Origin of the sequence: Devosia ginsengisoli, from assembly GCF_024707105.1 — a bacterium.
GTDB lineage: Bacteria > Pseudomonadota > Alphaproteobacteria > Rhizobiales > Devosiaceae > Devosia > Devosia ginsengisoli_A.
The window spans coordinates 512501-568825 of the sequence record NZ_JANQAJ010000009.1 but is presented as its reverse complement, the minus strand read 5'-3'; the positions used below and the strand labels follow the sequence as shown (position 1 = coordinate 568825).

Sequence of the window (56325 nt, the reverse complement as noted above, 5' to 3'; positions counted from 1 at the left end):
TCCGGCGCAAGGGGCTGGTCGCCCTGCGCTCGCTCTGCCTCGTGGTCGGGTCGCTGTTTGCGAGCCTCGCCCTGCAGCTCATGCCGATCGCCGAGACCACGTCGATCATCTATCTCTCGCCCATCCTGGTCGTGCTGCTGGCGCGGCCGGTGCTGGGCGAGCGCATTGGCCTCCTGGGATGGCTGGCGGCCGTGGGCGGCTTTGCCGGCGTGGTGCTCATTGCCCGGCCCGGCGCCGGACTCGATCCGGCGGGCGTGATCTTCGCGCTGTGCAATGTCGTGGTCACCGTGACCTATTACCTGCTGTCGCGCGTCTTGGCGCGCAGCGAGAAGACCCTGGCCTTGCTGTTCTATTCGGCGCTGGCGGGCGCGATCTGCTTCGGGCTGGCCATGCCGTGGTTCTGGTTCGGCGCGGTGCCGAGCCTGTTCGAAATGGCGCTCTTTATCAGCCTGGGGCTGACGGCCGGCATCGGCCATTTCTGCTTCACCGCCGCCAATCGCTATGCCGAAGCGTCGCTGCTGGCGCCGATGAGCTATCTTCACCTGCTCTGGGCGGGCCTGCTGGGCTGGCTGGTCTTTGGCCAATTGCCCGACGGGGTGGGCCTGGTCGGCATGGCGATCATCGGGCTGGCCGGCGTCACCGTGGCCCTGCGTTCGCGCTTCGCCCGCAGGCCGGTACTGGCCGGCTAGTCGCCCAGCGGCCAGTTGCGGCTGCGGCCATTGGTCAGGATATCCGCCGTGCCGAGCACGACGATCAGCGGGCCGAGGAAGAGCCACATGGCGGCGACCTGCAGGGAGCGGATATTGATGGGCATTGAAGAGCCTGTGGCGCGCGTTCCGGGGAACCGAAATCGCGCAGGGCGATCTCGTGGGCGTTCCAGGCATGGGCCAGGCTCGGTCAGATACTAGGCAGGGTTCCGGGCCAGCGGCCATCGGAACATTCCGTTTACCTTAATGGGCGGGCATGGCCCTGAGCGGCGCGCTATCACGGCTTCGCGATCGTTCATGCTTTTTTGCCGCAATTGCGTGCAAGGTGAATCGTCTCTGTTCGGGGCCATCATTGTTCAAAGCCAGTCTTGTCCGTCTCGCTGCGCTTGCGGCCCTCAGTTCCATTTCGGTGGCAGCCCTGGCCTGCGAGCAATTGCGCATGGAGCCGGGCGGCATGGTCACGTCGGTAACCGATGGCGACACCGTCATCCTCGACGATGGCCGCGTCGTGCGGATGATCGGCACCCAGGCGCCCAAGCTGCCGCTCGACCGTCCCGATTTCGACCCCTGGCCGCTGGCGCCCGAAGCCAAGGCGGCGCTTGAGGCCATTGCCCTCAACAAGCCGGTGCGGCTGGGCTTCGGTGGCGAAACCGTGGATCGCTACGGGCGCGTGCTGGCGCATGTCTTCATCGATGGGCCCGAGGGCGAAATCTGGGCGCAGCAGGCCATGATCGGGCAGGGCCTGGCGCGGGTCTATTCCTTCCCCGACAACCGGGCCTGTCTCGATTTATTGTTCGCCGCCGAGGGCCGCGCAAGGCTGGGCAGGCTTGGCATCTGGGCCGATCCCTATTACAGCATCCGTGCGGCGGACCAGCCGGGCGACCTGCTCGCCCGCGCGGGCCAATATGAACTTGTCGAAGGCAGGGTGCTGCTTGCCGAAAAGACCGGCGGGCGCGCCTATCTCAATTTCGGCCGGTTCTGGAAGGAAGACTTCACCGCCGTGATCGAGGCGCCGGCTTTGCGGCTGTTTGCCGAAGCGGGCCTCGATCCGCTGGTGCTCGAGAATGCGCTGGTGCGCATCCGTGGATGGGTGGACGATCGGGATGGTCCGCGCATCGAAGTGACCCATCCCGAACAGATCGAGGTTCTGGCGACGCGATGACGGGCTTGGGGCAAATTGCGGGGATGGTGCGACCGGCATTGCGCATAGGCCTTCTGGCCATGTCGCTGCTGGCGCTGGGTGCCTGTTCGAGCCTGCTCGGCAGCAATATCGCCGTCAGCAAGACGGGTGACAATCCGGCGCCGACTGTGGTGCCCGAGGGTACCGACCCCGAAGACGTGGTGATCGGCCGCCGCGAGCATCCGCGCATCATCGCCGCCTATGGCGGGGTCTATTCCGACCGGCCGGCAGAAATCATGGTGGCGCGCATCGTCGGCCGGCTGCTGGCCGCGGCCAACCAGCCCAATGCGCAATTCCAGGTCACCATTCTCGACAGTTCCGAGGTCAATGCCTTCGCTTTGCCCGGCGGCTATATCTATGTGACGCGCGGCATCCTGGCCCTGGCATCGGATACAAGCGAGCTGGCTGCCGTGCTGGCGCATGAAATCGCCCATGTCACCCTGCGCCACGCCCGCGCTCGCACCGACCGCACCCGCACTACCGAAATCGTCGACCGCGTCATTACCGGCGTCTTCGGCGGCGATACCTCGACCGATGCCACCGCCAACCGTACCCGCGAGTCGATGGCCGCCTTCAGCCAGAACCAGGAGCTGGAAGCGGACCGCGAGGGCATCAAGTTCGCCGGCAAGGCTGGCTACGACCCGCAGGCGGCAGCACGCTTCCTCGGCGTCATGAGCCGCTTTGCCAGCTTCTCGGCCGGCGAGGGGGGCGATGACGGGTTCCTGTCCTCCCATCCCTCGACCCCGGCGCGCATCCAGAAGGCGCTCGATACCGCCCGGACCATGTTCGGCCAGGCCCAGGTGGGCGAAACCGATCGCGCGGGCTATCTCGATTCCATTGCCGGCCTTACCTTCGGCGACAGCCCGGCCCAGGGCTCGATCGTCGGCCGCCGTTTCATCCATACCGCGTCCAAGTTCACCTTCACCGTGCCCGAGGGCTATACGCTGCAGAATTCGCAGAGTGCCGTCGTGGGCGTGGCCGGCGATGGCGAGGCGGTGCGCTTCGACAGCGCCGATGTGCAGGCCAATGTGCCGCTGGCCGATTACCTGCGCTCGGGCTGGATTGCCGGGCTCAAGGCCGACAGCGTCACCACGCAGAGCTATAACGGCATCGAGATGGCCTCGGGCCTGGCCCAGACCGACCAGTGGTTCTTCCGCGTGTCGGTCATGCGGCTCGATGGCCAGGTCTATCGCTTCATCTTCGCGGCCAAGGGCGACTCTTCGCGTTTCGCTGCCGGCGCCGAGGCGACCCTCAAGAGCTTCCGCCGCACCGAGGCTTCCGATCTCAACCAGGTGCGCAAGGTGGCCGTGCGCGTCGTCACCGCCAAGGCCGGCGACAGCGCCGATTCCCTGGCCCGCCAGATGGGTGGCCTCAATCGCGGCAGCGAATTGTTCTACATCATCAACGACCTCTATCCCGGCGATCCCATCGTGGTCGGCGAGAAATACAAGGTCGTGGTGCTGCAGTAGCGGCTTGGATGGGTCTTAGTTGACCTTGGCGGTCGCGGCGGCCATGGCGTCGGCGGGGCCGCCGGCGCCCACGCCCATCAGGTTCACCAGGGAATTGCCGAAGCTCACGAAGGTGGAGATGAGAGCCATGGCGATGAGTGCGGCGATAAGGCCGTATTCGATGGCGGTGGCGCCGGTCTCGTCGCCGACGAATCTTCTGATCGTCTCAGCCAACATATGCGCCTCCCGAGCTTCTGCCGCGCGCTAGAGCTTGATCCATTTCGGTAGAATCGAAATGGGGCTAAGTCCTTGTTTTGTCGTGCGGTCGAACCAGAAAAAGTCTGCAACTTTTCCTGACCGCACTTCAGAGCAGATCGCATAAAGCGGCGATCAGCGGTTCGTCCGCCGGAGGCATGGGATAGTCGCGCAGCTTCTGCGGGCGCACCCATTTGAGGGCCGTGTGTTCCCGCATCCGGGGCTCGCCCTGCCACTTCCGGCAGGCGTAAAGTGGCATCAACAGGTGAAAATTATCGTAAGAGTGACTAGCGAAAGATACCGGAGCCAGGCACGCCGTCTTGGTGGAAATGCCGAGCTCTTCCTCGAGCTCGCGGATCAGCGCTTCTTCGGGGCTTTCGCCGGGCTCCACCTTGCCTCCGGGAAATTCCCACAGTCCCGCCAATTGCTTGCCCTGGGGCCGCTGGGCGATGAGCACGCGCCGGTCGGCGTCGATGAGCGCCACGGCGACGACGAGCAACAGCTTGAAATCACTCATGCCTGCCTCGGGAAGCGATAGGTGTAGTCATATTGGTGGCGATAGCCCAGGCTGGCATAGAGCGCCATGCCGGCCTGATTATCCGCCTGCACGTTGAGCGCCGCCACCGTGGCGCCCTGGGTCTTCGCCCAGGCCAGTCCGGTGCGCATCATCGCCACGCCGAGCCCCTGCCGCCGGCGCGTCCGGTCGGTGATGACATTGCCGGTGATGACGATGCCATCGGCGACAGCCATCAGGCCCGAAGCGACGGCGACGCCGTCACGTTCCACCACGATGCCCACAGCCGGCACCGCCATCACGGCGAGCAAAGCGCGCATGCGTGCCATCAATGCGTCGTCGTGCCCCTGCAGCGTCTGCTGGGCGGCGAGAAAGCCGGGATCGAGCAGGGCGGTGGTCCGCCCTTGGGCATCGGGCTCCTGCTCGTCCAGTTCCATGGCATAGAGATGGCTGCGGTCGATCTCCGCCCAGCCCTGCGCATCGAGCGTCGCGTTGAGGCTTGCGCTGGCCAGCGGCGTGGTGCGGACCACGGGCGTTATGCCGCGCGCCCTGAACCAGTCGACACCGGCCGCCAGCCGTTTTTCGGCATCGCCGCCATCAGCGGGGTCGAAGCATTGCAGCGAATTGGCGCGCTTGGTGTAGCCGCCGGCCGCCCGGCGCACCCATTTGCCATCCCACTCCACCTCGATCCCCGGCCAGGCCTCGAGCCCGGCGCGTTCCATTCTTTCCGGTGTAGGCAGATCAGTCATTTTCTTTCTCCCCCCTCTCCCCTTGCGGGAGAGGGTGCCCGAAGGGCGGGTGAGGGGTTCTCTCCGCCATCGCAGACCCCTCATCCGGCGCTGCGCGCCACCTTCTCCCGCAAGGGGAGAAGGAAGGGATTCGGCCTCAGCTCCGATAGTCGCCGTTGATGGTGATATAGCCATGCGTCAGGTCGCAGGTATAGACGGTGGCCCTGCCGTCCCCGAGCCCCAGGCTCACGGTCAGTTCCAGATCCTCGCCCTTCATATAGGCGGATGTGGCGGCCTCGTCATAGATGGGTGCGCGCTCGCCGTCCTTGGCGACCAGCAGGTCGCCGAAGCGGATGGCCAGCTTGTCGCGGTCGGCCGGCTCGCCCGCCTTGCCCACGGCCATCACCACGCGGCCCCAATTGGCGTCTTCGCCGGCAATGGCGGTCTTGACCAGGGGGCTGTCGGCAATGGACTTGGCGATGCGGAAGGCCGAGGCGTCCGAGGTGGCGCCCTCGACATGAATGGAAACCTGCTTGGTGGCGCCTTCGCCGTCGCGCACCACCTGGATGGCGAGGTCGAACAGCACGTCGCGCAGTGCTTCGCCGAACACTTCGGCGCGCGGATCGTCGAGGCCGGCTATCGGCTCGACGTTTGCCTTGCCGGTGGCAAAGGCCAGCAGCGTATCCGACGTGGACGTGTCGCTGTCCACGGTAATGGCGTTGAAACTGGTCTGCACATGCCTGGCCAGCAGCGCCTGCAGCACCGGGGCCGCTACAGGCATGTCGGTGACGACGAAGCTCAGCATGGTCGCCATGTCCGGGGCGATCATGCCCGAGCCCTTGGCAATGCCGTTGATCCGGACTTCCACCCCGTCGATATCGAGCACGGCACCCGATAGTTTGGGGAAAGTGTCTGTCGTCATGATGGCCCTGGCCGGCTCCATCCAGGGCGCGTCGCCCATGCGCGTTGCCATCGTGTCCAGCACGCCGGCAAATTTGGACGCGTCGAGCGGCTCGCCGATGACGCCGGTCGAGGCCAGGAACACTTCGCTCGGCTTGCAACCCAGGGCCTTTGCCGCATAGTCGGCCGTCAGTTCGACGCTCCTCTTGCCCTTGGTGCCGGTAAAGGCATTGGCATTGCCCGAATTGACCACCAGCCCGCGCGCCAATCCGCCCGGCAGGTTGGCCTTGCACCAGTCGACCGCGGCCGACGAGCACTTGGACTTGGTCAGTACGCCCGCGGCGGTGGTGCCTTCGTCAAATTCCATCAGCAGCACATCGGTGCGGCCCTTATACTTGATGCCGGCTTCCGCAGTGGCAAAGCGCACCCCCGCAATGGCGGGCAGGTCGGGATAGGATTTGGGAGCGAGCGGGGAAACCGGATGGGCCATCTGCGTGAGCCTTATGGAGACAAGTTCGGCTCCCGGTGTGCCCGAAACGCAAGGCATTCGCAAGACGGGCCTGTGCCGAATGGCGATCCAGCCACGCCCTCGTCCTTCGACAGGCTCAGGATGAGGTCTACTGAGATTTTTGAGTAGACCTCATGGTGAGCCTGTCGAACCACGAGGGCGTGGCACAGAGGCTATCAAGCCGCCGCCTTCTTCTTCCCGGCGATGAACCCGCCGAAATGCTTGCCGATGAAGGGCACGATCAGCAGCACGATGGTGGTGGCCATGGCCGGCACCAGCAGCAGGCTGCGCTGCCACATTTCCCAGCCGGGGGTCAGCGGCATCAGGACATAGAGATAGAGCGTCACCACGGGATAGACGGCCAGGGTCATCACCAGGGCCATGCGCAGTTTGGAAGCGAGGGAGGGTTGCATTTGCCAACTCCATTGAAACGGAACGTTTCGTTATATAACGGAACGACACGTTTCGTTCAAGGGCTTTGCTTCGGAAATTGTTTGACCCATATTGGGTGTCATGAACGAGCTAGCAGACGATATCGACGATCGCCGCCGGTCCATCGGCGCGCGCCGCAATCCGGAGACGGAACAGGCCATCCTCGAGGCTGCCGAAGCCATCATGGCGGAGGTGGGGATTGCAGGCTTTTCCATCGAGGCGGTAGCCAAGCGCGCCCGCGCCGGCAAGCCGACCATCTACAAATGGTGGCCCGGCAAGACGGCGCTCCTGCTCGATGTCTATCACCGGCACAAGCCGGCTTCGGTGCATATGGATACCGGCAGCGTCGAGGGCGATGTCTTCGCCTTTCTGACCGGCGTCTTCGCCCATTGGGGCGATACCGGGGCGGGGCAGGTGTTCCGCTTCGTCATCGCCGAGGCGCAGCGCGATGAAGCCGCCGCCGCCTCGCTGGCCGAATATTCGGCCGAGCGGCGCATCCAGAGCGGGGAAATCTTCCAGCGCGGCATCGCGCGCGGCGAACTGGCAGCCGATATCGATGTGGGCCTATGCGCCGACATGCTGGCCGGCTTCATCTGGCAGCGCCTGCTCACCGGCCGCATCGAGCGCGACCCGCAGCAATTGCGCCAGGTGGCAAGGCAGATGGTGCGGGGGCTGGAGAAGGGTACCCCCTCCTAGCCTCCCCTGAAAGGGGAGGAACCGCACAGTGTTTGGGGCAGTATGATGCCAAATCCCCGATCTGTTCCTCCCCTGTCAGGGGAGGTTGGGACGGGGTATCCGCTCAGACTCTTACTCGACCGGCGCTTCTTCGGCCGGCTGGGTCTGCGCATCGACGGCGGCCTTGAGCGCGGCGTCGGGGATGTCGATTTCGACGCCCTCGCGCAGTTGGGCCAGCGTGTCGTCATAGGTCGTCACCAGCAATTGCTGCTGCAATTCGCCGGCAACCTGCTCGAAGGCCGGCGGCGTGGTCTGGCGCTTTTCCTCGAGCTTGATGATGTGCCAGCCGAACTGGGACTGTACCGGCGCACTGACCTGACCGACCTCGGTCAGGGCGAAGGCGGCGGTCTCGAACGGCGCCACCATCATGCCCTTGCCGAAAAAGCCCAGGTCGCCGCCATTGGCCGCGCCGGGATCGATCGAATTTTCCTTGGCCAGGGTGGCAAAGTCGGCGCCGCCATCCAGCTCGGCCTTGAGCGTATTGGCCTCTTCCTCGGTCTCGACCAGGATGTGGCTGGCGCGGATTTCATCCGAGGGCACGAAATCGGCGACGAATTTGTCATAGTCGGCGCGCACCGCTTCTTCGGTCACTTCCTTGACGAAGGCTTCGCTGAGATAGGCGCTGTGCAGCGCGCGTTCCTCGAGATAGTGGATGCGCTGCTTGAACAGCGGCGCATCGGCCAGCCCGGCCTGCCGGCCGGCCTGGGCCACCATCTTGGTGTCGATCAGCACGCGCAGCAGGAAGGGGCGGCGCTGCTCGGGAGGCATCTGGCTCAGTTGCTGGGCCAGGTCCTCGGCGGCAAAGCTCAGGTCGGCTTCGGTGATCGACTCGCCGCCAACCGTGGCTACCACGGTGTCGGGAGAGGCAGCGGCCGGCGCTTCGGCGGCCGGGGGAGCGGCCTCGGCGGGCGCGGCGTCCTGTGCCAGAGCGGGAGCGGCCATGCCGGCCCCCAGCATCAGGGCAAGAACGCTCGCATTGCGGGCGAGGCGCGAAAGGGAAAATTTCATCGGGTCGGTCTCCTTGGCCGGCGCTTGCTAAAATTGGCGTCCTGGCGTGTTGTCGTCGGCGATAGGCACGCCCGTCGGTCCGGCGCGGCGCTCCGGCCTGCCCTTGCATGGCACCGGGGCCAAAATGTGCCGCGCCGTGTCATGCAATGGGATCGACAGCCGAAGATCCTGTTTCTGCCGGGATTTCCGGCAGGGCAGGCAGGTGTCGCCGATTTCGGCGACGTTGACAAGACAGGGGTCCGCTCTTACATCTCACGCGCTTTTCCGCCCTGTGGCGGGACATCAGAAATTTCAAAGCCGGAAAGGCTTTCTCATCGCGTCGACGCGGCCCAACGGTCCATTCCGCAATTTCCCCGCCGCACCCCGATGAGTCATAAAAGGACCTGATCTATGGCACTTGCCTCGCTCGCCCGGCGGATATTCGGGTCTCCGTCAGACCGCCAAGTCAAGCGATTCCAGGGCAAGGTCAACGCGATCAACGCGCTTGAGCCGGAACTGGAAAAGCTCAGCGATGACGAGTTGCGCGCCCGCACCGCCGAATTCAAGGCGCAGCTCGAAAAGGGTGCCGATCTTGAAGACCTGATCGTGCCGGCCTTCGCCACCGTGCGCGAGGCGTCCAAGCGCGTGCTCGGCATGCGCCATTTCGACGTGCAGCTCATCGGCGGCATGGTGATGAACGAGCGCGGCATTGCCGAGATGCGGACCGGTGAAGGCAAGACGCTGGTGGCGACGCTGCCGATGTATCTCAATGCCCTGACCGGGCAGGGCGCGCATCTGGTCACGGTCAACGACTACCTGGTCAAGCGCGACGCCGCCTGGATGGGCCAGATCTACAATTTCCTCGGCCTGTCCTGGGGCGTCATCGTCCATGGGCTGACCGATGCCGAGCGCAAGGCGGCCTATGAAGCCGACATCACCTACGGCACCAATAACGAGCTCGGCTTCGACTATCTGCGCGACAACATGAAATATACCCGCGCCCAGATGGTGCAGCGGGGCCATGCCTTCGCCATCGTCGACGAAGTGGACTCGATCCTGATCGACGAGGCGCGCACGCCGCTGATCATTTCGGGGCCGTCGGACGACCGCTCCAGCCTCTACACCACCATCGACGCGCTGATGCCGATCATCGGCGAGGGCGATTTCGACCTCGATGAAAAGCAGCGCGCCGCCACCTTCACCGATCAGGGCATCGAAAAGCTCGAAGCCAAGCTGACCGAGGATGGGCTGCTCAAGACCGGCTCGCTCTATGACGTGGAAAACGTCGCCCTGGTGCATCACGCCAATTCGGCGCTGCGGGCCCACAAGCTGTTCCGCCGCGACAAGGACTATATCGTCCGCAATGACGAAGTCGTCATCATCGACGAGTTTTCCGGCCGCATGATGCCGGGCCGCCGCTATTCGGAAGGCCTGCACCAGGCGCTGGAAGCCAAGGAACACGTCAAGATCCAGCCGGAAAACCAGACGCTGGCCTCGATCACCTTCCAGAACTATTTCCGCCTCTACAAGAAGCTGGCCGGCATGACCGGTACGGCGGCGACCGAGGCCGAGGAATTCGCCGATATCTACAAGCTCGACGTGGTGACCATTCCCACCAACGTGCCGGTGCAGCGCGTCGATGACGAAGACGCCATCTTCCGCACCGCCGAGGAAAAGTTCAACGCCATCGCCGATATGATCAAACAGTGCCAGGAGCGCGGCCAGCCCGTGCTGGTCGGCACGACCTCGATCGAGAAGTCGGAAATGCTGGCCGATCTGCTGCGCAAGAAGAATGTGGGCAGCATGAACGTGCTCAATGCCCGCCACCACGAGCAGGAAGCCTTCATCGTCGCCGATGCCGGCCTGCCCGGCGCCATCACCATCGCCACCAACATGGCTGGTCGCGGTACCGACATCCAGTTGGGCGGCAATCTCGAAATGCGCATCCAGCGCGAGACGGAGGGGCTGGAGGGCGAGGCCCGCGAGGCCAAGATCGCCGAGATCAAGTCCACCATAGCCGCCGACAAGGCCAAGGCCCTGGCCGCGGGCGGGCTCATGGTCATCGGCACCGAGCGCCACGAGAGCCGCCGCATCGACAACCAGTTGCGTGGCCGTTCCGGCCGCCAGGGCGATCCGGGCCATTCGGCTTTCTTCCTGTCGCTGCAGGACGACCTGATGCGCATCTTCCCGGTCGACAGCATGGATTCCATGCTCGGCAAGCTGGGGCTGGAGCAGGGCGAGAGCATCACCCATCCGTGGGTGACCAAGGCCATCGAACGCGCCCAGGGCAAGGTCGAGGCGCGCAATTTCGATATCCGCAAGAACATCCTCAAATACGACGACGTGATGAACGATCAGCGCAAGGTGATCTTCGAGCAGCGCATCGAGATGATGGATGCCGAGGATGTCAGCGAGACCGTCATCGACATGCGCCACGACGTGGTCGAGAACATCGTCGCCAAGGCCATTCCGCCGCGCTCCTATCCCGAGCAGTGGCATGCCGAGCAACTGACCGCCGCTGCCAAGACCTATCTCAATATCGATGTGCCGGTGGCCGAATGGGCCGCCGAGGAAGGCATCGATGCCGAGATCGTCACCCAGCGGCTGATCGAGGCCGCCGATGCCCATGCCGCCGCCAAGGAAGAGCGCACCATCGCCAGTATGGCTGCCGCCGGCGCTCCCAATCCGACCGTGATGCGCCAGGTGGAAAAGTCCATCCTGCTGCAGTCGATCGACGGGCTGTGGCGCGAGCATCTGGTGACGCTCGACCACCTTTCCAAGGTGGTGGGCTGGCGCGGCATCGCCCAGCGCGATCCGCTCAACGAATACAAGCAGGAGGCCTATGAGCTGTTCCAGTCGCTGCTGGTCAACCTGCGCGAACTGGTGACCACCCAGCTCAGCCATGTCGAGCTGCAGCCGCGCCCGGTGGCGCCGCCGGTGGCCGATCTCAGCCGGCTGCGCGAAACCCACATCGACCCGACCACGGGCGAAAACGACGCGGCAAGCGATGTGTCCGGCACCGTGCCGGGCCCCGGCTTTGCCGCTGGCCCCTTTGCCGACGGGCAGGGCGACGAGCAGGATGCCGACAAGTCCCTGCGTCCGATCGACCCCAAGCTGCTGGTCGGCGTCTCCCGCAACGCCCCATGCCCCTGCGGCTCGGGCAAGAAATTCAAGCACTGCCACGGTGCATTCTAGACTGCACAAAGGCCCGGAGCGATCCGGGCCTTTTCACTTCCGTCACCCGTCGTCCGGTGCGCGTGGTTACCCCCACCCTTGATCCCTCCCCACAAGGGGGAGGGAGACGATGAACACCGACATTCGAACTGGCGCCTCCCTCCCCTTGATGGGGAGGGATTGAGGGTGGGGTGGTGGGGGCTACGGAGGGCTGAAGAGAATGGAGCGCGATCGGGCTTGCTCTGCCTCAGCAGGTCACCCTGATCTCGGCATATCCTGTCACTTCGCCGGCCGAGACGACGCCGATCATGCAGGCCGAGCCGGGCAGGCCGATATTGCCGCCGGCGGCGATGACAGTGCCGTCGCTCAGCGAAATGAAGCCATTGTCCACCGCGCCGATCTCGACCTGGCCGGCTACGTCGCAGAGCGGATAGCTGTCGCCAGCCCCCACGAGAAAACGCGTGCCGGTGGGCAGGCAGTCGCCACCCTGCGCCGCGGCGGGTGCGGCAGCGGGCACATCAGGCAGGCTCGCGGCCGGCGCCGGGGCGCTGCGCCAGTTCTCTTCCAGAATGGCCAGGCGATTGGCGAGATCGGCAAGGCTGGCCGTGTCGGTGCCCGAGGGTGCCCTGCTGGCGGCCGAACAGTTCGATGCTCACGCGCAACTGGGCGATATCGGTGGAGAGCCGCACGATCTCGCGCTGGGTTTCGCTATAGAACCAGGCGCTGGCGCCGATGGCCGCAATACCCACCAGCCCGACCACGAAGCTCAGGACATTGGCCAGCGGCATGCGCCGGCGCGGCGGGGACAGCTCCGTCCGCTTCTCCCCCTGGACATCGATAGAGGCTGTCTCTTCCAAGGCTGACGTCTCCATACTGGCTGCCGCGTCCATCGGCGCAGATTGCGGCCTGGATATGGTATCGCAATTCTCAATGACCAGTAGACCTCATGGTGAGCCTGTCGAACCACGAGGTCGTGGCACGGGCCTCCACTCGCCCGCCCTCGTGGTTCGACAAGCTCACCATGAGGGCTTTGTAACGTCTACCGCGACAGCGGCGGCATCGGCCGGGGCGCCGGCTGGCCAGACATGACCGGCACGATATCGGCATCCTTGCCACCGAACATGCTGCCAATGCCGCTGAAGAAGCCGCCTATGGCCTCGCCGCGCGCCTTGGCGGCGGCTTCGGCTGCTGCCTGCCGCTCGGCTTCCGCCGCCAGCCGCGCCGCCTTCTGCGCTTCGCTTTCGACAGCGGCGACAAAGGCGGTTTCGTCGGCCTGCTGCTTGGCGGTCAGCGCGGCATTCTGGATCACGGGCGGGCAGGGACCCATCGGGTTGAGCGCGCCGCCACCGACCGCGTTGAAGATATACTGCCGCTCGCACACGTCCCAGGCCGGCGGCGTCTTGGTCAGCTCGAACAGGTCGTAGCCTTCCTTGATGTCCTTCCAGAAGCCGATATGCGGGCTCGAGGCCTTCTGTGCCAGTTTGGCGGCGGTCATCTTGAACGGGAAGATTTGTAGCTGGAAGCTCTGGTTGCCGCCCTTGAAGCTTTCGCGGGCCAGCGCATAGATTTCGGCAATGCCCTCGTCGGTCATGGCGTAGCAGCCGCGCGACGAGCAGTCGCCATGCACCATCAGGTCGCTGCCGGTGCGGCCCCAGACGCGGTCGAACTTGTTGGGAAAGCCGGTATTGAAGGCCAGGTAATAGCTGGAGCGCGGATTCATCAGGCCGGGCGTGATCGTATAGAAGCCCTCCGGGCTCTGCCGGTCGCCTTCCTTGATCTTGGGGCCGAGATCGCCGGAATAGGCGCAGATCTCGTAGGTCTTGAACAGCCGGAACGAGCCTGATGTGGTGCGCTTCCACACTTCGAGGGTCTTCTCCTCCTTGAAGATGCGCACCATCATGGCTTCGCCGGGCGAGGAACCCATATTGCGCAAACCCGCCTGCACCACGCTGGACAGCGGCTGGTTATGCCGGTTGTCGCTGGATTTGGGCAGGAAGCCGCCGCAGGCGACGAGCCCGAAGGCGACCCAGAGCAGGATCAGCACCGAGGAAATTTTGCGAAGCATGGTGGCGGTCAAGGTCGGCGGCCCGATGGACGTGTTGAAGCGGTGACCCATAGGGCCCGGTGGTTACCGCAGCATGAGTTTTGCTGGTGAACGAAGCGTTAGCACGCTGCATAAAGCGCTGGAAGCGGGGCGATATCACGCAAGTGTGTGGCGGTTCTGCCGAATGCCAAGGTTCCTCTGCTGGGGCGTATTCACTTCGGACTTCTGGTGCTTGGGCTCTTCCCCTTCTCCCCTCGTGGGAGAAGGTGCCCGAAGGGCGGATGAGGGGGTGCTGAGCTAGCCTTCGGCATTGAAGCATGGGATGGCGCAGCCCCCTCACCCGGAAATCCGCTGGACGCGGATTTCCACCCTCTCCCACGAGGGGAGAGGGGAAGCCGGGCTCATTCTTCCAAGTAAACCCTCCCCCTATCAGGGGAGGCTAGGAGGGGGTATCCCCCTAACCCTAAAGCGTCGAGCCGATCGCCAGGAATTTCTCGCGGCGATGTTCGCGCGTTTCCAGCCGCCCCTTGCCCTCGAAATCGGCGAGGAACCCGGCAATCGCCGCGCGGGTCGCATCCATGATGGCCTCGTGATGGCGATGGGCGCCGCCGGCCGGTTCGGGGATGATGCCGTCGATCACGCCGAAGCCCAGCAGGTCCTGCGCGGTGATCTTCTGGGCCGTCGCCATGTCCTGCGCCTTGGCGGCGTCGCGGAACAGGATCGAGGCGCCCGCTTCAGGCGAGATCACCGAATAGATGGCATTTTCCAGCATCAGCACGCGGTTGGCCACGGCGATGGCAATGGCGCCGCCCGAGCCGCCCTCGCCGATGACGATGGCGATATTGGGCACGCCCAGTTCGAGGCATTTTTCGGTCGAGCGGGCAATGGCCTCGGCCTGACCACGCTCCTCGGCGCCGATACCGGGATAGGCGCCGGCGGTGTCGACGAAGGAAATCAGCGGAATGTTGAAGCGGTCGGCCATGTCCATGATGCGGACGGCCTTGCGATAGCCCTCGGGGCTGGCCATGCCGAAATTGTGCTTGAGGCGCGTTTCGGTCGAAGAGCCCTTTTCCTGGCCGAGAATGGCCACCGACTGCCCGTTGAAGCGGCCGAAGCCGGCCAGCAGGGCGGCGTCCTCGCGATATTTCCGGTCACCGGCCAGCGGCGTCCATTCTGATATCAGCTTGCCGACATAGTCGGAGAAATGCGGGCGCTGCGGATGGCGCGCCACCTGCGTCTTCTGCCAGGGGGTGAGCTTCTTGTAGATTTCGACCAGCGCCTCGTCGGCGCGGCTGGACAGCCGGTTGACCTCTTCGTCGATGCTCACGGCCTGGTCGCTGGTGGCCATGGCCTTGAGTTCGGCGATCTTGCCCTCAAGATCGGCAACCGGCTTTTCGAAATCGAGATAAGACTGCATCAACCTGCCCGTTCGGGTCTATCTGTGGACCCTGGATTATGGGCCGCTGCTCTTGCGCCCTAAAGTGGCCGGAAAGTGGCGATGGCGCAATGCCGAGTCAAGGCTCTTGCCGTGCCCTTCCCCCAAGTAGGCCTCATCCTGAGCCTGTCGAAGGACGAGGTCGTGGCACCCAAGCCTCCACTCGCCCGCCCTCGTGGTTCGACAAGCTCACCATGAGGTCTCGAAGATAGTCGTCACCCCTCCGCCAGCGGGTGATGGGTCTCGACCAGCGTGCGCAGCTTCTCGTCCAGCACATGGGTATAGATCTGGGTGGTCGAGATATCGGCATGGCCGAGCAGCATCTGCACCACGCGCAGATCGGCGCCGCCGGCCAGCAGGTGGCTGGCAAAGGCATGGCGCAGCACATGCGGCGCCACCCGCGATGGGCTGATCCCGGCATCCATGGCCAATTGCTTGAGATCACGGGCAAAAACCTGCCTGCTCAAATAGCCGTCGGCCCCGGATGCCGGGAACAGGAAAACCTCGTCCTTTTCAAGCGTTGCGGCATAGGCCTTCACGGCATCGCGCGCCCGGTCGTTGAGCGGCACGATGCGCTCCTTGCTGCCCTTGCCGATCACGGTCAAAAAACTCGCGTCGCGCATCACCGCCGAGCGGCGCAGGCTCACCAACTCGCTGACGCGCAGGCCAGTGGCATAGAGCAGTTCGAGCAGCACATAGAGCCGCTGGGCTGTCGCCTGCTTTTGCGGCGAAGCCTCCTTGTTGGCTTCGGCTTCCGCCGTGGTGAGCAGCTTGTCGACCTCGGCCAGCGACAGTACTTTCGGTAGCGCCCGCCGGCTCTTCGGGCTGGCGACGATCCGCGTCGGGTCGTCCCCGCGCATGCCGTCGGCACAGAGGAATTTGTGGAACTGCCGGATCGCCGAAAGCCGCCGCGCCGAAGACGCGGCCGACAACCCGTCATGCTTGAGCCGGTCAAGAAAGGCATTGACCGTGTCGCGATCCACAGTCAGCAGCGTCTGCTGCCGGCCCGCGACATAGCCGGCATAATCGGCCAGGTCGCGGCGATAGGCCGCGATGGTGTTCTTGGCTGCGCCGCGCTCGGCGCTCATCATTTCGAGAAAGGCGCCGATCAGGTGGCCGCCGCTCATGGCGTGGCCGGCTCCGCCGCCGGTTCTTCGGCCGCTGGCACCTGCTGTCCCGGCAAGGCCGGCTGCCCGCCCGAAAGCAGGTCGCGCTGGGGAATGCGGATGGTCACTTCCTTGGGCGTCGGCTCGACGAAGGCGACCAGCGCGAACATGCCGGCATAGACGAGGCCAGCCAGGAAAAGCAGCGTGATGATGAGACGGATCAGAGTGGGCATTGGCAGTCCGGCTGTCGGCTTTTGCGCAATTTGCCAGCAAAAGGTTTCGTTTCCGTAGGCATAGTGCGGTCTCGTGGCGCCAACTGCAAGTTCTTGACAGGCGGGGCGGGGGCGGGTTCATAGCGGCAAGATCAGGGGAGCGCCTTCTTGAACCGACCCGACGCGGTATCGCGGCAGGCCCGCGCCGAACACCTTGCCGAGCGGCTTGCCGGCAGGCCGCTGGTGCTGGTCGGCATGATGGGCGCCGGCAAGACCACGGTCGGCCGCCGCCTCGCCGCCCGGCTCAACCGCCATTTTCTCGACAGCGACGAAGAGATCGAGAAGGCGGCGCAGATGAGCATTCCCGAGATTTTCGAGCAGCGCGGCGAACCTGAGTTCCGCGCCGGGGGAAACCCGCGTCATCGCCCGCGTGCTCAAGGACGAGGGCGTCGTGCTGGCCACCGGCGGCGGCGCCTTCGTCAATGCGGAGACGCGGGCTCTGGTCAAGGCCGAGGCCCTCTCCATCTGGCTCAAGGCCGAGGTCGATATCCTGTTCGAGCGGGTGTCGCGCCGCTCCAACCGGCCCTTGCTCAAGACCGCCAATCCCCGCGCCACCCTCGAAAAGCTGATCGAGGATCGCTATCCCATCTATGCCGAAGCCGATGTCACCGTCATCTCGCGCGATGTACCGCAGGATGTGGTGGCCGGCGACGTGATCGACGCCGTGCTCGGCTACCTCAAGCGCCAGGACTGATTGATATGGCCGACATCGCCCACACAGTTCACGTCGCTCTCGGCGAGCGGGCCTATGACATTTTGATCGGCGACAGCCTGCTCGACGATGCCGGGAAAATCCTGGCCGAGCGCTTTCCCGGCCGCCGCTATGGCATCATCACCGACGATAATGTGGCCAGGGCGCAATTGCCGCGCCTCATCGCCTCGCTCGACGCGGCGGGGCTCGGCCATACCGAGATCGTGCTGCCATCAGGCGAAGCCACCAAGTCGTGGGCCTTTCTCGGCCAGGCCGTCGAGGGTATCCTCGCCGCCCGCCTCGAACGCGGCGACCTCGTCATCGCCCTGGGCGGCGGCGTCATCGGCGACCTGGCCGGCTTTGCCGCCGCCATCGCCCGGCGCGGCATGGATTTCGTGCAGATGCCGACCTCGCTGCTGGCGCAGGTCGATTCTTCCGTGGGCGGCAAGACCGGCATCAATTCGCCGCAGGGCAAGAACCTGATCGGCGCCTTCCACCAGCCCAGGCTGGTGCTGGCCGACCTGTCCACCCTCGACACGCTCGATGCTCGCCAGTTCGCTGCCGGCTATGCCGAAGTCGTCAAATACGGCCTCATCGACGACGAGGACTTCTTCTTCTGGCTCGAAGAGCATCAGGCCGAAATCTTCGCCGGCGGCGCGGCGCGCGGCGAGGCCATTGCCCGTTGCTGCGCCCACAAGGCGCGCGTGGTGATCGAGGACGAAAAGGAGCTCGGCGTCCGCGCTTTGCTCAATCTCGGCCACACGTTCGGGCATGCGCTGGAAAAGGATACCGGCTATTCCGACCGCCTGCTGCATGGCGAAGGTGTCGCCATCGGCATGGTGCTGGCGCATGGCTTTTCCGCCCGGCTGGGACTGGCGCCCAGCCAGGATACCGGCCGTATCGCCGCGCACTTGAAGAAGTCCGGCCTGCCCACCACTTTGGGTGACATCCCCGGCACGCTGGGAACCACCGAAACATTGATGGCCGCCATCGCGCAGGACAAGAAAGTCTCGCGCGGCGCGCTGACCTTCATCCTGACGCGAGGGATTGGGCAGGCGTTTATCGAGAAGAATGTGGATGGCGCCGCGGTGGCGGAATTCTTGAACGAGATGCGGAAGGCGTGACCTGCGACCTGCCCAAGAGACCTCATGGTGAGCTTGTCGAACCACGAGGTCGAGCGAGTGGAGATTTGTTTGCCACGCCCTCGTGGTTCGACAGGCTCACCATGAGGGCTACTGTAAACTAGCTCCTGGCCTTACTCCCACGGCCCATCCACCGGCAGCACCTCGATCGCCAGGGCATGCACACGGTCCTTGAGTTCGGCGTCGAGAACGTCCATGACGGCGCGGTGTTGCGCCACGCGGCTCATCCCGTCAAAATGCCGGGTCGCGATTCTGACACGAAAGTGGGTTTCACCACCCTCCCGCCATCCGGCGTGACCGAAATGCTTGTTCGATTCATCGATCACATCGAGGAAAACGGGGGCGAATTGAGCGGCGAGCTTGGCTTCTATCGTGTCTTTGGCACTCATGGCGGCAAGGCTTTCTATCTGGTTTAGGCACGTAACTAGGCGCAATGAAACTGCAATCCAAGCTCTTCGATACCATCCGCATCAAGCCGCGCCGGGAAGAAAAGCCCGCGCCGGTCGAACATGTCTGCGATTGGGAAGGGTGCGAGCTGGCCGGGGACTACCGTGCGCCCAAGGGCCATCGCAGCGAAGGCCAGTACCACCATTTCTGCCTCGAGCATGTCCGCCACTATAATACAGCCTTCAACTTCTTTGCCGGCATGGACAAGGACGAGCTGGAGGATGCGCTGCATACCCCGCCCAAGGCCGAGAGCCGGTCGAGCTTTGCCACCGGCAATGCCGGTGGGCGCGCGCCGCGCAGTGCCCGCGAGAGCCTGCGGCCGGGCGACCGCTTCGGCGATCCGTTCGGCGTCTTCGCGCGTTATCGCCACCGCCAGGCGCAAAAGCCGGCGGCCGAGCGCGTCCGCCCGATGCATGAGCAGGACCGGCGGGCGCTGGAAACGCTGGGCCTGATCGGCCACACCAAGTCCGACGACATCAAGCGCGCCTACAAGACCCTGGTCAAAATCCATCACCCCGACGCCAATGGCGGCGACAAGGCCAGCGAAGAACGGCTGCGCACCATCATCGCGGCCTATGCCCATCTGAAGAAGACCGGGTTTGTGGCGAAGTGATCGTGCCACGAGGGCGTGCCGCCAAGTGACTTATGCGCGGCAATGCCTACCGTCACCGTCACAATGCTGCTATAGAGCCCGCGACTTCCTGCCTGAAATCTTTCCGCCAAGAGCCACGTCATGACTGAGTATACCAATCTGCCCGACACCGAATATTCGGCAAGGGAGCTGTTCGGCATCGATACGGACATGAAGGTGATGGGTTATCGCGAGGCCAGCGGCCATGTCCCGCCGGTCGATCCCGATTACCTGTTCGACCGCAACACCACGCTGGCCATTCTGGCAGGCTTCGCCTTCAATCGCCGCGTCATGGTGCAGGGCTATCACGGCACGGGCAAATCCACGCATATTGAACAAGTGGCCGCCAGGCTCAACTGGCCGCTGGTCCGCGTCAATCTCGACAGCCATGTCAGCCGTATCGATCTCGTCGGCAAGGACGCGATCGTGCTCAAGGATGGCAAGCAGGTCACCGAATTCCGCGACGGCATCCTGCCCTGGGCGGTGCAGAACAATGTCGCGCTGGTCTTCGACGAATATGATGCCGGCCGTCCTGACGTGATGTTCGTGATCCAGCGCGTGCTGGAAGTGGCGGGCCGGCTGACCCTGCTCGACCAGAACCGCGTGATCGTGCCGCATCCGGCCTTCCGCCTGTTCTCGACCACCAACACGATCGGTCTGGGCGATACGTCGGGCCTCTATCACGGCACCCAGCAGATCAACCAGGGTCAGATGGACCGCTGGAGCCTGGTCACCACGCTCAACTACCTGCCGCATGACAAGGAAGTCGGCATCGTTCTGGCCAAGAACAAAAGCTATGGCGAGAATGACAAGGGCAAGAAGCTGATCGCCAATATGGTGCGCCTGGCGGACCTGACGCGCTCGGCCTTCATCAATGGCGACCTCAGCACTGTCATGAGCCCGCGTACCGTCATCACCTGGGCCGAAAACACCGCCATTTTCGGCGGCGATGTCGGCTTTGCCTTCCGTCTGACCTTCCTCAACAAGTGCGACGAACTCGAACGCCCCGTGGTGGCCGAGTTCTACCAGCGCGTGTTCGGCGAAGATCTGCCGGAAAGCTCGGCCAATCTGGCCGTGACGGCCTGATCAAAGCCACGGCCTCGCCCTTCGACAGGCTCAGGGTGAGGCCTACTGTGAATTCTGCGATGCAAAAGTAGACCTCATGGTGAGCCTGTTCAGGTGCGCAAGTTGCGCACCGGGAACCACGAGGTCGTGGCACCGATATCATGGCACAACCACCGCGCAGCAAAGCCAACAAGCCCGACCAGACCCAGGTCTTCAAATCGGCCATGGGTGCGACGGTGCGCGCCATCGGGGCCAAGCCCGAGCTGGAAGTGACCTTCACCTCCGACCGGCCGCTGCTGACTTCGGACAAGGCGCGTCTGGCCAATCTGCCGCGCCTGCCGACCCGCCGCGACATCGCCATTGCCCGCGGGCAGGGCGACGCCATGGCCATGCGGCTGGCCAGCCACGATCCCGATACCCATCGCAAGCGCTCGCCCATCGACCCCGTGGCCCGCGCCGCTTTCGACGCGCTGGAACAGGCCCGCGTCGAGGCCCTGGGCTGCGTGCGCATGCCCGGCATGGTCGGCAATATCGGCGAGATGCTGGAAGATCGCCTGTTCCGCGCCAATTTCGCCGAAGTCGACAACAAGGGTGATGCCCCCATTGCCGAGGCTTTGGGGCTGCTACTGCGCGAAAAGCTCGCCGGTGTGCCGGTGCCGCCTTCGGGCCATGCTCTGGTCGATCTGTGGCGCAAGGAGATCGAGGACAAGGGCGGCAAGTCGCTCGATGACCTGCTGACCCGCTACGAAAGCCAGGACGAGTTTTCCAAGGCGGCCAAGGCGCTGCTGCGCGACCTCAATCTCGTGCCCGAAAGCGAACTGGACGACCCTGACGCCTCCGACGAGGAAGAGAGCGAAAACCAGGACCCCGAACAGGGCGATAGCTCCGACAAGTCGCCCGAACAGGGCGAGGGCGAGAACGACAGCCAGGACAGCCAGCAGGACGAGCAGGCCGGCGAGAGCGAAGAGACCGGCGATGTCGAGGGCATGGAATCGGACATGGCCGATACCGACGAGGACGCGGCCGCCGAAGCCGGTGAAGACGCGCCCATGCCGCCCCCGGCCAAGGATGGCGGCAACCAGCTCTCCAACCAGTTCAACTACAAGATCTTCACCACCAAGTTTGACGAGATCGTCAAGGCGGCCGAATTGTGCCCGCCCGACGAGCTGGACCAGTTGCGGGGCCTGCTCGACAAGCAGCTCGAAAACCTGGCCGGCGCCGTGGCCCGGCTGGCCAACAAGCTGCAGCGGCGCCTGATGGCCAAGCAGAATCGGAGCTGGCAATTCGACCTCGAGGAAGGCCTGCTGGATACGGCGCGCCTCACCCGCGTGGTCACCGATCCGATGCAGGCCTTGTCCTTCAAGGTCGAGAACGACACCGATTTCCGCGACACTGTGGTGACGCTGCTGATCGACAATTCCGGCTCCATGCGCGGTCGCCCGATCACCATCGCGGCGATCTGTGGCGATATTCTCGCGCGCACGCTGGAGCGCTGCGGCGTGAAGGTCGAAATCCTCGGCTTCACCACCCGCGCCTGGAAGGGCGGCAAGAGCCGCGAAGCCTGGCTCGAAGCCAATCGCCCGGCCAATCCGGGCCGCGTCAATGACGTGCGCCACATCATCTACAAGGCCGCCGATGAGCCGTGGCGCCATGCGCGGCGCAATCTCGGGCTGATGATGCGCGAGGGCCTGCTCAAGGAAAATATCGATGGCGAGGCGCTCGAATGGGCGCGCAAGCGCCTGATGGCGCGGCCGGAAGCCCGCCGCATCCTGATGGTGATTTCCGACGGTGCGCCGGTGGACGACTCCACCCAGAGCGTCAATGCCGGCAATTATCTCGAAGCCCATCTGCGCCAGGTGATCGAGGATATCGAGACGCGCTCGCCTATCCAGCTTGTGGCCGTGGGCATCGGGCATGACGTGACGCGCTATTATCGTCGCGCCGTGACGCTGCTCGATGCCGAGGAGCTGGCCGGCGCGCTCACCGATGAGCTGGCCGCCCTGTTCGACGAGGAAATGCCGGCCCAGTCGCGCAGGCGAGGGCGGGGATGACCCTGTGGCGCGTCGCCATGACAGCGGCGATGCTGGCGGGGAGCCTTCCCGCCATGGCCGTCGAGGTGAGCGTCAGCGCCAGCCCGATCACCCAGTTCAAGGATGCCGGCATCGACCAGAAGGTCGACAGCCTGATCTTTCGTGGCGGCATCGCCCTGGTCAGCCAGGATGACACATTCGGGGGCCTCTCCAGCCTCACCATGACCGGGCCGGACCAGCAGGCGACCTTTGTCAGCGACCGCGGCAATTTCGTCTCCGGGCAACTGGCCTATGACGATGCGGGGCGCCTGTTCGGCTTTATCGGCACCTGGATCGAGCCGATGCGCAATTCCAGGGGCGACCTGCTGCCGCGCCAATATGCCAAGGATGCCGAAAGCGTCGATACCGTCTATCGCAATGGCGAGCCGGTGGCGGTGCGCGTCGGTTTCGAGAACCTGACGCGGGTGGCCGATTTCGCGCTGACCGACGGTCTGCCGGGCGGCCCGGCGCGCGAAGTGGCCATTCCCGACTGGCTGACCGACCTGCGCACCAATGAAAGCCTCGAATCGCTCTGCATCGCCCCGCCGGCCTCGCCCATTGCGGGTTCGACGCTGTTGCTGACCGAAGAAGCGCTGGATGAGGACGGCAATCACCGCGGCTGGCTGCTCGGCCAGAACGACAAGGGTCCCATCGGCTACCAGAACAGCCCGGTGGTGAACCCCACCGACTGTGCCTTTCTGCCCAATGGCGACCTGCTGGTGCTCGAGCGCGGCGTTTCCATGCTGAGCTTCGTGATGAACCTGCGCCGCGTCCCCGCCGCCGAGGTGCGGCCGAACACCATCATGGCGGGCGAATTGCTGCTCTCGGCCACCGGCGGCAGCATCGACAATATGGAATCGGTCGCCGTCCACACCGCCCCCGATGGCGAGCTGCGCATCCTCATCGGCTCGGACAACAATTTCAACGACTGGCAGCGGACATTGCTGCTGGAGTTTGCACTGCCGGAATAGTTCCGCATCCACCCCCTCTCCCCTTGAGGGAGAGGGATAGAAAATCCTCGTTCAGAGGATTTTCGAGGGTGAGGGGTGCTGCGCCATCCCATGCTTAAATGTAGGCGGATAGCGCTGTAGCCCCCTCATCCGCCCTTCGGGCACCTTCTCCCACGAGGGGAGAAGGGAAGGGGTTGCCCCTAAGCCGCCACCGCATTCCGCCCGGCCAGCCATCCCCGCAGCGTCTTGTATGGCGCCAGCAGGATCACGGCGAGCGCGAGCTTGACCAGGAAGTCCCCCAGCCCAAGCGATACCCAGAGCTGCACCTCCGGGCCCACGCCCAGCAGCGGCGCCGGGAAGGCCAGCGAGGAATCGTCCATGCCGAAAAAGCCGTCGATGCCGGCAAAGGCCGGGGCCATGGCCAGCGAGAAGAAGATCATCGTGTCGAGGGCCGAACTGACCAGCGAGGAGAACATCGGCGCCTGCCACCAGGCGCCGTGGCGCAGCCGGTGGAAGATGGAGATGTCGAGGAACTGCGCGACGAGGAACGCCGTGCCCGAGGCGATGGCGATGCGCGGCGTGGCGAGATAGATCGAGAGCACCACCGCGACGGCGAAGCCGGCGACCACGACGAGGCGGGCCTTGGCCGGGCCGAAGGCACGGTTGGTGAGGTCGGTCACGAGGAACGCCACCGGATAGGTGAAGGCGCCCCAGGTGAGGATGTCACCGAGATTGATCGGCCCGAGCTGGGCCGCGACGGGGTATTGCACCAGGAAATTGGACGCGGCGACAACCGCGACCATGGCGGCAACAGCCGCCAGGAAACGAGCAAGCATCAGAATGCACCTCTATGTAAGCGCGATCCGGCATAAGACCGGGGCGCTGGATTATGGACAGGTATCACCCCATCCACTGAACGTCACCCTCGGGCTTGACCCGAGGGCTCTTCACTTACCGAACGCAGTACCCCCACCCTCATTCCCTCCCCACAAGGGGGAGGGAGGCGATGAACACAGGCATTGCAACTTGCGCTTCCCTCCCCTTGATGGGGAGGGATTGAGGGTGGGGTGCGGCCACAAGCGCGAACGCTGTGGCCTATGCCCCCAAAAACAAAACCGCGCGGAGCATGACCCCACGCGGCTAAATCGTCTATCGGCCGATCGCTCAGACGGCGAGGGCGGCGCGAATTTCCTTCTTGATGCCCTGGGCGAGCGGGGACAGCGTGTCGTCGCTCTGCTTGAGCAGGAAGGCGTCCAGGCCCCCGCGATGCTCGACCGTGCGCAGGGCGGCAGCCGAAACGCGCAGCTTGATGCCGCGGTTGAGCGCGTCCGAAAGCAGGGTCACGTTCAGCAGGTTGGGGAGAAAGCGGCGGCGGGTGCGGTTGAGGGCGTGCGAAACGTTGTTGCCAACCATAACGCCCTTGCCGGTGAGTTCGCAGCGACGTGCCATTTGGGAGATATCCTATTTGTGTAAAGGTCCTGCGTGGCGGGAAATCCCGCGACGGGCCTCGATTGTCATGAAATCTGGCGGTTCTTTAGAGAAAAGGGGCCTCTGCGTCAAGCCGAGCGCCTTGCATGGGCCATATCACGCAGGCAGTTTTGACATTGATGCTGATTCGCGTCCCGCCCATTGCAGAGAACTTGTTGTCTTGATCCAGTTCCGTCTCGTCCGTCCGCTCGCTCCTTTGGCCGCCCTGGCGGTATTGCTCAGCCACCCGGCCGGCGCGGCCGAGGTCGATGCCACGGCCAGCTATATATTGACGCTGGGCGGCATCAATATTGCGGCCATGAAGGTCGATCTGGAAGACAGCGGCAGCCATTACCGGCTCGATCTGTCGGCCAATGTGGCGGGGCTGGGCACGCTGGTGGCCAGCGGCACCGCCAAGGCCACCTCGGAAGGGCGCTCGTCGGGTGCGGCGCTGCAGTCCGAGGAATTCGATCTCGAAACCCGCGCCAATGGCGAGACGTTCACGGTCGATGTGTCCTTTGCCGGGCGCGACGTCTCGGCCTTCAAGGTCACCCCGCCCATCATCGACAATTACGACCGCGTGCCGCTGGAGCGACGCCACCTGACCGGAGTGGGCGATTTCCTCTCCGCCTTCGTGCTCAAGGGCAATGGGCTGGACAAGAGCCTCTGCCAGCGCAAGGCCAATATCTTTACCGGCGTCGAGCGCTTCAACATCGCCATGAGCTATGCCGGCGAGGACCAGGCGACCTCGGCGCGCACCGGCTATCAGGGTCCCGTCGTGCTCTGCACGGTGGATTACGACCCGGTCTCGGGCCATTTCAGCAGTTCCGATATCACCAACTACCTGGCCGACAGCGACCGCATCATCATCTGGTATGCCCCGCTGGGCGAAACCGGCTACTTCATCCCCTATCGCGTGCTGCTGGGCACCAATATGGGTGATCTCTCCATGGTGCTCACCAATATGCGCTTCTAGGCGCCTTGTCCCGCGGCGGGACGGTCAAACGCTTTTTCCTCAAGATCGCTCGGCCAAAGCGGCGGGGCATGGGCCGGCAGGCGTTAACGCCGCCGCGCGGGCGAAAAATGTTCGCGCAAGGTTCCGGTGAGATTCGGCCGGAAAAGCCCGAAATTTACCCTTTGATCACCAAGATGAAGCCGTTTCGGGCCAATTCGCCGCCCGGCACCCGGCATGCCACGGCCGTAGTGGCTCCGGCGCTTTCCGCACACCAGATATGGCCGTGAACAAAGCCGCATTCCGGGCTCTCGCCCGATTCTGTCCCCGTTCGTTCCCGGTTTGGTTCGGGTATGAATGGCATTGCCGCCGCACCGGGTTTTGTGTGCCGGTTTGGGAATGCCTACAGAGTCTCCAGCCAGCGGATAAGCCCGTCTCCCACCACGAAGGCCTGGCGCAATGTTGCCGGGCTGCCGGGGAAGGTGCCCGAGACCACGAAGGTCACGATGGTTCGATCGCCTGTCGTCTCGGCTGCCTCGACCACGTAACGAGGGTGATACCGGGTCTCGACCCGGTCCAGCCAGGCGGCGATGGCGGCAACGGTGGTGAGGGTTTCACCCTCGTCGCGCACCACGGCGCCGGGGGCGAAGAGGCTGGCGGTATCGCGGTGATCCGTAGCGGCAAAATAGGCGGCCAGCGGAGCGGGCAGGGTGGCTGGGTCGAACTGGGACATGGCGGACTCGATTCTATCGTGCAGGAGGGAGCTTTCTGCGCCGCTCACCCTGACAGACCCCGTCAGCAGCCTTGTCCCATCCCGATACGGTCAAGCACCGCCTTCCTCAATTTGCGCCCGAGGGCGCCCCGCTCCGCCGCATCATCGTCATAAACTTGCCAAAAATCTTTGCAAAACAAGCGTTTACCCGTCGTTCACGAATGCCCGATTCGCAGGGTGACTTTACCCTTTCGCAACGAAGCTGAACGGTTTGGGGACTGTCGGGCCGATTTCCCGGCCAAAGCCGCGGCGTCTAGTGGCCTTTCCCCGCGGCACCCACCAGACTTGGTGGAGAACGAAGCGGGATTCACCTGATCGCGCCGATTCGGTGCTGTTTCGTTCCTGTCCTGTTCCGTGTGTTAAACATTGTGACAAAACCATCGCAGAGCCTGTCCTTTCCCGGGACAATGCATGGCGGCCCTCGCAAGTGTCACGCTGACCCCCTACATTGCCGGAAATGACTTTCGCGCCCCCCAATCGGTCAAGGCGATTCTTGGCCCCACCAATACCGGCAAGACCTATTTTGCCATCGAGCGCATGCTGGCCCATCCATCGGGGATGATCGGCCTGCCGCTTCGGCTATTGGCCCGTGAGGTCTATCAGCGCTGCGTCGAGCGGGTCGGCGAGCAGGCGGTGGCGCTGGTCACCGGCGAAGAGCGCATCGTGCCGGCCAAGCCGCGCTACTGGGTCTGCACCGTCGAAGCCATGCCGACCGATATCAGGGTCGACTGCGTGGCCATCGATGAAATCCAGGTCGCCATCGACTTCGACCGCGGCCACGTCTTTACCGACCGCATCCTCAATGCCCGCGGCACCAGCGAAACCCTGCTGCTCGGCGCGGCCACCATGGCCCCGGTCATCCGCAAGCTGCTGCCCCATGCCGACATTGTCGACCGACCGCGCTTTTCCCAGCTCACCTATTCGGGCAGCAAGAAAATCTCGCGCCAGCCGGCCCGCTCGGCCATCGTCGCCTTCTCGGCGCGGCAGGTCTATGCCATTGCCGAACTGATCCGCCGCGAGCGGGGCGGCGCCGCCGTGGTCATGGGCGCGCTCAGCCCGCGCACCCGCAATGCCCAGGTCGAGCTTTACCAGAATGGCGATGTGGATTTCCTCGTCGCCACCGATGCGATCGGCATGGGGCTCAATCTCGATATCCACCACGTCGCCTTTGCCGATGACAGCAAGTTCGACGGCCATACCAGCCGTCCGCTGACCGCGGCCGAACTCGGCCAGATCGCCGGGCGGGCCGGGCGTCATGCGCGAAATGGCACGTTCGGCGTCACTGGCGGCACCGAAGGGTTTGACGAGGAAATGGTCGTGGCGCTCGAAACGCACGACTTCGAGCCCATCAAAGTGCTGCAATGGCGCAACAATCGGCTGGATTTCTCATCCATCAATGCCTTGCGCGACAGCCTTGAAATGGTCCCCGAACACCGCAGCCTGACGCGGGTTCCCGTTGCCACCGACCAGCATGCGCTGGAGTTCGTGGCCCGCAATGAAGCCGGGCAATTGGCGCGCGGCCTCGATGGGGCGCGGCTGTTGTGGGAATGCTGCCAGATCCCTGATTATCAGGGCATTTCGCCGGCCAATCATGGCGAAATCGTCACGCGAATTTACTCGGACTTAGTCAAGCGCGGCAAGGTCAACGAGGACTGGATTGCCGAGCAGGTGCGCTTTTGCGACAATGCCAGTGGCGACATCGATACTTTGAGCAACCGGATCAGGCAGATACGGACTTGGACCTTCGTCGCGAACCGCAAAAACTGGCTTGCAGACCCTTCACATTGGCGCGAAAAGACCCGAGACATTGAGGATCGCCTGAGTGATGCGCTGCATGAGCGGCTTACCCAGAGATTCGTCGACCGGCGCACCAGCGTCCTGCTGCGTCATCTGAAAGACAAACGTATGGTATCTCCCGAGATCAATAGCCAAGGCGAAGTTCGGCTGGAAGGCCATCTTATCGGCACGCTCGAAGGCTTCCGCTTCACCTTGGCGCGCTAATGACGGCGATGCCGACATCAAGGGCCTGCGCTCGGCCGCTGATCAGGTCGTGGCGCCCGAAATCCACAATCGCGCCGACCGCCTGGCGGGTGCGCCGAACGAGGAATTCGTGCTGGCCACCGATGGCCGCCTGCGCTGGAAGGGCGATATCGTCGCCGAACTGGTCGAGGGCGATGCGCTCTATCGTCCGCGCATCCTGATCCTGGCCGATGAGAGTCTTACCGGCCCCGATCTCGAACGCGTGCAGGACCGGCTCAGCCTGTGGCTGCGCCACCATATCAATACCGTGCTCGAAGGCGTCATGGCGCTGGAAGCGCCGGCCGATCTGGAAGGGGCCGCCCGCGGCATTGCCTTCCAGTTGTTCGAACATCTCGGTCTCCTCCCGCGGCCGCTGGTGGCCGACGAGGTCAAGGGGCTCGACCAGGATGTGCGCGGCAAGATGCGCAAGCTGGGCATCAAGTTCGGCGCCTATCACATCTATCTGCCGCTGTCGCTCAAGCCCGCCCCGCGCGAGCTGGCGCTGATTCTCTTCGCGCTCAAGAATGGCGGCGTGCGCCAGGCTGGCGTCACCGACATCCCCCATATCGTGCTCAGCGGCCGCACCAGCTTCGTGGTCGATCCCGAGGTCGATACGCGGCTCTACGAGATCGCCGGCTTCAAGGTGGCCGGCAAGCGCGCCGTGCGCGTCGATATCCTCGAGCGCCTGGCCGATATCATCCGCCCGCTGATCGCGCTCGATCCGAGCCGTCATCAGGGCGAACTGCCGGCTGGCGCAGCCGAGGGCAATGGCTTCCGCGTCACCGTGGAAATGACGTCGCTCCTGGGCTGCTCGGGCGAGGATTTCGCCTCGATCCTCAATTCGCTCGGCTACCGCGTCAAACGCACACCCAAGGTTCCGGCCCCTGCCGTCGCGGCGGACGCCACGGCCGAAGCTCCGGCGCTGGAAGAAGTGCTGGCCGAAAATCCTGCTACCACCGATCCGGTGGATGCGGCCCCCGTCGAGGCCGTGTCCGATGCCGCTGCGGTCGTGGAAGCCGATATCCCCGCCACGACCATTGTCGAGGCTGCGCCCGAAGCTGCTGCCGAGCCGGCCACGTCTGTTGAGGTAGTGCCCGAGGCTGCCGAACCGGCAGCGCCCGCCGAGCCCGAATTCGACGAGGTCTGGTCCCCGGCCGGCAAGCGTCCGGATCGCGGCCGGCACGAGCATCGCCGCCGCCCCGAAGGCGAAGGCCAGCAGGCTCGCCCCGACCGGCAGCGCCAGCCGGCCAAGCGCCGCCCCGAAGGCGAGGTGCAGGACCTGTCCAAGGCCCGTCATCTCAATCCGAAGCTCAAATTCGAGGGCAAGGGCCGCAATGACAACAGGCGGCCCGACGACCAGAAGGGCGACCGCGCGCGCTTCGAGCGTCCGCGCGAAGAGAAGCGCGAAAAGACCTTCGATCCGGACAGCCCCTTCGCCAAGCTGGCGGCCCTGCGCGACCGCAAGGCAGAGTAGGCCTTGGCGGAAACCTCCGAACCCCTCCGCAAGGAAAGGCTCGACAGGTTCCTGTTCTTCTCGCGCGCCCTCAAGTCGCGCACGCTGGCGCAAAAGCTCATCGAGACCGGCGCTGTCAGAGTCAATTCCGAACGCAGCACCCGTTCCGACCACAAGGTCGGGGCGGGCGATGTGCTGACCATGAGCCTGCACGGCCGGATCGTCGTCTGGCGCATAGTGGATTGCGGCACGCGGCGCGGCCCGGCCACCGAGGCGCAGGGATTGTACGAAGACCTCTCCCCGCCCGCTCTGCCCAAGGCCGACCAATCCCCCTATGACGCCGCCATCGCGCCACGCGACGACGGGGCAGGGCGCCCGACCAAGAAACAGCGGCGAGAGACGGATCGGCTCAAGGGCGGGGATGAGGAGTGATCCACGCTGCCCGCATAAACTGGATCGTCACCCTCGGGCTTGACCCGAGGGTGTTTCACTTGCTGAGCTTTCGGTAAGTACAGAGCCCTCGGGTCAAGCCCGAGGGTGACGATTTGTGATGGGGAGGGTTAAGAGAAAAGCATGACCATCCCAACGCTCACCACGCCCCGGCTCACCCTCCGGCCATCCGCCTATGCCGATTTCCCGGCCTATGCAGCATTGATGGCCTCGCCGCGCTCCATCCATATGGGCGGCCCCTTCGATACATTTGCGGCCTGGGGCCTGTTCTGCCACGACGTGGCGCTCTGGCACCTGTTCGGCCATGGCGCGCTGATGATCGACCTCACCGAGACCGGCCAGTGCGTCGGCCAGGTCGGCATCAATCACGGGCCGCTCTTTCCCGAAAAGGAGCTGGGCTGGCTGCTCTATGATGGCCATGAAGGCCAGGGCTATGCAATCGAGGCGGCGCAGGCGCTGCGCGACTGGGCCTTCGCCAGCGGCGGACTGACCACGCTGGTCAGCTATTGCGATGCGGGCAATGTCCGCTCCATCGCCGTGGCCGAACGGCTGGGTGCGGTGCGCGACCCTGCTGCACCCAAGCAGGACCCCGAAGACGTGGTGTTTCGCCACCAGCCCGGCCGCTAGCGCAACAGTGTTCCCTTTTGGCGCTCCCCTGCGCCAAAAGGTGCGCCCCGGCAGCCTTGCGGCGCTGCGGAAAACGGTTTAGCACCGGACCCGTTGAGACCTGCCGGACTGCCGCCCCGATATGACCTATATCGTCACCGACAATTGCATTGCCTGCAAGTATACCGACTGCGTGGAAGTGTGCCCCGTGGACTGTTTCTACGAGGGCGAGAACATGCTGGTGATCCACCCCGACGAGTGTATCGACTGCGGCGTGTGTGAACCCGAATGCCCGGCCGAAGCCATCAAGCCCGATACCGAGTCGGGGCTCGATGAATGGCTGGCCCTCAACACCAAATTCGCCTCGATGTGGCCCAACCTGACCGAGCGCCGCGATCCGCTGCCCGAAGCCAAGGAAAAGGACGGCGAAGAGGGCAAGCTCGAGAAGTATTTCTCCGAGGCCCCCGGCGAAGGGGACTGAGCTTCAATCCTGCCTGTCCGGTCCACCGCGGTCGCCCCGCACGCGATCGTCACCCTCGGGCTTGACCACTTGTGGACATGCAATGCCCGGGCCGCACTGACGCCCCGATACCGCCGGGACAAGGTGTGGACAGCCTGTGGGCAAGCTGTGCCAAGTGCGGGGCATATGTCCCAGCCACATCCCCGCCCTATTGCGCGGCAGCGAAATTCGACCTGATTCGTAGTTTTTGATTTTGCTGAAATTTTGTGCTATGGTCTCTTCAGATGCAGTTGAGCCCGTCACCCAGCCCGTGCCTTAAGGCACGATTTTTTTGACAACATTGTCGGATGACTTGACCCTCCGGGAAAGCGGAACCGGATGGCCATGGGGTTATTTGCTGCGCGCGGCGTCCACTCGGGATGCCAGTAACAAAGAGTAGGAATGGACGGTCCTTCCCGCAGGGAACTGTCCATTTGGGGCGTCAACAAGGAGTTCCATGAATATGGTAGCCAAGAAGGTACAGACACGGCTTGGGTTCAAGACGGGCGAGTATGTCGTCTATCCGGCGCATGGCGTTGGTGTGATCGTCTCGATCGAAGAACAGGAAGTCGCCGGCCTGACCCTTGAGTTGTTCGTCATCAGCTTCGAACAGGACAAGCTGACCCTCCGCGTGCCCGTCGCCAAGATCAAGTCTGTCGGCATGCGCAAGCTGGCCGAGGAAGATCTGGTCACGCAGGCGCTGACCACGGTCACTGGCCGGGCCCGCGTCAAGCGCACCATGTGGTCGCGCCGTGCCCAGGAATACGAAGCCAAGATCAATTCGGGCGATCTGATCGCCATTTCCGAAGTCGTGCGCGATCTCTATCGCTCCGAAGAGCAGCCCGAGCAGTCCTATTCGGAACGCCAGCTGTTCGAGCAGGCGATGGATCGCATGAGCCGCGAGATCGGTGCCGTCAACAAGCTGACGCTGACCGAGGCCGTGCAGCTCATCGAAAAGAACCTGGCCAAGTCGCCCAAGCGCACCAAGGCCGACGCCGCCGAAACTGACGAGGAAGCCGCCGCGTAAGGCGGTTTGGCTCCAGAGAACTGAAAGGGCCGGTGGCAACACCGGCCCTTTTTGTTTGGGGTGTTGCGCGCCGAAAAGCATCATCGCAAATTCACACGTCCAACGCGTCGATGCTAACAGTCCGTTAACGTATTCGGGTGGGTCGCTACCCGCTCAGGCCAACCGGAAATCACGGTTCTGCACCGCTTCCAGCAGCGCCGCCAACGTGCCCTCGCGGTCCAGCCCGTCGACCTGCAGCATATGGGTTTCGCGGTCGCCAAGGTCGGCAAACTGGCCATGCAGGTTGGCGACGACAGCAGGATCGGTCAGGGAATCGCCACCCCGTGCCTGGCAGCGCGCCACGGCCTGCTCCACCGGCACGCGTAGCACGATGTAATGCACCGGCACATCGAGCGTCCGGAATGGCGGCAGCGACCACGGGCCGATAACGCCATCCAGAACAGTGAGATAGCCATTGCGGGCATAGAGCGCCGCCACCCCAGCGGCGATCTCCATGACCATGCGGTTCTGGTCGGCAGCTTCGGGCAACCAGGGGTCGATATGACCATGCTTGATATAGCCCCAGAAGTCGTCGCTATGGAGATGCACCTTGGGCGTGCCAGGCCGGCGCGCCAGTGCCTCGGCTACCGTGGTCTTGCCCGAGCCGGGCGAGCCCGAAACGATCAGCACATGGCCGGCCAATTGGTCCATGTCAGGCTTTTCCGAGCACATCGCCCAGCCGCGTCGTGGCGCTGCCGGGCTTGAGCGGCTGCTGCTGGCTTTCATGCGGAGCCCAGCCGGAGAGCCAGATGATTTCCAGCGTGGCGCGGATGCGGCCATCGGGGTCGCTGTCGCGCTCGGCATAGGCCTGCATGGCCGCGGCCAGCAGCGCCGGGGTCGCCAGCCGGCGCGACCGGTCGGCAAGCGGGTTGGAGGCCCCCAAGGCCTTGATTTCACTCATCAAGGCGAGGGGATTGGCGTAGCGCACCACATGGGTTTCGACATCGGCTACGGGTAGGGCCAGCCCCGCCCGCTGCAGCAATCCGCCAGCATCGCGTACCTGGATCATCGGCGCCACCCGGGCCGAAGCGCCGCCGAAAACCTGGGCATCGGCTGCCATAAAGGCCTCGCGCAATTCGGTCAGTGTTTCCCCACCCAGAGCCGCGATCATCAGCAGTCCGTCGGGCGCCAACCTCGCCCGCAGCCGGGCCAGATAGCCCGGTACGTCATTGATCGCCTGCAGGTGCAGCAGCGAAACGATGAGGTTGAAGTTATCCCCGTCCAGCGCGGGCATGTCATCATCGCCCCCGAAGGCGGCATGGCGCTGAAAGGAGAAACGGGAACTGGCCGTCTGGCCGAAACGCGGCAACTTATCCACGTCGGGGCCGATAATGGCCGCCTTGGGAAATTCGCGGAGCAGTGCGCCGAGCCGGTCTTGGAGATCGTCGAGCACCAGATCGGTGACAAAATCGCCCGCCTGCTTCCGCCGCGCCAGATGGCGGGCGATCAGGGCGGTGTCGAAAATGGCGGGCGGCTGGCTCATGATGGTCTTGCGGCCTGACGGCGGTGTGACACTATGCGCCTTATGGAGAGCGTCGAGGGGCTTGTCAAAAGCGGGGTGTGGCACCGGCACATTGTCGGCGGCATCAGGCATCTGGGCAGCCTGGTGCTCGACCTGGCCTATCCACCGGTCTGCCTCAACTGCGAGGTGCCGACAGCGACACCGAATACGCTTTGTTCCAATTGCTTCAATGGGTTGCGTCCCATCACCGCGCCGCTCTGCCCGGTGCTTGGCCTGCCCTTTGCCGCCTCGCTCGGCCCCGGAATGCTCTCGGCCGAAGCGCTGGCCGATCCGCCGCCTTTCGGCCGGGCGCGCGCGGCGGTGATCTATGGCCCGGTCGCGGCGACCCTGGTCTCGCGCCTCAAATATGGCGACCGGCCTGAACTGGCGCGCTTCTGCGCCCGGCTGATGGCCGGGGCCGGGCATGAGCTCTGGGCCGATAATCCGGTCCTCGTGCCGGTGCCGCTGCATCCGGCGCGGCAGCGCGACCGGCGCTTCAACCAGTCGGCCGAACTGGCCCAGGCCCTGGGGCGCCTCACCAGGCTCAAGGTCGATCCGTCGCTGGTGCAGCGCACCCGGCGCACCCGCCAGCAGGTGGGCCTGAGCGGCAGTGGCCGGCAGCGCAATGTCGCCGGAGCCTTCGCCACCCATCCCGATATTGCCCTGCGCCTCGGAGGGCGGCGCGTGGTTCTGGTGGACGATGTCTATACTACCGGCGCCACCGTCAAGGCACTGACGCGCAGCCTGCGCAAGGCCGGGGTCGAGGCTGTCGACGTCGTGACCTTCGCTCGCGTTGTCATTGGGGCGGACTTGCCCATATAAGGGATAAATACCTTGTTCCCATTGGAGAAATTTTGATGGCCAAGATCGAGATCTACACCACGCCGACCTGTCCCTATTGCCATGCCGCCAAGTCGCTGCTGGCAGACAAGGGTGTAGACTATACCGAGATCAGCGCGCTCGATCCCGACGTGCGGGAGGCCATGACCGAGCGCGCCCATGGCCGCCGCACGGTGCCGCAGATTTTCATCGATGACGCCCATATCGGGGGCTATGACGATATGGCGGCGCTGGACCGCCGCGGCGGTCTCGATCCGCTGCTGGCTCGGTAAACTCATGAAAGTCGCTGCCATCCAGATGCGGTCGGGGCTCGATCCCGAGGCCAATCTCGCCGCGCTCGAGCCCATGCTGGCCGAGGCGGCCTCTGCCGGCGCGTCCTACGCGCTGACACCCGAAGTCACCATGATCTTCCCGGAAAACCGGGACCAGTTGCGCAGCACCGCCGCCCCGTTCGAGGGCCATCCGCAATTGGCGCGGGTGGGCGAACTGGCAAGGCAGCATGGCATGCATATCCATATCGGCTCGCTGGCCGTGCCGCTGCCCGACGGGCGCTTCGCCAACCGGTCCGTGCTGTTCGGACCGGATGGGCGACAGGTCGCGACCTATGACAAGATCCACCTGTTCGATGCCGATATTGCCGGGCTCAATGCCTACCGCGAAAGCGCCACCTATGCCGGTGGCGATGTGGCGGTGACGGCCGATCTGGGCTCGTTCACGCTGGGCATGTCCATCTGTTACGACATGCGCTTTCCCAGGCTTTACAATGCTTTGGCCAATGCCGGAGCGAACCTGATCGCCGTGCCGGCCGCCTTTACCGTGCCGACGGGGCAGGCGCATTGGCATGTACTGCTGCGGGCGCGGGCCATCGAGACCGGCTCCTGGGTCATCGCGGCGGCGCAGGGTGGCCAGCATCCGAATGGCCGGGCGACTTATGGCCATTCCCTCATCATCGATCCCTGGGGGCGGATCGTCGCCGAGCTCGATCATGACGCGCCCGGCGTGCTGCTGGCAGAGATTGCTCCCGAACAGGTCGCCGACGCACGCCAGCGCATCCCCGCCTTGGCCAATGCGCGAAACTTTGCCCTGCCCGGGGCGTTGCAGCCTTAGCCGATCGCCCTATATCCTTGTTCAACCAACCGGGCCGTCAGGCCCCAGAGACGTTTGCCGTGATCCAGTATTCCCTCCATTGCTCCAAGGGCCATCGCTACGACGCCTGGTTCAAGAGCGCCGCCGCGTTCGATGACCAGCAGGCGCGCGGTATCGTAACCTGTGCCGTCTGCGGCGATGGGGCAATCGAGAAGGCACCGATGGCGCCATCGGTGGCGCGGACCGATGGCGAGAAGGTTTCGCTGAGCTCGGCCCATCCCGATGCGGTCAAGTTCCGCGAGATGGTCCGCGCCTATCGGCAGAAGGTCACCAGCGAAGCCGATTATGTCGGCGACAAATTCGCTGAAGAAGCCCGCAAGATCCATTTCGAGGAAGCCGAAGCCCGCGGCATCTATGGCGAAGCCACGCGCGACGAGGTCGCCGGCCTGCTCGATGACGGCGTGGAGTTCCTGCCGCTGCCGGACATTGCCGACGACAACTGATTTTCCATAGACCTCATGGTGAGCCTGTCGAACCACGAGGTCGCTGCACCGACATTGCCACAGCCTCGTCCTTCGACACGCTCAGGATGAGGTCTGCTGGTCCCCCTTCCGAGCGCCACTCCCGGCGCGACCAAACGGAGATATCAAGATGACCACACTCGACGCAGCCCTTTCGGGCACGTTTGCCATTGGTGGCGACCTGAAGGTCAACCGCCTGGGTTTCGGCGCCATGCGCATTACCGGCAGGGGCATCTGGGGGCCGCCGGACAATGTCGAGGAAGCCAGGGCGACGTTGCGCCGCCTGCCCGAGCTCAATGTGGATTTTGTCGATACGGCCGAAAGCTATGGCCCCTATGTCAGCGAAGAGCTGATCGGGGAGGTGCTGGCGCCCTATTCGAAGGGCACTGTTATCGCCACCAAGAGCGGGCTGACCCGCACCGGGCCGGATGAATGGCACCAGCTCGGCCGGCCGGAATTCCTGCGCCAGGGCGCCATCCAGAGCCTGCGCCGCCTCAAGCTCGACGTGATCGATCTCTGGCAGTTGCACCGCATCGAAAGCCAGACGCCGCGGGCCGACCAGTTCGGCGCCATCACGCAGATGCAGCAGGATGGGCTGATCCGCCATGTCGGCCTCAGCGAGGTCAGCGTGGATGATATCAAGGAAGCCAGCAAGTACTTCAAGGTGACGACCGTCCAGAACATGTACAACCTGGTCAATCGCCGCGCCGAGGACGTGCTGGATTACTGCGAAGCCAATGGCATCGGCTTCATTCCGTGGCGGCCGATCGATGGCGGAAACCTGGAATCGACCAGCGCCGAATTCAAGGCGATCATGGACAAGCATGGCGCCTCGGCCAGCCAATTGGCGCTGGCCTGGATGCTGAAGCGCAGCCCGGTCATGCTGCCTATTCCGGGCACCGGCAAGGTCAAGCATCTCGAAGAGAATGTGGCGGCAGCCGCGATCAAGCTCAGCGATGACGATTTCGCCACGCTGGATCGGATCGGTCGCAAGGGCTGAGAGATTAGGGTCGGTTCGATAGGGAGGGTGGAATCCCCGCTATCGAACCTGACCAGACCAGCCCTCTTGGCAGAAGACCGGGTGGCTGGGCGGGCATGTAGCACCGGGCGCGGTGGTTGTCACGCGATTGTCGCAGAGCGCAGCCGAGAGATACTCTTTCTTACCGTGGCTCAGTTCCAGAGCTTGTCGATCGCCTCGGTATCCCGCACCGCACCCCGCGCCGCTGATGTCGCAAAGGCCGCATAGGCCTTCAGAGCCGTGGTCACATTGCGCTTGCGCGGATGGGCCGGCTTCCAGCCCAACGCGTCCTGGTCATGCCGGCGCTGGGTCAGTTCATCGTCGCTCACCAGCAGGGTGATTGAGCGGTTGGGGATGTCGATCTCGATCGTGTCGCCCTCGCGCACCAGCCCGATCGTGCCGCCTTCAGCCGCTTCCGGCGAGACATGGCCGATGGAGAGGCCAGACGTGCCGCCGGAGAAGCGGCCGTCGGTCAGCAGGGCACAGGCTTTGCCGAGGCCCTTCGACTTCAGATAGCTCGTCGGATAGAGCATTTCCTGCATGCCGGGGCCGCCGCGCGGGCCTTCATAGCGGATGACGAGCACGTCGCCTTCCTTGATCTCGTTGGAGAGAATGGCCTTGACCGTGGCGTCCTGGCTCTCGAAGACGCGCGCCGGGCCGGTGAATTTGAGGATGGATTCATCAACGCCCGCCGTCTTCACGATGCAGCCGTCGATGGCGATATTACCCTTGAGCACGGCCAGGCCCCCATCCTTGGAGAAGGGGGTTTCAGCCGAACGGATCACGCCGTTCTGGCGGTCGAGGTCGAGTTCGGCCCAGCGGTTGGACTGCGAAAAGGCCTGTGTCGTGCGCACGCCGCCGGGGGCGGCCATGAAGAATTGGCGCACGGCTTCCGAATTGGTGCGGGAGATATCCCACTTATCCAAGGCATCGCCCATCGTGGCAGAATGGATGGTATGTTCCTTGCGATTGATCAGGCCCGCGCGGTCGAGCTGGCCGAGAATGGCCATGATGCCGCCGGCGCGATGCACGTCTTCCATATGCACGTCGGCCTTGGCCGGCGCGACCTTGGAGAGAACAGGCACCTTGCGGCTCAGCTTGTCGATATCGTCCATGGTGAAATCGACGCCGCCTTCATAGGCGGCTGCCAGGATATGCAGCACCGTATTAGTCGAGCCGCCCATGGCGATATCGAGGCTCATGGCATTTTCGAAAGCGGCCTTGGTGGCGATGGAGCGCGGCAGGACCGACGCGTCGTCCTGCTCGTAATAGCGGCGGGCCAGGTCGACGATCAGGTGGCCGGCTTCCTGGAACAGGCGCTTGCGATCGGAATGGGTGGCGAGGGTCGAGCCGTTGCCGGGCAGGCTGAGGCCGAGCGCCTCGGTGAGGCAGTTCATGGAATTGGCGGTGAACATGCCCGAGCAGGAGCCGCAGGTGGGGCAGGCGGCTTCTTCCACGGCCTGCACTTCGGCGTCGGAATAATGATCGTCCGCGGCCATCACCATGGCATCGACCAGGTCCAGCGCCTGCAGCTTGCCCTTGAGCATGGCCTTGCCGGCTTCCATCGGGCCGCCGGAAACGAAGACGACAGGGATATTGATGCGCATGGCGGCATTCAGCATGCCGGGGGTGATCTTGTCGCAGTTAGAAATGCAGACCATGGCGTCGGCGCAGTGGGCGTTGACCATGTACTCGACCGAGTCCGCGATGATATCGCGCGACGGCAGCGAATAGAGCATGCCGTCATGGCCCATGGCGATGCCGTCATCGACCGCGATGGTGTTGAATTCCTTGGCGACGCCGCCGGCCACCTCGATCTCGCGGGCCACGAGCTGGCCGAGATCCTTGAGGTGGACGTGGCCGGGCACGAACTGGGTGAAGCTGTTGACCACGGCAATGATCGGCTTGCCGAAATCGCCGTCCTTCATGCCCGTCGCGCGCCAGAGGCCACGCGCGCCGGCCATGTTGCGGCCATGGGTAGTGGTGCGGGAACGATAGGCTGGCATGGCGATATCCTCGGAAGTCATTGCGCCTGTTGCACAAGCGCGGTTGATCTTTCTTAGACCCATTCCAGAACCGGATCAATCAAAATGCGTACCGTACCGTACGGTACTGACGGTGGATTTGCGGTTGCCGATCTGGCTTGACGGGGCGTTGCGATCCCCGCAGCCTGCGGGCATGAGCGAACCGAATGCCGAAGCCTTCATCGCTGCGCTGTGGGACAACCAGTCCGATATCGAGCTGGAAAAGATCGGGCGCTATTTCAAATCCGGCAGGGGCGAATATGGCGAGGGCGACCGTTTCATCGGCGTGCGCATGGGCACAGTGTTCCAGCTCGCCAAGCAGTTTGTCGCCATGGCACCAGACGAGATCGAGAAGCTGTTGGAAAGCGACATCCACGAGGCGCGGGCCGGCGCCGTCTCGATCATGGCCAAGCAATATGGGTTGAAGAAAACCAGCGAGGCGCGGCGAGGAGAACTGGCCGCGCTCTATCTGCGTCGGCATGACCGGATCAACAATTGGGACCTGGTCGATCTCGGCGCACCACAGGTGCTGGGTGCCTGGCTGCGCGACAAGGATCGCGCCGTGCTTTACGAATTGGCCCGCTCGGACACGCTGTGGGAGAGGCGAACGGCCATGTTCGCCACCATGGCATTCATCCGGCTGCGCCAGTTCGACGACATCATGGCCATCGCCGAAATACTGGTCGATGATCCGCAGGACCTCATCAACAAGGTGGTCGGCGGCATGCTGCGTACGGTCGCCATGCATGACAAGCCGCTTGTCGAGGCGTTCCTGGAACGGCATGCCGCGACCATGCCGCGCACCGCCCTGCGCTATGCCATCGAGCATTTTTCGCCCGAGGAGCGGGCCGGTTGGCTGAGGCGGAAGGCGCGCTAGGCAGCGGGCCGTTCGGCCATGACCATGTAGTTGATGCCCATGTCGCGCGAGCGGCGCCATTCGTCGCCCAGCGGGTGGAACACCACGCCGGTCTCGCCGATGACGCGCAGGCCATTGCGGGTCAGCAGTGTCTTGATCTCGTCCGGCGTCAGGAACTTGTTCCAGTCATGCGTGCCGACCGGCAGCCAGCGCAGGATGTGTTCGGCAGCGAACACGGCAAAGGCCCGGGCGCGGAGCGTCCGATTCAGCGTGGCGGTCAAAGCCAGCCCACCGGGCTTCACCAGGTCAGCGCAGCTCTTCATGTAGAGCGGCACATTGTCGACATGCTCCACCACTTCCATGTTGAGCACCATGTCATATTGCGCGCCTTCGGCGGCCAGGGCTTCGCTTGATGTGGCGCGGTAGTCGATGGCCAGGCCCGATTTTTCGGCGTGAATGCGGGCAATGGCGATATTGCGTTCGGCGGCGTCGATGCCGGTGACATCGGCGCCGAGCCGGGCCAGCGGCTCGCAGAGCAGCCCACCGCCGCAGCCGACATCGAGAATATCAAGGCCCTCGAAAGGCCGCATGGCCGACCCGTCGCGGCCGAAATGAGCCAGCAGGTGCTCGCGGATATAGCCCAGCCGCACCGGATTGAACTTGTGCAGCGGCCTGAACTTGCCCTTGGGGTCCCACCATTCCTCGGCCATCGCGGTGAATTTGGCGATTTCGGCATCGTTGATGGTGGTAGCGGTCATGGCACGGCTCCGGCGGTTCAACAACCATGGGGTCATTCCCGCGCAGGCGGGAATCCACTCTTACTATTGTCGGCCAGCGGGCGGAAGAATGGATTCCCGCCTGCGCGGGAATGACGCCGTGGTGGAGTAAGAGTTGATCCCATGTCGCCTTTATGGCATGGCAGCGCGCAAGAGAAGCGTACCGCCGGGTTCGGCGGGGTTCCGGGGAAGAAATTGGCCCGTATCGTCGTCAAGTTCGGTGGCACGTCAGTTGCCAGTGTCGAGCGTATCCGCCAGGCCGCGCGCCATGTGAAGCGCGAGGTCGATGCCGGCCACGAGGTTATCGTCGTGGTTTCGGCCATGTCGGGCAAGACCAATGAACTGGTCGGCTGGGTCAATGAAGCCAGCCCGATGCATGACGCGCGCGAATATGACGCCGTGGTGGCTTCGGGCGAGCAGGTGACGGCCGGGCTGATGGCCATCGTGCTCAGCGAGATGGGCATCCAGTCGCGGTCTTTTTCGGGCTGGCAGGTGCCGATCCGGACCGATGGCGCGCATGGCGCGGCGCGGATCACCGAGATCGATCCGACCGAGCTCAACAAGCGGCTCGAGGATGGCTGGGTGCCTGTCATCACCGGCTTCCAGGGCATTTCCCCCAATGGCCGGGTGACGACTTTGGGCCGCGGCGGTTCGGACACGTCGGCGGTGGCGGTGGCGGCGGCGGTCAAGGCCGACCGCTGCGATATCTATACCGATGTGGACGGCGTCTACACCACCGATCCGCGCATCGTGCCCAAGGCGCAGCGGCTGACCCGGATTTCCTTCGAGGAAATGCTGGAAATGGCCTCGCTCGGTGCCAAGGTGCTGATGATCCGTTCGGTCGAGATGGCAATGGCCTATAAAGTGCCGCTGCTGGTACGCTCGAGTTTCGATGATCCCGATGCGCCGCAGGTGGCGCCCGACGGGACGCCGGGCGTGCCCGGCACACTGGTTTGCGATGAGGATGAGATCGTGGAAAAGCAGATCGTTTCGGGCGTGACGCTCGCCAAGGCCGAGGCCAAGATCACCCTGCGCGACGTCAAGGACAATCCGGGCGTGGCGGCGGCCATTTTCGGTACGCTGGCCGATCAGGGCATCATCGTCGACATGATCGTGCAGAATATCGCCGACGATGGCGCCACCACCGACATCACCTTCACGGTGCCCGACAGCGAATATGACAAGGCGGTCAAGACGCTGCAGAATGCCGGTGACCGCATCGAATATGCGCGGCTTTCCGGCTCCAAGGGCGGGGCAAAGGTATCGGTCGTGGGCGTAGGCATGCGCAGCCATGCGGGCGTTGCGAGCTCGATGTTCAAGGCGCTGGCCGACAAGGGCATCAACATACAGCTGATCACCACATCGGAAATCAAGACCTCGGTGTTGATCGATGAGCAATATGCTGAGCTTGCGGTTCGCGCTCTCCATACTTATTACGGGTTGGACAAGAAGGACGCCTAGGATCGCTCTGACGGTCCTGGTCGCTCCTCAGGAAAGGGGGCGGCTGTGGCGGCCGTCTAAAGGGGTATGGTCACGAGCATCGGCGGCCCGAGAGTGCTGCTGCGGCAGTTACGTGAGACAATGGCGGAGCCGCTGGCTTCGCAGGAGCGGCTCGACAAGATTGTCGGCCTCATCGCCGATAACATGCGCGCCGATGTGTGCTCGTTCTACGTGCTGCGCGACGACGGCGCGCTGGAACTGTTTGCCTCCCGGGGCTTGGCCGCTGAATCCGTGCATATGACGACGCTGCGGCTGGGCGAAGGCCTGGTCGGCCTCATCGCGGCCGAAGCCGAACCGCTCAGCCTCGAAAATGCCCCCAGCCATCCCGGCTTCGTCTATCGCCCCGAAACCGGCGAAGAAAAATACAATGCCTTCCTGGGCGTGCCGGTGCTGCGCGCCGGCCAGACGCTGGGTGTCCTGGTGGTGCAGAATGCCGAGCGCCGCCATTATGGCGAGGACGAAACCGAAGCCATGCTGACAACGGCCACAATCCTGGCCGAGATGATCGCCACCAGCGACTTCGACAATCTGATCAAGCCTGGTTCCGATATCGATCTCAGGCGTCCTCGCATGTTCAACGGCGTCAGCTTTACCGACGGAATTGCGCTGGGCACTGTGGTGCTGCACGACCCGCGTGTCGTGGTGTCCAATTTCATCGCCGAAGATACCGATGCCGAAAAGGTGCGGCTGGAGACGGCGCTGGAAAAGATGCGCGTCTCCATCGACGCCATGCTCGACCATGGCGACATGGTGGGCGGCACCGATCACCGCGAAATCCTTGAAACCTACCGCATGTTCGCCAATGACCGCGGCTGGGTGAACCGGCTGACCGAGGCGATCGATAACGGGCTTTCGGCGGAAGCGGCGGTGGAGCGGGTGCAGAACGATACCCGCGCCCGCATGCTGCGCCAGACCGATCCCTATATCCGCGACCGGCTGCATGACCTGGACGATCTGGCCAACCGGCTGCTGCGCGTATTGACCGGAGACGGGCAGGCGCTGGCGCGCAAGGCGCTGCCGGACAATGCCATTCTGGTGGCCCGCAATATGGGGCCGGCGGAACTGCTGGAATATGACCGCAAGAAGCTGCGCGGCGTGGTGCTGGAAGAAGGCGGCACGACGGCGCATGTGGCTATTGTCGCGCGTTCGCTCGGCATCGTGGCGGTGGGGCAGGCGCAGTCCATCGTCTCGATGAGCGAAACCGGCGACGACATCATTCTCGATGGACCGAGCGGGGTGGTGCATCTGCGGCCGACGCCGGATATCGAGCAGGCCTATGTCGACAAGGTGCGCGTTTCGGCCCGGCGCCGGGCGCATTACGCCGCGCTCAAGGACAGACCGAGCATCACCAGGGATGGCGTCGACATCACGCTGCTGCACAATTCGGGCCTGGTCGCCGACCTGCCCATGCTCGACGATACCGGGGCTTCGGGCGTTGGGCTGTTCCGCACCGAATTGCAGTTCATGATCGCATCCAAGCTCCCGCGCCTGCAGGAGCAGCAGGAACTTTATGCCGAAGCCATGGAGATTGCCGGCGACCGGCCGGTGGTGTTTCGTCTGCTCGATATCGGCGGTGACAAGGTGCTGCCCTATCAGCGTTCGATGACCGAGGAAAACCCGGCCATGGGCTTCCGCTCGATCCGGCTGGGGCTGGAGCGGCCGGGCCTGCTGCGCACGCAGATCAGGGCCTTGCTGCTGGCGGCCAATGGAAGGCCGCTCAAGATCCTGGTGCCGATGGTCACCGAGACCTTCGAATTCACCCAGACCAAGATGGTGGTGCAGAAGGAAGTCGAGCGGCTGCGACGGCAGGGCAAACCCCTGCCGAGCCGGCTGGAACTGGGCGTGATGGTGGAAGTGCCCTCGCTGCTGTTCGAACTCGACCAGTTGCTGCCCGAGGCCGATTTCGTTTCCATCGGCAGCAATGACCTGGTGCAGTTTTTGACGGCATCGGACCGGGCCAATCCGCGCGTTGCCACCAATTACGATCCCATCGGCATGCCGCGGCTCCGGGCCATCCGCATGGTGGTGGATGCGGCGCGGCGCTACAATATTCCGATCACCATGTGCGGCGAGCTGGCGGGGAAACCGCTGGAAGCGCTCGCCCTGATGGCAGTGGGCATGACCCGGCTTTCCATGGGCCCGGCCTCGATCGGGCCGATCAAGGAACTGGTGCTGAACCTCGATCTCAAGCCGATCCAGCAATCGGTCGGCGCCGCGCTGAGCGATGGCGCCAATGGGGTGACCATTCGGCAGTTGCTGCAGGAATGGATCGAGAAGCAGAACCTGCCGGTTTGAGTTGCTTGATGCCTGACGCAACTCCAAGCGCCTCCGGCGCTTGATGTTGCGCGCTATGGCCATTACACGCACGGTGTCACCCCGGCGAAAGCCGGGGCCCATCCTGAGGTGCCGGTTTCGTGCACTGCATGTCGACCTCGCGGCCGCTTTGCTATCTCGAGATGGATCCCGGCCTGCGCCGGGATGACATCGTGGTAGTGACCAGCGCGGTGCGAAAGAACAAAGATGCCATCTCTTCCCCAGGACAAGCTCGACGCGCTTGAGACGCGGTTCCAGTATGTCGAGGCGGCGCTTTCGGGCGGCGCCGGGCCGGACGAGTTCGTCAAGTTTTCCAAGGAACATGCCGAGCTGGCGCCGATCGTCGGGGAGATCCGGGCCTATAACAAGGCACTGAGCGACCGGGCGGAGGCCGAGGACCTGCTCAAGAGCGGCGACAAGGACATGGCCGAAATGGCCGAGGCGGAGATCGCCGAGCTCGACGAGAAGATCGAGACGCTGTTCCAGTCCATCCGCGTCCTGCTGCTACCCAGGGACGAGGCCGACGAGCGATCGATCATCCTCGAAATCCGCGGCGGCACCGGCGGCGACGAGGCGGCTTTGTTCGCCGGCGACCTGTTCCGCATGTATGAGCGCTATGCCGCCAATCACGGCTGGAAGGTCACCGTGATGGAGGAAAGCCCCGGCGAAATGGGCGGCTTCAAGGAAATCATCGCCAATGTGAGCGGCAAGGGCGTCTATGCCCGCATGAAGTTCGAGAGCGGCGTGCACCGGGTGCAGCGCGTGCCGGAAACCGAAGGCTCGGGCCGCATCCATACTTCGGCGGCGACCGTGGCGGTGTTGCCGGAAGTGGAAGACATCGACATCGAAATCCGCAACGAGGATATCCGTATCGATACGATGCGTGCCTCGGGCGCCGGTGGCCAGCACGTCAACACCACCGATTCGGCGGTGCGCATCACCCATATTCCCTCCGGGCTGGTGGTGACCTCGGCGATGAAGAGCCAGCACCAGAACCGGGCGCAGGCCATGCTGGTGCTGCGTTCGCGGCTTTACGAGATGCAGCGCGAGGAACGTGACAGCGCCCGTTCCGCCGAGCGCAAGGGGCAGGTGGGGTCGGGCGACCGCTCCGAGCGCATCCGTACCTACAATTTCCCGCAGGGGCGGGTGACCGACCACCGCATCAACCTCACCCTCTACAAGCTCGACAAGGTGATATCGGGCGAAGCGCTGGATGAGTTGATCGAGGCCCTGATCACCACCAGCCAGGCCGAACAACTGGCGGCGATGGAGACGGGCAACTGAGCCAGGCGCCCCATATCGGCGCCCTCTGGCGCGGCTGGCGCGATGTGCTGGGGCGGCTCGGCTTCGAAAGCGCGGCGCTCGATGCCAAATTGCTCACCGGACATGCACTGGGATTGAGCGCACTGGACCTGGCATTGCGGGAGAATGACCCTGTGGATGGCCATGCCGCGGCGCGCGTGGCCGAACTGCTGCAACGGCGCATGACCGGGGAGTCGGTGGCGCGGATCATCGGCGAGCGGGAATTCTACGGGCTGGGTTTCACGCTCAATGCCGCCACGCTGGAGCCGCGGCCGGAGACGGAATTGCTGGTCGATATGGCCCTGGGCGCGTTGCCGGCAGGCGGGCGCCTGCTGGATCTGGGCACCGGAACCGGCTGCATCCCGATTGCGGTGCTGGCCAACCAGCCGGATGCGAGCGCGGTGGCGGTGGATTTGAGCGCACTGGCGCTGGAGACAGCACAGGCCAATGCCGAGCGGCATGGTGTGGGTGAGCGGCTTGAATTGCGGCAGGGCGATTGGTTTGGTTCTCTCGAAGACCCCCCACCCTCGATCCCTCCCCACAAGGGGGAGGGAGGCGAAAGAGCCGGGAACCCTCAGCTTGCGCCTCCCTCCCCTCGATGGGGAGGGACTGAGGGTGGGGTGGAGTCACACACACCGGAAGCTGTTTCTGGTCTTTTCGACCTCATCGTTTCCAACCCGCCCTATATCACCTCCGCCGTCGTCGAAACGCTGGCACCCGAGGTCAGGGATTTCGACCCGCGCCTGGCCCTTGATGGCGGGCCGGATGGCCTTGCCCCATACAGGGTCATCACCGCCCAGGCCGCCCATTGGCTGAGGCCTGGGGGCTGGGTTCTGGTCGAGATCGGACATGAGCAGGGCGCTGATGTCAGTGCATTGTTCCTCGAAGCCGGCTTCGAGGATGTGGCGGTACATCGTGATCTCAATGGGCTTGATCGTGTGGTGGGCGCGCACCATCTGTAGGACAGTTCCCTGCATGACGCGGTGAAAATCGCAATTAATGCTGGCAAAGACGACCCGAACGTTATAGTTTGGCCTTGCTGTCAACGGTGCTTCATGAGCGCCACGGCGACTAGCCACCCGACAAATTCATTGGCTGCGATGCGCAGCGCGGTTCCGGCAGAGGCGGGAACGACGCGGGATAGGTTCGGAGCGCCGTCCGACGGTTTCGGTCTTCATGAAGCCAGATAGAGCCGGTTCGAGAAGCCTAGTGTGCTTTGTTCCGGAATTGGCCCGACCAGGCAAAATGCCGGTCCGCCAGCAGTGTGACGCTTATTTTTCTAGAGTTAGATAAAGCGACCAGATGAGACCCAACAACCAGAACAACAAGAACCGGCAGCGTGGCCGCAACGGCGGACGCAAGCACGTCAATCCGTTGTCCCGCAATTTCGAGAGCAATGGACCCGACGTGAAGGTGCGCGGCAACGCGGCCCATATCGCCGAGAAATATCTCCAGCTCGCCCGTGACGCCCAATCATCAGGCGATTCGGTGATGGCGGAGAATTATCTCCAGCATGCCGAGCACTATTTCCGCATCGTCTCCAGCGCACAGCAGGCCCAGAACGGCCAGCGGCCGGATGGCCAGGACGATGCCGATTACGATGATGATATGCCCGAGATGAACTCGCGCTTCTCTTCGCCCCAGCCTCCGCCGCAGCAGCAATATGTGCAGGCTGAAGGCGAGGAACAGGGCGGCGAAGGCGAGCAGGGTCAGGGTCAGCAGCGCCAGGATGGCGAGCGCCAGCAGCGCGGTGATCGCCGCGACCGCCAGCGTAACCGCGAGCGGTTCCGTCCTGAAGGTGAGGGCCAGCAGCCGGTGGCCGCCGGCGAAGAAGTCCAGCCCGTCGCGGCGGCCGAAGCGGTCGAAGCAGCCGTGGGTGAGCAGCCGGTCGAGGCCGAGGGCGAAGCCCGCAAGCCGCGCGAACGTCGTCCGCGCCGTCGCCGTCCGGCGGGTGGTGATGGCGGTGATCTCGCCGGGGCCGAACAGCCCGATGTCGGCGAATTGCCGGCATTCCTCACGGCAGGCAGCAGCGCTGCCGAATAAGTTTCAAGGCCGGGCAGCAATGCCCGGCCTTTTGCGTTTATGGACCATCTGCCGGGTAGGTGGATATTGCAGTCTTCGAACGATAACCGCCTGCTTGACGATATCTACGAAGCGGCCTTCGTGCCCGAGCTTTGGCAACGCGCCATAGCGGAAGCAGGGCGCCTGGTGGAAGCACCCACCGGCGCGCTGATGGTGTTCGACGCCGAAAGGCCGGTCAGTTTCGCCGCCCTCGAACCCAGTTTCGAGGTCACGCGCTCGCTGGTCGAGGCCAATACGCCCGAGCCCGATTGGCATATCCGCTACTGGCAGCAGCACCCCTTCACCGGCTTCGTCGTGGCGGAGGACTATTTCCCCGCCGATGCGCTGGCCAGGGATCCCCATAGGGGCATGCTCAGGCGCATGGGTTTTGCCAGCCAGATGGGCACGATCATCGCCATGCCGACCGGCGAGGTCGTGGTGTTTCACGTCGATCGGGTCTCGGACGAGACGCCCTTCGACAGCACTGCCGTCGAGCGGCTCAATGTCTACTATCCGCATCTGGCGCGGGCCAGCCTGCTGTCGGCACGGCTGGGGCTGGAGCGCACCGAGGTCACGCTATCGGCCCTGGCGAGCGTGGGCCTGCCGGCCGCGGCGGTCAGTCCGGCCGGGGTGGTGGTCAGCGTCAATGCGATCTTCGATGACGTCAAGGGCGTGTTCCGCGCCGCCGCGCATGGGCGCATCGCGCTGGCCGATCCCGCCGCCAACCTGCTGCTGCAGGCGGCGCTGGCGACGGCCAATGGCGACAGCGAACCGCTGGTGCGCAGTGTCCCGGTGGCCGGCACGGATGCGACCGAGCCGGTCATGGTCCATGTGCTGCCGCTGCGCGGCGCCGCGCAGGACATCTTTCATCGCGCCAGCGCGGTGGTCATCGCCTCGCCGGTGCGTGCATCGAACCTGGTGCCATCGGCCAGCATCCTGACCGGACTGTTCGACCTGACCCCGGCCGAAGCGCGGCTGGCGACGGCTTTGGCCAGGGGCGATACGCCGGCTGGCTACGCGGAGGAGGCGGGGCTTTCCATGCCGACAGTCCGCAGTCATCTGTCGCGGATCATGGCCAAAACCGGGACGGCCCGCCAACCTCAACTGATCGCCCTGCTCAAAAGCGCCGGCCGGCTGGGCAGCCTGTGAGTTTCAGGCGGTTGGCGCGTCCATGCATAGCCCTCTTTTTCCTCGTCAAATGCTCCCCATATAGTGTCCGTGATGGAGCAGTGCCGCGTGTCGGGCGTTCTGTCAGACGACGCTTCCGCCGCGTGTTCAGGTGCCTTGATGGGCCGGGCAGCGGGCGAGACAAGGAGAGTTGAATGAATATCGAGAAATATACCGAGCGGGCCCGAGGCTTCATCCAGAGCGCGCAGACCATTGCCTTGGGCAAGGGGCACCAGCAATTCGCGCCCATCCACCTGCTGAAAGTCCTGCTCGATGACGACCAGGGCATGGCCAATGGGCTGATCGAGCGCGCCGGGGGCGATCCCAAGGGGGCGCGGGCGGCTGTCGAGGCTGCGCTGGCCAAGATCCCCTCCGTTTCCGGCGACGGTTCGCAGCTTTATCTCAGCCGCGAACTGGCACGCGTCTTCGACACGGCCGAAAGCGCGGCGCAGAAGGCAGGTGATTCCTATGTCACCGTCGAGCGCCTGCTGCTGGCTCTGGTGGTCGAAAAGGATACCGATGCCGGCAAGATCCTGAGCTCGGCCGGCGTGACGCCGCAGACGCTCAACGCCGCCATCGAAGCCATCCGCAAAGGCCGCACCGCCGATTCGGCCTCGGCCGAGAATAGCTATGACGCGCTCAAGAAATATGCGCGCGACCTGACCAAGGATGTGCGCGAAGGCAAGCTCGACCCGGTGATCGGCCGCGACGAGGAAATCCGCCGCACCATCCAGGTGCTGAGCCGCCGGACCAAGAACAACCCGGTTCTCATCGGCGAGCCTGGGGTGGGCAAGACCGCCATTGCCGAGGGCCTGGCCATCCGCATCGTCAATGGCGACGTGCCCGAGAGCCTCAAGAACAAGAGCCTGTTGTCGCTCGACATGGGTGCACTCATCGCCGGCGCGAAGTATCGCGGCGAGTTCGAGGAGCGGCTGAAATCCGTGCTGTCGGAAGTGACGGCGGCCGAAGGTCAGATCATCCTCTTCATCGACGAGATGCATACCCTGGTCGGCGCCGGCAAGGCCGATGGCGCCATGGATGCGTCCAACCTGCTGAAGCCTGCTTTGGCGCGTGGTGAACTCCACTGCGTGGGCGCGACGACGCTCGACGAATATCGCAAGCATGTGGAGAAGGATGCGGCTTTGGCGCGGCGCTTCCAGCCGGTCTTCGTGGATGAGCCAACCGTGGAAGACACGATCTCGATTCTGCGTGGCCTCAAGGAAAAATACGAGCTGCATCACGGCATCCGCATTTCGGATTCGGCGCTGGTGAGCGCGGCAACGCTTTCCAACCGCTACATCACCGACCGCTTCCTGCCAGACAAGGCCATCGACCTGATGGATGAGGCGGCGGCGCGCCTGCGCATGGCCGTCGATTCCAAGCCGGAGGCTCTCGACGAACTCGATCGCCGCATCATGCAGCTCAAGATCGAGCGCGAAGCCCTGCGCAAGGAAGAGGACGAAGGCTCCAAGACGCGGCTGGTGCGGCTCGAAACCGAACTGGCCGATCTCGAAGAGCAGGCCCAGGCGCTTTCGGCCAAGTGGCTGGCGGAAAAGGAACGGTTGCAGGGCTCGACCAGGATCAAGGAAGATCTTGATGCCGCGCGCAGCCAGCTCGAAATCGCGCAGCGCCAGGGTGACCTGGCCAAGGCGGGCGAGCTGGCCTATGGCGTCATTCCCGATCTGGAAAAGCGACTGAAGACGGCTGACGACGCCGATGGCGACGGCAAGCCCGACCCGGTCATGGCCAAGGAAACCGTCGATTCGAGCGACATCGCCCAGGTGGTGAGCCGCTGGACCGGCATTCCGGTCGATCGCATGCTGGAAGGCGAGCGCGAAAAGCTGCTGCATATGGAAACCTCGCTCGGCGCCCGCGTCATCGGGCAGGCCGAAGCGGTGGCTGCCGTCGCAAAGGCGGTGCGCCGTTCGCGGGCTGGCCTGCAGGACCCCAACCGGCCGATCGGCTCGTTCATGTTTCTGGGGCCAACCGGCGTCGGCAAGACCGAGCTGACCAAGAGCGTGGCCCAGTTCCTGTTCGATGACGAAACCGCCATGGTGCGGCTCGACATGAGCGAGTTCATGGAGAAGCACTCGGTCGCCCGCCTGATCGGGGCGCCTCCGGGCTATGTCGGCTATGACGAAGGCGGGGTGCTGACCGAGGCGGTGCGGCGCCGGCCCTATCAGGTCGTGCTGTTCGACGAGATCGAGAAGGCACATCCGGACGTGTTCAATGTCCTGCTGCAGGTGCTCGATGACGGGCGGCTGACCGACGGGCAGGGGCGGACGGTCGATTTCCGCAATACGGTGATCATCCTGACCTCCAACCTGGGCGCCGAATATCTCGTCGAGCTCAAGGACGGGGAATCGGTGGAGCTGGTGCGCGGCAAGGTGCTCGACATGGTCAAGGCAGCCTTCCGGCCGGAATTTCTCAACCGGATCGACGAAATCCTGCTGTTCCACCGGCTGGGCCGCGAGCATATGGGTTCGATCGTCGATATCCAGTTCGGACGCTTGCAGCATCTGCTGCGCGATCGCGATATCAGCCTCGAGCTGACGCCGCGGGCGCGCGAATGGCTGGCCAATGAGGGCTATGACCCCGCCTATGGTGCCCGCCCGCTGAAGCGCGTGATCCAGCGGACAGTGCAGGACGAGCTGGCCGAGGAAATCCTGGCCGGCCGCGTCAGCGACGGTTCCAACGTGGTGGTCGATGCCAATGATGACGGCATCGTGCTGCTGCCTGATGGCAAGAAGGAAGCCGAAGCCGCGGCGTAACCCCCTCCTCGAAGGCCGGTCCCTGGACCGGCCTTTTTGATTGCACTGCCGATGATGATTGATTAGAACAAAAAGAGAACATTGGAGTGAAGCGATGACCGACAAGATCGACTATGTGGAGTTCCCGTCCAGCAACCGGCAGACGACGAGCGCTTTCTTCCGGGCGGCGTTTGGCTGGGGCATTACCAGCTACGGGCCGGATTACGATGGCCTGGAAAACGCTGGCATCGATGGTGGGGTGGACCAGAGCGAGGGCAAGGTGGCCGCGACCATGGCGGTGATCCGCACCGATGACCTCGATGGCGCCGAGCGCCGGGTACTTGCCGCCGGCGGCTCGATCACCCGGGCGCAATATGACTTTCCGGGCGGACGGCGGTTTCACTTCCGCGAGCCGGGCGGAAATGAGATGGCAGTCTATGTAGCGAGCGAATAGGCTCGCCGGGCAACCCCTCTGGACCCATCATGACCCAGGATATCGCTTCGCCGCAGAGCCGGCGCTTCGTGCTGCTCGCCGCCATTCTCGCCTCGAGCATGGGCTTCATCGACGGTTCGGTGATTTCCATCGCCATTCCGGCCATTCGCGCCGATCTCGGGGCGACGCTGGCCGATGCGCAATGGGTGAGCAATGGCTATCTGCTGTTTCTCTCGGCACTGATCCTGCTGGGTGGGGCAACGGGCGACCGGTTCGGGTTGCGCAATGTGTTCGGGCTGGGCATTGCGGTCTTCGTGGCGGCTTCCATCGTCTGTGCGCTGGCACCGACACCGCTGGTATTGGTCATCGCGCGGGCGGTCCAGGGGATCGGGGCGGCCTTCATGGTGCCGGGGAGCCTCGCCATCATCGCCAAGGCCTATCCGCGCGCCGAACGGGGCAAGGCCATCGGCATGTGGGCGGCGGCCTCATCGCTGACCACGATCGGCGGGCCGATCATCGGCGGCTTCGTGCTGACGGCCCTGGGCGACTGGAGCTGGCGGCTGGTCTTTGCCATCAACCTGCCGCTGGGCCTGCTGGCGCTGGCTTTGCTGTGGTTCCGCGTGGCGCCGGACCATCCCGAAGTGGGGCGGAAGCTCGATGTGATCGGGGCGGTGCTGGCGACGCTGGCGCTGATGCTCATCGCCTATGGATTGACCGGGGATGGCAGCGAAAGCGTGCCGCCGCTGTCGCACACTATCGCGTGGTGCGGGGCAGGGCTGGTCCTTGCCGCGGCCTTCATTGTCTGGGAGGGACGGAGCCCGCATCCGATGCTGCCCCTCGGGCTTTTCGCCAATATCGGTTTTTCCGGCGCCAATGCGCTGACCTTCGCGCTCTATTTCGCCCTTGGCGGCACCATGTTCTACCTGCCCATGACCATGATTGGCGGATGGGGAGAGTCCCCGGCGACGGTATCGCTGGTGCTGCTGCCCCTGGGGATCAGTTTGACGCTGCTGTCGTCGCTGAGCGGGAAGTGGGCCGACCGGTTCGGTCCCGCACCGTTGATTGCCGCGGGCTCCCTGCTGGTGGCCGCAGCCTTTGCTGCTTTGGGCCTGACGGCGCCACTGCGCGATGCTGGCTGGCCGTGCTGCCCTCGATCGTGCTGCTGGGGTTGGGCATGGGGCTGGTGGTGTCGCCGCTCTCGGCGGCGGTGATGACGTCGGTGGACGATAGCGATACCGGCGTCGCCTCTGGGGTCAACAATGCGGTGGCCAGGGTTGCGGGACTGGTGGCCGTGGCCCTGCTGGGCGCGGTGGTCGCCTCGGTATTCGAACAGAACCTTGATAGCGCGGCGGAACTGCCGATCTTTTTCGGCGTGGTCACCGACGGGCTGAATGCCGAGGAAGAGGCCATGCGGCTGGTGGCGACCGATGCGGCTTTTGCAGCGGTCGCCTATATCACGGCGGCGCTCAGCGTGGTTTCGGCAGTGGTCGCCTGGCTGACGCTGGAGCGCAAGTTCTAGTGGCTGACGTCGGCCACGGTGACCGGCGCGGGGTCGCGGGCCATGAGGTCGTTGATCTGGGCCATGGTCTGGGCGAACTGGGCCTCGTATTGCTGGGGCAGGACATTGTCCTTGGGCAGCTTGACGCTCAGCGGATCGACCAGATTGCCGTTGATCTTGATCTCGAAATGCAGGTGCGGGCCGGTCGACTGGCCGGTCGAGCCGACATAGCCGATGATCTGGCCCTGGCGCACATGGCTGCCGACGCCCAGGCCATCGGCATAGCGCGACATGTGGCCATAGGCCGTCTCGTAGCCGTTGACGTGCTGGATTTCGACCTTGTTGCCGTAGCCCGATTGCCATTTGTAATATTTGATCACGCCGTCGCCGGCGGCATAGATCGGCGTGCCCGAACGCGAGGCCAGATCGACGCCGGTATGCAGCTTGCGCGTCTTGAAAATGGGATGGACGCGATAGCCGAAGCGCGAGCGCAGCGTGCCGCCACCCTCGAGCGGCCGGCGGGTGAGGAAGCGCTTGCCGGTTTCGCCATCGGGATCATAGAAATCGATCACGCCATCCGCGGTGGCGAAACGGTAGAGCTGGCGCGTCGTGCTGCCCAGGGTCAGGCTGACATAGAGCAGCTCGGTGCGACCTTCGGCATCCGGGGTGGTTTCCAGAATCTCGATGGAATCGCCAGCCGCGATCTTCTTCGTCATGTCGATGTCATAGGCATACATGCCGATGATGCGCTCGATGGTGGCATCGTCCAGGTCATGCTTGCGGCCGGTTTCCCAGATGGAGCGATAGACGCTGGGCAGGTTGGCGACATTGACCTCTTCGGTGTCTCCCTCGGGGAATTCGACGAAGTCCGGCTCGATGCCGAGCACATATTGACCGGTATCGGTCAGGGCCACGGTGGCCTTGTATTCGTAGCTGCCATCGCTGCGCGGCACATAAAGGCTCAGGCGATAGGGAACCAGGCTCGTCGCTTCGTGGCTGAGCGGGCCATAGAGGATGCGCAACCTGGTAAGGGCCGCGAGATCCGTGCTGCGCAGGACATTGCGCAGGGCGTCGGCCACGAGGGCGGACTGATTGGCGGTGAAACCGTTCTTGCCCAGCACGTCATCGAGGCTCGATGCCTCGCGCAGGGTGAGGAAGCGCTCCGAACGGCCGAGGGCCGCATCGGCCGCCCTTGTGGTCTGGGGCACGACGGTGACGTTTTCGGCGACGCCGGCCAGCGTGTTGCTGCCCGGCAGCAGGCCCAGGTCGCGTACCGTGGGGCCGAGCGCGGCATAGGCCAGGGTCGGGGGAGCGCTATCGCTGAAGAAGGTGGCTTCCACGACGCTGCGCACATATTCGGCCGCGGACTGATCGGAAATGGCGCGCGGCGGCACCAGGGTCATCGGCATGGCGGCCAGACGAACGGCCACTTCACCTTCCACTTCGGCACCGTAGACATCGGTGTTGACGTCGATATTGGCCGTTGCCGGAATCGGCTGGGTGGCATTGAGAATGGCCACCGGATCGTAATCGGGAACGCCCTCGGACAGCGAGGTCGGGGCGGTGGCCAGCGTGGCGCGGATGCGGACGAAAGGCTGGTTGCGGATCATGTCGCGGCCATCGACCGTCTCGCGAATCGAGGCCTCGATGACTTCGAGATCGGAGCGGGTGGCGGTGACCGGGCGCAGGCGCGACGACTTGGCGGAAAGATCGGTCGGGGTCAGCGCCTCGGTTTCCGGGCGCGAAAGCTGCAGGGCTTCATAGGCGGTGGAGAAGGTGTCCTGGCCCTGAAAGGAGACATAAAGTGCCGCGCCCATCAACAACACGCTGGTCAGGCCGGTCATCACGGTGCCGGTCAGCCAGGCAAAGCTCAGCTCGCGCCCATGCGGGATTTCACCGTCGGTCGATTGCACCGTCAGCGCCGGGCTGTCTTCGAAGCCGGTGGCCTTGAGCAGCGCGGCATGACGGTTTCTCT

General features: G+C 64.3%; 53 protein-coding genes and 3 pseudogenes (2 of these 56 only partly in view). 34 read left to right on the top strand and 22 right to left on the bottom strand.

Annotated features, from left to right (window positions below; all coding sequences use genetic code 11):
- Positions 1-689, top strand: partial view of a DMT family transporter gene (locus NVV79_RS12665; RefSeq protein ID WP_303989938.1) — the 3' portion only. The gene continues 262 nt to the left of window position 1, outside the view; only the last 689 of its 951 coding nucleotides appear in the window; its start codon lies beyond the left edge, outside the window; its stop codon occupies positions 687-689.
- Here NVV79_RS12665 and NVV79_RS12660 read toward each other — a convergent pair.
- Positions 686-814 (bottom strand): hypothetical protein, encoded by a 129-nt coding sequence (locus NVV79_RS12660; RefSeq protein ID WP_303989935.1) that lies wholly within the window; start codon positions 812-814, stop codon positions 686-688. The genes NVV79_RS12665 and NVV79_RS12660 overlap by 4 nt on opposite strands.
- A 245-nt stretch (positions 815-1059) precedes the next feature.
- Here NVV79_RS12660 and NVV79_RS12655 point away from each other — a divergent pair, with 245 nt between their 5' ends.
- Positions 1060-1869: a thermonuclease family protein gene (locus NVV79_RS12655; protein ID WP_303989933.1), complete on the top strand. Its 810-nt coding sequence runs from the start codon at positions 1060-1062 to the stop codon at positions 1867-1869.
- 38 nt (positions 1870-1907) lie between these two features.
- On the top strand, positions 1908-3356 hold the full coding sequence (locus NVV79_RS12650; protein WP_303989930.1) for a M48 family metalloprotease: 1449 nt from the start codon (positions 1908-1910) through the stop codon (positions 3354-3356).
- A 15-nt stretch (positions 3357-3371) separates the two neighbouring features.
- Here NVV79_RS12650 and NVV79_RS12645 read toward each other — a convergent pair whose 3' ends face one another.
- From NVV79_RS12645 to NVV79_RS12625, 5 genes are all read right to left on the bottom strand, one after another.
- Positions 3372-3572 (bottom strand): Flp family type IVb pilin, encoded by a 201-nt coding sequence (locus NVV79_RS12645; protein WP_303989927.1) that lies wholly within the window; start codon positions 3570-3572, stop codon positions 3372-3374.
- A gap of 127 nt (positions 3573-3699) precedes the next feature.
- Entirely contained in the window at positions 3700-4107 is a 408-nt protein-coding gene (mutT, locus tag NVV79_RS12640) for an 8-oxo-dGTP diphosphatase MutT (RefSeq protein WP_303989925.1), read from the bottom strand.
- Positions 4104-4853 (bottom strand): GNAT family N-acetyltransferase, encoded by a 750-nt coding sequence (locus tag NVV79_RS12635; RefSeq protein ID WP_303989922.1) that lies wholly within the window; start codon positions 4851-4853, stop codon positions 4104-4106. Before NVV79_RS12635 ends, mutT begins: the two co-directional genes overlap by 4 nt.
- Positions 4854-4989: 136 nt before the next feature.
- Positions 4990-6222, bottom strand: a complete 1233-nt coding sequence (argJ, locus tag NVV79_RS12630; RefSeq protein ID WP_303989919.1) for a bifunctional glutamate N-acetyltransferase/amino-acid acetyltransferase ArgJ — start codon at positions 6220-6222, stop codon at positions 4990-4992.
- Between the two features lie 194 nt (positions 6223-6416).
- On the bottom strand, positions 6417-6653 hold the full coding sequence (locus tag NVV79_RS12625; RefSeq protein WP_303989917.1) for a hypothetical protein: 237 nt from the start codon (positions 6651-6653) through the stop codon (positions 6417-6419).
- A 100-nt stretch (positions 6654-6753) separates the two neighbouring features.
- On the opposite strand from NVV79_RS12625, the gene NVV79_RS12620 reads away from it, so the two are divergent.
- A complete protein-coding gene (locus tag NVV79_RS12620) occupies positions 6754-7368 on the top strand; it encodes a TetR/AcrR family transcriptional regulator (RefSeq protein WP_303989916.1) in 615 nt (204 codons plus the stop codon).
- A 111-nt stretch (positions 7369-7479) separates the two neighbouring features.
- On the opposite strand, the gene NVV79_RS12615 is transcribed toward NVV79_RS12620, so the two are convergent.
- Positions 7480-8415 carry a peptidylprolyl isomerase gene (locus tag NVV79_RS12615; RefSeq protein ID WP_303989914.1) on the bottom strand — a complete coding sequence of 312 codons (936 nt, stop codon included), beginning with the start codon at positions 8413-8415 and terminating at the stop codon, positions 7480-7482.
- 390 nt (positions 8416-8805) lie between these two features.
- Between NVV79_RS12615 and secA the strand changes: the two genes are divergently transcribed.
- Positions 8806-11589 (top strand): preprotein translocase subunit SecA, encoded by a 2784-nt coding sequence (secA, locus tag NVV79_RS12610; protein ID WP_303989911.1) that lies wholly within the window; start codon positions 8806-8808, stop codon positions 11587-11589.
- A gap of 226 nt (positions 11590-11815) precedes the next feature.
- Here the strand turns inward: secA and NVV79_RS12605 are convergent, their stop codons facing one another.
- The 6 genes and pseudogenes from NVV79_RS12605 to NVV79_RS12580 all read right to left on the bottom strand — a co-directional run.
- Positions 11816-12085, bottom strand: a complete 270-nt coding sequence (locus tag NVV79_RS12605; RefSeq protein WP_303989909.1) for a hypothetical protein — start codon at positions 12083-12085, stop codon at positions 11816-11818.
- 1 nt (position 12086) lies between these two features.
- Entirely contained in the window at positions 12087-12425 is a 339-nt protein-coding gene (locus tag NVV79_RS12600) for a hypothetical protein (protein WP_303989907.1), read from the bottom strand.
- A gap of 182 nt (positions 12426-12607) precedes the next feature.
- Positions 12608-13633: a L,D-transpeptidase family protein gene (locus tag NVV79_RS22650; protein WP_369684724.1), complete on the bottom strand. Its 1026-nt coding sequence runs from the start codon at positions 13631-13633 to the stop codon at positions 12608-12610.
- A 442-nt stretch (positions 13634-14075) separates the two neighbouring features.
- Entirely contained in the window at positions 14076-15029 is a 954-nt protein-coding gene (locus tag NVV79_RS12590; protein ID WP_303989905.1) for an acetyl-CoA carboxylase carboxyltransferase subunit alpha, read from the bottom strand.
- Between the two features lie 233 nt (positions 15030-15262).
- The gene (gene xerD, locus NVV79_RS12585; protein WP_303989902.1) at positions 15263-16174 is read right to left on the bottom strand and encodes a site-specific tyrosine recombinase XerD; all 912 of its coding nucleotides are present in this window, start codon (positions 16172-16174) and stop codon (positions 15263-15265) included.
- Positions 16175-16263: 89 nt separating this feature from the next.
- Positions 16264-16386, bottom strand: a pseudogene (locus tag NVV79_RS12580) (histidine kinase); the annotation flags it as partial.
- A gap of 234 nt (positions 16387-16620) precedes the next feature.
- Between NVV79_RS12580 and NVV79_RS22645 the strand changes: the two are divergent.
- From NVV79_RS22645 to aroB, 3 genes and pseudogenes are all read left to right on the top strand, one after another.
- A pseudogene (locus NVV79_RS22645) lies at positions 16621-16710 on the top strand (shikimate kinase); the annotation flags it as partial.
- Positions 16711-16795: 85 nt separating this feature from the next.
- On the top strand, positions 16796-17119 hold the full coding sequence (locus NVV79_RS22640) for a shikimate kinase (protein WP_369684731.1): 324 nt from the start codon (positions 16796-16798) through the stop codon (positions 17117-17119).
- A gap of 5 nt (positions 17120-17124) precedes the next feature.
- Complete coding sequence (aroB, locus tag NVV79_RS12570) at positions 17125-18240, top strand: 3-dehydroquinate synthase (protein WP_303989900.1); 1116 nt, start codon at positions 17125-17127, stop codon at positions 18238-18240.
- Positions 18241-18371: 131 nt separating this feature from the next.
- Here aroB and NVV79_RS12565 read toward each other — a convergent pair whose 3' ends face one another.
- Entirely contained in the window at positions 18372-18647 is a 276-nt protein-coding gene (locus NVV79_RS12565; RefSeq protein WP_303989898.1) for a BolA family transcriptional regulator, read from the bottom strand.
- A 44-nt stretch (positions 18648-18691) separates the two neighbouring features.
- Between NVV79_RS12565 and NVV79_RS12560 the strand changes: the two genes are divergently transcribed.
- From NVV79_RS12560 to NVV79_RS12545, 4 genes are all read left to right on the top strand, one after another.
- Positions 18692-19318: a J domain-containing protein gene (locus tag NVV79_RS12560; RefSeq protein WP_303989896.1), complete on the top strand. Its 627-nt coding sequence runs from the start codon at positions 18692-18694 to the stop codon at positions 19316-19318.
- A gap of 120 nt (positions 19319-19438) precedes the next feature.
- On the top strand, positions 19439-20422 hold the full coding sequence (gene cobS / locus NVV79_RS12555; RefSeq protein ID WP_303989894.1) for a cobaltochelatase subunit CobS: 984 nt from the start codon (positions 19439-19441) through the stop codon (positions 20420-20422).
- A gap of 140 nt (positions 20423-20562) precedes the next feature.
- A complete protein-coding gene (cobT, locus tag NVV79_RS12550; RefSeq protein ID WP_303989892.1) occupies positions 20563-22452 on the top strand; it encodes a cobaltochelatase subunit CobT in 1890 nt (629 codons plus the stop codon).
- Positions 22449-23441 carry an esterase-like activity of phytase family protein gene (locus tag NVV79_RS12545; RefSeq protein ID WP_303989890.1) on the top strand — a complete coding sequence of 331 codons (993 nt, stop codon included), beginning with the start codon at positions 22449-22451 and terminating at the stop codon, positions 23439-23441. The genes cobT and NVV79_RS12545 overlap by 4 nt, the downstream gene beginning before the upstream one ends.
- A gap of 179 nt (positions 23442-23620) precedes the next feature.
- Here NVV79_RS12545 and NVV79_RS12540 read toward each other — a convergent pair whose 3' ends face one another.
- Positions 23621-24256 (bottom strand): VUT family protein, encoded by a 636-nt coding sequence (locus NVV79_RS12540; protein WP_303989887.1) that lies wholly within the window; start codon positions 24254-24256, stop codon positions 23621-23623.
- Positions 24257-24584: 328 nt separating this feature from the next.
- Positions 24585-24869 (bottom strand): 50S ribosomal protein L28, encoded by a 285-nt coding sequence (rpmB, locus tag NVV79_RS12535; RefSeq protein WP_303989883.1) that lies wholly within the window; start codon positions 24867-24869, stop codon positions 24585-24587.
- A 199-nt stretch (positions 24870-25068) separates the two neighbouring features.
- Here rpmB and NVV79_RS12530 point away from each other — a divergent pair, with 199 nt between their 5' ends.
- Entirely contained in the window at positions 25069-25863 is a 795-nt protein-coding gene (locus NVV79_RS12530) for a DUF3108 domain-containing protein (protein ID WP_303989880.1), read from the top strand.
- A 379-nt stretch (positions 25864-26242) separates the two neighbouring features.
- Here NVV79_RS12530 and NVV79_RS12525 read toward each other — a convergent pair whose 3' ends face one another.
- Positions 26243-26572, bottom strand: coding sequence for a nuclear transport factor 2 family protein (locus NVV79_RS12525; RefSeq protein WP_303989877.1), 330 nt, complete (start codon positions 26570-26572; stop codon positions 26243-26245).
- 450 nt (positions 26573-27022) lie between these two features.
- On the opposite strand from NVV79_RS12525, the pseudogene NVV79_RS12520 reads away from it, so the two are divergent.
- The 5 genes and pseudogenes from NVV79_RS12520 (at position 27023) to NVV79_RS12500 (ending at position 32665) form a co-directional block, all read left to right on the top strand.
- Positions 27023-30104: pseudogene (locus NVV79_RS12520) on the top strand (helicase-related protein).
- A gap of 3 nt (positions 30105-30107) precedes the next feature.
- Entirely contained in the window at positions 30108-30515 is a 408-nt protein-coding gene (locus NVV79_RS12515; protein ID WP_303989874.1) for an RNA-binding S4 domain-containing protein, read from the top strand.
- Between the two features lie 141 nt (positions 30516-30656).
- Positions 30657-31160, top strand: coding sequence for a GNAT family N-acetyltransferase (locus NVV79_RS12510; RefSeq protein WP_303989871.1), 504 nt, complete (start codon positions 30657-30659; stop codon positions 31158-31160).
- 121 nt (positions 31161-31281) lie between these two features.
- Positions 31282-31620, top strand: a complete 339-nt coding sequence (fdxA, locus tag NVV79_RS12505) for a ferredoxin FdxA (protein ID WP_303989868.1) — start codon at positions 31282-31284, stop codon at positions 31618-31620.
- Between the two features lie 475 nt (positions 31621-32095).
- Positions 32096-32665 carry a CarD family transcriptional regulator gene (locus tag NVV79_RS12500; RefSeq protein ID WP_303989864.1) on the top strand — a complete coding sequence of 190 codons (570 nt, stop codon included), beginning with the start codon at positions 32096-32098 and terminating at the stop codon, positions 32663-32665.
- A 153-nt stretch (positions 32666-32818) separates the two neighbouring features.
- Here NVV79_RS12500 and NVV79_RS12495 read toward each other — a convergent pair whose 3' ends face one another.
- Both NVV79_RS12495 and NVV79_RS12490 read right to left on the bottom strand, forming a co-directional pair.
- Entirely contained in the window at positions 32819-33355 is a 537-nt protein-coding gene (locus NVV79_RS12495; protein WP_303989862.1) for an AAA family ATPase, read from the bottom strand.
- Between the two features lies 1 nt (position 33356).
- The gene (locus NVV79_RS12490; RefSeq protein ID WP_303989860.1) at positions 33357-34187 is read right to left on the bottom strand and encodes an SAM-dependent methyltransferase; all 831 of its coding nucleotides are present in this window, start codon (positions 34185-34187) and stop codon (positions 33357-33359) included.
- 33 nt (positions 34188-34220) lie between these two features.
- Here NVV79_RS12490 and NVV79_RS12485 point away from each other — a divergent pair, with 33 nt between their 5' ends.
- The 5 genes from NVV79_RS12485 to NVV79_RS12465 all read left to right on the top strand — a co-directional run bounded on the left by NVV79_RS12485 (position 34221) and on the right by NVV79_RS12465 (position 37652).
- Positions 34221-35027 carry a ComF family protein gene (locus NVV79_RS12485; RefSeq protein ID WP_303989858.1) on the top strand — a complete coding sequence of 269 codons (807 nt, stop codon included), beginning with the start codon at positions 34221-34223 and terminating at the stop codon, positions 35025-35027.
- A gap of 35 nt (positions 35028-35062) precedes the next feature.
- Complete coding sequence (gene grxC, locus NVV79_RS12480; RefSeq protein WP_303989855.1) at positions 35063-35317, top strand: glutaredoxin 3; 255 nt, start codon at positions 35063-35065, stop codon at positions 35315-35317.
- A gap of 4 nt (positions 35318-35321) precedes the next feature.
- A complete protein-coding gene (locus NVV79_RS12475; RefSeq protein WP_303989852.1) occupies positions 35322-36152 on the top strand; it encodes a carbon-nitrogen hydrolase family protein in 831 nt (276 codons plus the stop codon).
- Between the two features lie 59 nt (positions 36153-36211).
- The gene (locus NVV79_RS12470; protein WP_303989849.1) at positions 36212-36634 is read left to right on the top strand and encodes a DUF1178 family protein; all 423 of its coding nucleotides are present in this window, start codon (positions 36212-36214) and stop codon (positions 36632-36634) included.
- A gap of 148 nt (positions 36635-36782) precedes the next feature.
- Positions 36783-37652, top strand: coding sequence for an aldo/keto reductase (locus tag NVV79_RS12465; RefSeq protein WP_303989847.1), 870 nt, complete (start codon positions 36783-36785; stop codon positions 37650-37652).
- Between the two features lie 170 nt (positions 37653-37822).
- Here NVV79_RS12465 and ilvD read toward each other — a convergent pair whose 3' ends face one another.
- Positions 37823-39676 carry a dihydroxy-acid dehydratase gene (ilvD, locus tag NVV79_RS12460; protein ID WP_303989844.1) on the bottom strand — a complete coding sequence of 618 codons (1854 nt, stop codon included), beginning with the start codon at positions 39674-39676 and terminating at the stop codon, positions 37823-37825.
- A gap of 172 nt (positions 39677-39848) precedes the next feature.
- On the opposite strand from ilvD, the gene NVV79_RS12455 reads away from it, so the two are divergent.
- Positions 39849-40571 carry a DNA alkylation repair protein gene (locus NVV79_RS12455; protein ID WP_303989843.1) on the top strand — a complete coding sequence of 241 codons (723 nt, stop codon included), beginning with the start codon at positions 39849-39851 and terminating at the stop codon, positions 40569-40571.
- Here the strand turns inward: NVV79_RS12455 and ubiG are convergent.
- Positions 40568-41308, bottom strand: coding sequence for a bifunctional 2-polyprenyl-6-hydroxyphenol methylase/3-demethylubiquinol 3-O-methyltransferase UbiG (ubiG, locus tag NVV79_RS12450; RefSeq protein ID WP_303989840.1), 741 nt, complete (start codon positions 41306-41308; stop codon positions 40568-40570). The two genes, NVV79_RS12455 and ubiG, sit on opposite strands and share 4 nt — an antisense overlap.
- Before the next feature lie 213 nt (positions 41309-41521).
- On the opposite strand from ubiG, the gene NVV79_RS12445 reads away from it, so the two are divergent.
- From NVV79_RS12445 to NVV79_RS12400, 10 genes are all read left to right on the top strand, one after another.
- The gene (locus NVV79_RS12445; RefSeq protein WP_303989837.1) at positions 41522-42787 is read left to right on the top strand and encodes an aspartate kinase; all 1266 of its coding nucleotides are present in this window, start codon (positions 41522-41524) and stop codon (positions 42785-42787) included.
- 120 nt (positions 42788-42907) lie between these two features.
- The gene (gene ptsP / locus NVV79_RS12440; RefSeq protein WP_303989834.1) at positions 42908-45121 is read left to right on the top strand and encodes a phosphoenolpyruvate--protein phosphotransferase; all 2214 of its coding nucleotides are present in this window, start codon (positions 42908-42910) and stop codon (positions 45119-45121) included.
- Positions 45122-45346: 225 nt separating this feature from the next.
- Positions 45347-46423, top strand: coding sequence for a peptide chain release factor 1 (gene prfA / locus NVV79_RS12435; protein WP_303989831.1), 1077 nt, complete (start codon positions 45347-45349; stop codon positions 46421-46423).
- A complete protein-coding gene (locus NVV79_RS12430) occupies positions 46420-47403 on the top strand; it encodes a class I SAM-dependent methyltransferase (protein WP_369684730.1) in 984 nt (327 codons plus the stop codon). Before prfA ends, NVV79_RS12430 begins: the two co-directional genes overlap by 4 nt.
- 340 nt (positions 47404-47743) lie before the next feature.
- A complete protein-coding gene (locus NVV79_RS12425) occupies positions 47744-48484 on the top strand; it encodes a DUF4167 domain-containing protein (RefSeq protein WP_303989825.1) in 741 nt (246 codons plus the stop codon).
- Positions 48485-48550: 66 nt separating this feature from the next.
- Complete coding sequence (locus NVV79_RS12420; RefSeq protein ID WP_303989821.1) at positions 48551-49651, top strand: helix-turn-helix transcriptional regulator; 1101 nt, start codon at positions 48551-48553, stop codon at positions 49649-49651.
- Between the two features lie 173 nt (positions 49652-49824).
- Complete coding sequence (gene clpB, locus NVV79_RS12415) at positions 49825-52440, top strand: ATP-dependent chaperone ClpB (protein WP_303989818.1); 2616 nt, start codon at positions 49825-49827, stop codon at positions 52438-52440.
- 94 nt (positions 52441-52534) lie between these two features.
- Positions 52535-52873, top strand: coding sequence for a VOC family protein (locus NVV79_RS12410; protein ID WP_303989816.1), 339 nt, complete (start codon positions 52535-52537; stop codon positions 52871-52873).
- A gap of 29 nt (positions 52874-52902) precedes the next feature.
- Positions 52903-54063 (top strand): MFS transporter, encoded by a 1161-nt coding sequence (locus NVV79_RS12405; RefSeq protein WP_303989814.1) that lies wholly within the window; start codon positions 52903-52905, stop codon positions 54061-54063.
- The gene (locus NVV79_RS12400; protein ID WP_303989810.1) at positions 53994-54371 is read left to right on the top strand and encodes a hypothetical protein; all 378 of its coding nucleotides are present in this window, start codon (positions 53994-53996) and stop codon (positions 54369-54371) included. Before NVV79_RS12405 ends, NVV79_RS12400 begins: the two co-directional genes overlap by 70 nt.
- Here NVV79_RS12400 and NVV79_RS12395 read toward each other — a convergent pair.
- Positions 54368-56325, bottom strand: the 3' portion of a protein-coding gene (locus NVV79_RS12395) for a M23 family metallopeptidase (protein WP_303989808.1). Its footprint extends 13 nt past the window's final position; 1958 of the gene's 1971 nt are visible here — the last part of the coding sequence; its start codon lies off the right edge, out of view — the gene reads right to left on this strand; it ends in the stop codon at positions 54368-54370. The genes NVV79_RS12400 and NVV79_RS12395 overlap by 4 nt on opposite strands.

What these genes read in the sequence shown, in the direction of transcription:
- NVV79_RS12465 (WP_303989847.1), top strand. Translation starts at nt 36,783, where the DNA reads ATGACCACACTCGACGCAGCCCTTTCGGGCACGTTTGCCATTGGTGGC.
- NVV79_RS12490 (WP_303989860.1), bottom strand. Translation starts at nt 34,187, where the DNA reads ATGAGCCAGCCGCCCGCCATTTTCGACACCGCCCTGATCGCCCGCCAT.
- cobT (WP_303989892.1), top strand. Translation starts at nt 20,563, where the DNA reads ATGGCACAACCACCGCGCAGCAAAGCCAACAAGCCCGACCAGACCCAG.
- ptsP (WP_303989834.1), top strand. Translation starts at nt 42,908, where the DNA reads ATGGCGGAGCCGCTGGCTTCGCAGGAGCGGCTCGACAAGATTGTCGGC.
- NVV79_RS12525 (WP_303989877.1), bottom strand. Translation starts at nt 26,572, where the DNA reads ATGTCCCAGTTCGACCCAGCCACCCTGCCCGCTCCGCTGGCCGCCTAT.
- NVV79_RS12410 (WP_303989816.1), top strand. Translation starts at nt 52,535, where the DNA reads ATGACCGACAAGATCGACTATGTGGAGTTCCCGTCCAGCAACCGGCAG.
- NVV79_RS12425 (WP_303989825.1), top strand. Translation starts at nt 47,744, where the DNA reads ATGAGACCCAACAACCAGAACAACAAGAACCGGCAGCGTGGCCGCAAC.
- rpmB (WP_303989883.1), bottom strand. Translation starts at nt 24,869, where the DNA reads ATGGCACGTCGCTGCGAACTCACCGGCAAGGGCGTTATGGTTGGCAAC.
- NVV79_RS12635 (WP_303989922.1), bottom strand. Translation starts at nt 4,853, where the DNA reads ATGACTGATCTGCCTACACCGGAAAGAATGGAACGCGCCGGGCTCGAG.
- NVV79_RS12485 (WP_303989858.1), top strand. Translation starts at nt 34,221, where the DNA reads ATGCGCCTTATGGAGAGCGTCGAGGGGCTTGTCAAAAGCGGGGTGTGG.
- xerD (WP_303989902.1), bottom strand. Translation starts at nt 16,174, where the DNA reads ATGAGCGGCGGCCACCTGATCGGCGCCTTTCTCGAAATGATGAGCGCC.
- aroB (WP_303989900.1), top strand. Translation starts at nt 17,125, where the DNA reads ATGGCCGACATCGCCCACACAGTTCACGTCGCTCTCGGCGAGCGGGCC.
- fdxA (WP_303989868.1), top strand. Translation starts at nt 31,282, where the DNA reads ATGACCTATATCGTCACCGACAATTGCATTGCCTGCAAGTATACCGAC.
- mutT (WP_303989925.1), bottom strand. Translation starts at nt 4,107, where the DNA reads ATGAGTGATTTCAAGCTGTTGCTCGTCGTCGCCGTGGCGCTCATCGAC.
- NVV79_RS22650 (WP_369684724.1), bottom strand. Translation starts at nt 13,633, where the DNA reads ATGCTTCGCAAAATTTCCTCGGTGCTGATCCTGCTCTGGGTCGCCTTC.
- grxC (WP_303989855.1), top strand. Translation starts at nt 35,063, where the DNA reads ATGGCCAAGATCGAGATCTACACCACGCCGACCTGTCCCTATTGCCAT.
- NVV79_RS12455 (WP_303989843.1), top strand. Translation starts at nt 39,849, where the DNA reads ATGAGCGAACCGAATGCCGAAGCCTTCATCGCTGCGCTGTGGGACAAC.
- NVV79_RS12590 (WP_303989905.1), bottom strand. Translation starts at nt 15,029, where the DNA reads ATGCAGTCTTATCTCGATTTCGAAAAGCCGGTTGCCGATCTTGAGGGC.
- NVV79_RS12625 (WP_303989917.1), bottom strand. Translation starts at nt 6,653, where the DNA reads ATGCAACCCTCCCTCGCTTCCAAACTGCGCATGGCCCTGGTGATGACC.
- NVV79_RS12645 (WP_303989927.1), bottom strand. Translation starts at nt 3,572, where the DNA reads ATGTTGGCTGAGACGATCAGAAGATTCGTCGGCGACGAGACCGGCGCC.
- NVV79_RS12545 (WP_303989890.1), top strand. Translation starts at nt 22,449, where the DNA reads ATGACCCTGTGGCGCGTCGCCATGACAGCGGCGATGCTGGCGGGGAGC.
- NVV79_RS12560 (WP_303989896.1), top strand. Translation starts at nt 18,692, where the DNA reads ATGAAACTGCAATCCAAGCTCTTCGATACCATCCGCATCAAGCCGCGC.
- argJ (WP_303989919.1), bottom strand. Translation starts at nt 6,222, where the DNA reads ATGGCCCATCCGGTTTCCCCGCTCGCTCCCAAATCCTATCCCGACCTG.
- NVV79_RS12495 (WP_303989862.1), bottom strand. Translation starts at nt 33,355, where the DNA reads ATGGACCAATTGGCCGGCCATGTGCTGATCGTTTCGGGCTCGCCCGGC.
- NVV79_RS12475 (WP_303989852.1), top strand. Translation starts at nt 35,322, where the DNA reads ATGAAAGTCGCTGCCATCCAGATGCGGTCGGGGCTCGATCCCGAGGCC.
- ilvD (WP_303989844.1), bottom strand. Translation starts at nt 39,676, where the DNA reads ATGCCAGCCTATCGTTCCCGCACCACTACCCATGGCCGCAACATGGCC.
- NVV79_RS12540 (WP_303989887.1), bottom strand. Translation starts at nt 24,256, where the DNA reads ATGCTTGCTCGTTTCCTGGCGGCTGTTGCCGCCATGGTCGCGGTTGTC.
- clpB (WP_303989818.1), top strand. Translation starts at nt 49,825, where the DNA reads ATGAATATCGAGAAATATACCGAGCGGGCCCGAGGCTTCATCCAGAGC.
- secA (WP_303989911.1), top strand. Translation starts at nt 8,806, where the DNA reads ATGGCACTTGCCTCGCTCGCCCGGCGGATATTCGGGTCTCCGTCAGAC.
- NVV79_RS12660 (WP_303989935.1), bottom strand. Translation starts at nt 814, where the DNA reads ATGCCCATCAATATCCGCTCCCTGCAGGTCGCCGCCATGTGGCTCTTC.
- NVV79_RS12500 (WP_303989864.1), top strand. Translation starts at nt 32,096, where the DNA reads ATGAATATGGTAGCCAAGAAGGTACAGACACGGCTTGGGTTCAAGACG.
- cobS (WP_303989894.1), top strand. Translation starts at nt 19,439, where the DNA reads ATGACTGAGTATACCAATCTGCCCGACACCGAATATTCGGCAAGGGAG.
- NVV79_RS12510 (WP_303989871.1), top strand. Translation starts at nt 30,657, where the DNA reads ATGACCATCCCAACGCTCACCACGCCCCGGCTCACCCTCCGGCCATCC.
- NVV79_RS12405 (WP_303989814.1), top strand. Translation starts at nt 52,903, where the DNA reads ATGACCCAGGATATCGCTTCGCCGCAGAGCCGGCGCTTCGTGCTGCTC.
- prfA (WP_303989831.1), top strand. Translation starts at nt 45,347, where the DNA reads ATGCCATCTCTTCCCCAGGACAAGCTCGACGCGCTTGAGACGCGGTTC.
- NVV79_RS12615 (WP_303989914.1), bottom strand. Translation starts at nt 8,415, where the DNA reads ATGAAATTTTCCCTTTCGCGCCTCGCCCGCAATGCGAGCGTTCTTGCC.
- NVV79_RS12565 (WP_303989898.1), bottom strand. Translation starts at nt 18,647, where the DNA reads ATGAGTGCCAAAGACACGATAGAAGCCAAGCTCGCCGCTCAATTCGCC.
- ubiG (WP_303989840.1), bottom strand. Translation starts at nt 41,308, where the DNA reads ATGACCGCTACCACCATCAACGATGCCGAAATCGCCAAATTCACCGCG.
- NVV79_RS12620 (WP_303989916.1), top strand. Translation starts at nt 6,754, where the DNA reads ATGAACGAGCTAGCAGACGATATCGACGATCGCCGCCGGTCCATCGGC.